General features: G+C 61.0%; 51 protein-coding genes and 1 pseudogene (2 of these 52 only partly in view). 23 read left to right on the top strand and 29 right to left on the bottom strand.

Annotated elements, in window-relative coordinates; all coding sequences use genetic code 11:
* Nucleotides 1-35, top strand: the 3' end of a protein-coding gene (locus ACIN8IBEIGE_RS14415; RefSeq protein WP_160015270.1) for an RND family transporter. 2,320 nt of this gene lie to the left of the window's left edge; only the last 35 of its 2,355 coding nucleotides appear in the window; its start codon lies beyond the left edge, outside the window; its stop codon occupies nt 33-35.
* 369 nt (nt 36-404) lie between these two features.
* Here the strand turns inward: ACIN8IBEIGE_RS14415 and ACIN8IBEIGE_RS14410 are convergent, their stop codons facing one another.
* The 6 genes from ACIN8IBEIGE_RS14410 to ACIN8IBEIGE_RS14385 are packed head-to-tail and all read right to left on the bottom strand — an operon-like array spanning nt 405 to nt 7,223.
* Nucleotides 405-2,045, bottom strand: coding sequence for a BatD family protein (locus ACIN8IBEIGE_RS14410; protein ID WP_160015269.1), 1,641 nt, complete (start codon nt 2,043-2,045; stop codon nt 405-407).
* Nucleotides 2,042-3,805, bottom strand: a complete 1,764-nt coding sequence (locus tag ACIN8IBEIGE_RS14405; protein ID WP_372239987.1) for a VWA domain-containing protein — start codon at nt 3,803-3,805, stop codon at nt 2,042-2,044. Before ACIN8IBEIGE_RS14405 ends, ACIN8IBEIGE_RS14410 begins: the two co-directional genes overlap by 4 nt.
* A complete protein-coding gene (locus ACIN8IBEIGE_RS14400) occupies nt 3,802-4,833 on the bottom strand; it encodes a VWA domain-containing protein (RefSeq protein WP_160015268.1) in 1,032 nt (343 codons plus the stop codon). Before ACIN8IBEIGE_RS14400 ends, ACIN8IBEIGE_RS14405 begins: the two co-directional genes overlap by 4 nt.
* Nucleotides 4,826-5,320: a DUF4381 domain-containing protein gene (locus tag ACIN8IBEIGE_RS14395; RefSeq protein ID WP_160015267.1), complete on the bottom strand. Its 495-nt coding sequence runs from the start codon at nt 5,318-5,320 to the stop codon at nt 4,826-4,828. The genes ACIN8IBEIGE_RS14400 and ACIN8IBEIGE_RS14395 overlap by 8 nt, the downstream gene beginning before the upstream one ends.
* Nucleotides 5,317-6,258, bottom strand: coding sequence for a DUF58 domain-containing protein (locus ACIN8IBEIGE_RS14390; RefSeq protein ID WP_160015266.1), 942 nt, complete (start codon nt 6,256-6,258; stop codon nt 5,317-5,319). Before ACIN8IBEIGE_RS14390 ends, ACIN8IBEIGE_RS14395 begins: the two co-directional genes overlap by 4 nt.
* 5 nt (nt 6,259-6,263) lie before the next feature.
* On the bottom strand, nt 6,264-7,223 hold the full coding sequence (locus ACIN8IBEIGE_RS14385; protein WP_090252347.1) for a MoxR family ATPase: 960 nt from the start codon (nt 7,221-7,223) through the stop codon (nt 6,264-6,266).
* Nucleotides 7,224-7,408: 185 nt separating this feature from the next.
* Here ACIN8IBEIGE_RS14385 and ACIN8IBEIGE_RS14380 point away from each other — a divergent pair, with 185 nt between their 5' ends.
* Nucleotides 7,409-12,250 (top strand): NAD-glutamate dehydrogenase, encoded by a 4,842-nt coding sequence (locus ACIN8IBEIGE_RS14380; protein ID WP_160015265.1) that lies wholly within the window; start codon nt 7,409-7,411, stop codon nt 12,248-12,250.
* A gap of 384 nt (nt 12,251-12,634) precedes the next feature.
* Here the strand turns inward: ACIN8IBEIGE_RS14380 and rnt are convergent, their stop codons facing one another.
* Entirely contained in the window at nt 12,635-13,309 is a 675-nt protein-coding gene (gene rnt, locus ACIN8IBEIGE_RS14375; protein WP_160015264.1) for a ribonuclease T, read from the bottom strand.
* On the bottom strand, nt 13,306-14,352 hold the full coding sequence (gene pyrC / locus ACIN8IBEIGE_RS14370) for a dihydroorotase (RefSeq protein WP_160015263.1): 1,047 nt from the start codon (nt 14,350-14,352) through the stop codon (nt 13,306-13,308). Before pyrC ends, rnt begins: the two co-directional genes overlap by 4 nt.
* Nucleotides 14,353-14,557: 205 nt before the next feature.
* On the opposite strand from pyrC, the gene ACIN8IBEIGE_RS14365 reads away from it, so the two are divergent.
* From ACIN8IBEIGE_RS14365 to gloA, 3 genes are all read left to right on the top strand, one after another.
* Nucleotides 14,558-15,481 carry an OmpA family protein gene (locus ACIN8IBEIGE_RS14365; protein ID WP_178124359.1) on the top strand — a complete coding sequence of 308 codons (924 nt, stop codon included), beginning with the start codon at nt 14,558-14,560 and terminating at the stop codon, nt 15,479-15,481.
* 131 nt (nt 15,482-15,612) lie between these two features.
* The gene (locus ACIN8IBEIGE_RS14360) at nt 15,613-16,830 is read left to right on the top strand and encodes an argininosuccinate synthase (protein WP_090384711.1); all 1,218 of its coding nucleotides are present in this window, start codon (nt 15,613-15,615) and stop codon (nt 16,828-16,830) included.
* Between the two features lie 94 nt (nt 16,831-16,924).
* Nucleotides 16,925-17,317: a lactoylglutathione lyase gene (gene gloA, locus ACIN8IBEIGE_RS14355; protein WP_108486093.1), complete on the top strand. Its 393-nt coding sequence runs from the start codon at nt 16,925-16,927 to the stop codon at nt 17,315-17,317.
* A 69-nt stretch (nt 17,318-17,386) separates the two neighbouring features.
* Here the strand turns inward: gloA and ACIN8IBEIGE_RS14350 are convergent, their stop codons facing one another.
* The 9 genes from ACIN8IBEIGE_RS14350 to metG all read right to left on the bottom strand — a co-directional run bounded on the left by ACIN8IBEIGE_RS14350 (nt 17,387) and on the right by metG (nt 26,771).
* Nucleotides 17,387-17,566, bottom strand: coding sequence for a PA3496 family putative envelope integrity protein (locus ACIN8IBEIGE_RS14350; RefSeq protein WP_160015262.1), 180 nt, complete (start codon nt 17,564-17,566; stop codon nt 17,387-17,389).
* Between the two features lie 107 nt (nt 17,567-17,673).
* Nucleotides 17,674-18,312, bottom strand: a complete 639-nt coding sequence (gene nth, locus ACIN8IBEIGE_RS14345) for an endonuclease III (protein ID WP_160015261.1) — start codon at nt 18,310-18,312, stop codon at nt 17,674-17,676.
* Entirely contained in the window at nt 18,309-19,022 is a 714-nt protein-coding gene (locus ACIN8IBEIGE_RS14340; RefSeq protein ID WP_160015259.1) for an electron transport complex subunit E, read from the bottom strand. The genes nth and ACIN8IBEIGE_RS14340 overlap by 4 nt, the downstream gene beginning before the upstream one ends.
* Nucleotides 19,015-19,629, bottom strand: coding sequence for an electron transport complex subunit RsxG (gene rsxG / locus ACIN8IBEIGE_RS14335; RefSeq protein ID WP_178124396.1), 615 nt, complete (start codon nt 19,627-19,629; stop codon nt 19,015-19,017). Before rsxG ends, ACIN8IBEIGE_RS14340 begins: the two co-directional genes overlap by 8 nt.
* Before the next feature lie 29 nt (nt 19,630-19,658).
* Nucleotides 19,659-20,690 carry an RnfABCDGE type electron transport complex subunit D gene (locus tag ACIN8IBEIGE_RS14330; RefSeq protein ID WP_160015256.1) on the bottom strand — a complete coding sequence of 344 codons (1,032 nt, stop codon included), beginning with the start codon at nt 20,688-20,690 and terminating at the stop codon, nt 19,659-19,661.
* A gap of 39 nt (nt 20,691-20,729) precedes the next feature.
* Nucleotides 20,730-23,420, bottom strand: a complete 2,691-nt coding sequence (gene rsxC / locus ACIN8IBEIGE_RS14325; protein WP_160015254.1) for an electron transport complex subunit RsxC — start codon at nt 23,418-23,420, stop codon at nt 20,730-20,732.
* Nucleotides 23,417-23,992, bottom strand: a complete 576-nt coding sequence (gene rsxB, locus ACIN8IBEIGE_RS14320) for an electron transport complex subunit RsxB (RefSeq protein ID WP_160015252.1) — start codon at nt 23,990-23,992, stop codon at nt 23,417-23,419. The genes rsxC and rsxB overlap by 4 nt, the downstream gene beginning before the upstream one ends.
* Nucleotides 23,989-24,573 carry an electron transport complex subunit RsxA gene (gene rsxA / locus ACIN8IBEIGE_RS14315; protein WP_160015250.1) on the bottom strand — a complete coding sequence of 195 codons (585 nt, stop codon included), beginning with the start codon at nt 24,571-24,573 and terminating at the stop codon, nt 23,989-23,991. Before rsxA ends, rsxB begins: the two co-directional genes overlap by 4 nt.
* A gap of 155 nt (nt 24,574-24,728) precedes the next feature.
* Entirely contained in the window at nt 24,729-26,771 is a 2,043-nt protein-coding gene (metG, locus tag ACIN8IBEIGE_RS14310; protein ID WP_160015249.1) for a methionine--tRNA ligase, read from the bottom strand.
* 156 nt (nt 26,772-26,927) lie between these two features.
* On the opposite strand from metG, the gene apbC reads away from it, so the two are divergent.
* Nucleotides 26,928-28,019: an iron-sulfur cluster carrier protein ApbC gene (gene apbC / locus ACIN8IBEIGE_RS14305; protein WP_160015247.1), complete on the top strand. Its 1,092-nt coding sequence runs from the start codon at nt 26,928-26,930 to the stop codon at nt 28,017-28,019.
* A gap of 174 nt (nt 28,020-28,193) precedes the next feature.
* Here the strand turns inward: apbC and ACIN8IBEIGE_RS14300 are convergent, their stop codons facing one another.
* Nucleotides 28,194-28,403 (bottom strand): cold-shock protein, encoded by a 210-nt coding sequence (locus tag ACIN8IBEIGE_RS14300; protein WP_004423761.1) that lies wholly within the window; start codon nt 28,401-28,403, stop codon nt 28,194-28,196.
* Between the two features lie 324 nt (nt 28,404-28,727).
* Here ACIN8IBEIGE_RS14300 and dcd point away from each other — a divergent pair, with 324 nt between their 5' ends.
* On the top strand, nt 28,728-29,294 hold the full coding sequence (dcd, locus tag ACIN8IBEIGE_RS14295) for a dCTP deaminase (protein WP_090384763.1): 567 nt from the start codon (nt 28,728-28,730) through the stop codon (nt 29,292-29,294).
* A 58-nt stretch (nt 29,295-29,352) separates the two neighbouring features.
* Here the strand turns inward: dcd and nadE are convergent, their stop codons facing one another.
* From nadE to ACIN8IBEIGE_RS14280, 3 genes are read right to left on the bottom strand one after another with little or no spacing between them, the layout of a single operon-like run.
* Nucleotides 29,353-30,180 carry an ammonia-dependent NAD(+) synthetase gene (nadE, locus tag ACIN8IBEIGE_RS14290; RefSeq protein ID WP_160015245.1) on the bottom strand — a complete coding sequence of 276 codons (828 nt, stop codon included), beginning with the start codon at nt 30,178-30,180 and terminating at the stop codon, nt 29,353-29,355.
* Nucleotides 30,181-30,190: 10 nt separating this feature from the next.
* Entirely contained in the window at nt 30,191-31,396 is a 1,206-nt protein-coding gene (gene pncB / locus ACIN8IBEIGE_RS14285) for a nicotinate phosphoribosyltransferase (protein ID WP_160015244.1), read from the bottom strand.
* Between the two features lie 2 nt (nt 31,397-31,398).
* A complete protein-coding gene (locus ACIN8IBEIGE_RS14280) occupies nt 31,399-32,043 on the bottom strand; it encodes an isochorismatase family protein (protein ID WP_160015243.1) in 645 nt (214 codons plus the stop codon).
* A 140-nt stretch (nt 32,044-32,183) separates the two neighbouring features.
* On the opposite strand from ACIN8IBEIGE_RS14280, the gene ACIN8IBEIGE_RS14275 reads away from it, so the two are divergent.
* Nucleotides 32,184-32,876, top strand: coding sequence for an NUDIX hydrolase (locus tag ACIN8IBEIGE_RS14275; RefSeq protein ID WP_160016389.1), 693 nt, complete (start codon nt 32,184-32,186; stop codon nt 32,874-32,876).
* Between the two features lie 206 nt (nt 32,877-33,082).
* On the opposite strand, the gene ACIN8IBEIGE_RS14270 is transcribed toward ACIN8IBEIGE_RS14275, so the two are convergent.
* The 4 genes from ACIN8IBEIGE_RS14270 to ACIN8IBEIGE_RS14255 form a co-directional block, all read right to left on the bottom strand.
* Complete coding sequence (locus ACIN8IBEIGE_RS14270) at nt 33,083-35,596, bottom strand: penicillin acylase family protein (protein WP_372240018.1); 2,514 nt, start codon at nt 35,594-35,596, stop codon at nt 33,083-33,085.
* A 155-nt stretch (nt 35,597-35,751) separates the two neighbouring features.
* Entirely contained in the window at nt 35,752-36,216 is a 465-nt protein-coding gene (locus tag ACIN8IBEIGE_RS14265) for a DUF2489 domain-containing protein (RefSeq protein ID WP_160015241.1), read from the bottom strand.
* Nucleotides 36,217-36,223: 7 nt separating this feature from the next.
* A complete protein-coding gene (locus ACIN8IBEIGE_RS14260) occupies nt 36,224-36,427 on the bottom strand; it encodes an SEC-C metal-binding domain-containing protein (protein ID WP_090384798.1) in 204 nt (67 codons plus the stop codon).
* A gap of 5 nt (nt 36,428-36,432) precedes the next feature.
* The gene (locus ACIN8IBEIGE_RS14255; protein WP_090384801.1) at nt 36,433-36,924 is read right to left on the bottom strand and encodes an LEA type 2 family protein; all 492 of its coding nucleotides are present in this window, start codon (nt 36,922-36,924) and stop codon (nt 36,433-36,435) included.
* 112 nt (nt 36,925-37,036) lie between these two features.
* On the opposite strand from ACIN8IBEIGE_RS14255, the gene ACIN8IBEIGE_RS14250 reads away from it, so the two are divergent.
* The gene (locus ACIN8IBEIGE_RS14250; RefSeq protein WP_160015240.1) at nt 37,037-37,597 is read left to right on the top strand and encodes a hypothetical protein; all 561 of its coding nucleotides are present in this window, start codon (nt 37,037-37,039) and stop codon (nt 37,595-37,597) included.
* 58 nt (nt 37,598-37,655) lie between these two features.
* On the opposite strand, the gene ACIN8IBEIGE_RS14245 is transcribed toward ACIN8IBEIGE_RS14250, so the two are convergent.
* Nucleotides 37,656-38,126: a YchJ family protein gene (locus tag ACIN8IBEIGE_RS14245; protein WP_160015239.1), complete on the bottom strand. Its 471-nt coding sequence runs from the start codon at nt 38,124-38,126 to the stop codon at nt 37,656-37,658.
* Nucleotides 38,127-38,130: 4 nt separating this feature from the next.
* Nucleotides 38,131-38,628, bottom strand: coding sequence for a DUF6231 family protein (locus ACIN8IBEIGE_RS14240; protein ID WP_160015238.1), 498 nt, complete (start codon nt 38,626-38,628; stop codon nt 38,131-38,133).
* 437 nt (nt 38,629-39,065) lie between these two features.
* Between ACIN8IBEIGE_RS14240 and ACIN8IBEIGE_RS20985 the strand changes: the two are divergent.
* The 4 genes and pseudogenes from ACIN8IBEIGE_RS20985 to ACIN8IBEIGE_RS14220 form a co-directional block, all read left to right on the top strand.
* A pseudogene (locus tag ACIN8IBEIGE_RS20985) lies at nt 39,066-39,419 on the top strand (OmpA family protein); the annotation flags it as partial.
* A gap of 126 nt (nt 39,420-39,545) precedes the next feature.
* Nucleotides 39,546-40,283, top strand: coding sequence for an OmpA family protein (locus ACIN8IBEIGE_RS14230; RefSeq protein ID WP_160015237.1), 738 nt, complete (start codon nt 39,546-39,548; stop codon nt 40,281-40,283).
* 157 nt (nt 40,284-40,440) lie between these two features.
* On the top strand, nt 40,441-40,782 hold the full coding sequence (locus ACIN8IBEIGE_RS14225) for a DUF1145 domain-containing protein (RefSeq protein ID WP_256665164.1): 342 nt from the start codon (nt 40,441-40,443) through the stop codon (nt 40,780-40,782).
* Nucleotides 40,775-41,536, top strand: a complete 762-nt coding sequence (locus ACIN8IBEIGE_RS14220) for a collagen-like protein (protein ID WP_160015236.1) — start codon at nt 40,775-40,777, stop codon at nt 41,534-41,536. Before ACIN8IBEIGE_RS14225 ends, ACIN8IBEIGE_RS14220 begins: the two co-directional genes overlap by 8 nt.
* A 52-nt stretch (nt 41,537-41,588) precedes the next feature.
* On the opposite strand, the gene ACIN8IBEIGE_RS14215 is transcribed toward ACIN8IBEIGE_RS14220, so the two are convergent.
* Nucleotides 41,589-42,053, bottom strand: a complete 465-nt coding sequence (locus ACIN8IBEIGE_RS14215; protein ID WP_160015235.1) for a CopD family protein — start codon at nt 42,051-42,053, stop codon at nt 41,589-41,591.
* Between the two features lie 191 nt (nt 42,054-42,244).
* Between ACIN8IBEIGE_RS14215 and dinG the strand changes: the two genes are divergently transcribed.
* The 5 genes from dinG to pdxH all read left to right on the top strand — a co-directional run bounded on the left by dinG (nt 42,245) and on the right by pdxH (nt 49,529).
* The gene (gene dinG, locus ACIN8IBEIGE_RS14210) at nt 42,245-44,389 is read left to right on the top strand and encodes an ATP-dependent DNA helicase DinG (RefSeq protein ID WP_160015234.1); all 2,145 of its coding nucleotides are present in this window, start codon (nt 42,245-42,247) and stop codon (nt 44,387-44,389) included.
* 207 nt (nt 44,390-44,596) lie between these two features.
* A complete protein-coding gene (locus tag ACIN8IBEIGE_RS14205) occupies nt 44,597-46,732 on the top strand; it encodes a beta-agarase (RefSeq protein WP_160015233.1) in 2,136 nt (711 codons plus the stop codon).
* Nucleotides 46,733-46,850: 118 nt separating this feature from the next.
* Complete coding sequence (locus ACIN8IBEIGE_RS14200) at nt 46,851-47,996, top strand: serine hydrolase domain-containing protein (protein ID WP_160015232.1); 1,146 nt, start codon at nt 46,851-46,853, stop codon at nt 47,994-47,996.
* Between the two features lie 94 nt (nt 47,997-48,090).
* Nucleotides 48,091-48,777: an OmpA family protein gene (locus tag ACIN8IBEIGE_RS14195; RefSeq protein ID WP_090384845.1), complete on the top strand. Its 687-nt coding sequence runs from the start codon at nt 48,091-48,093 to the stop codon at nt 48,775-48,777.
* A 104-nt stretch (nt 48,778-48,881) separates the two neighbouring features.
* Nucleotides 48,882-49,529, top strand: a complete 648-nt coding sequence (pdxH, locus tag ACIN8IBEIGE_RS14190) for a pyridoxamine 5'-phosphate oxidase (RefSeq protein WP_160015231.1) — start codon at nt 48,882-48,884, stop codon at nt 49,527-49,529.
* A 7-nt stretch (nt 49,530-49,536) separates the two neighbouring features.
* Here pdxH and ACIN8IBEIGE_RS14185 read toward each other — a convergent pair whose 3' ends face one another.
* Entirely contained in the window at nt 49,537-49,773 is a 237-nt protein-coding gene (locus tag ACIN8IBEIGE_RS14185) for a hypothetical protein (protein ID WP_160015230.1), read from the bottom strand.
* A gap of 175 nt (nt 49,774-49,948) precedes the next feature.
* On the opposite strand from ACIN8IBEIGE_RS14185, the gene ACIN8IBEIGE_RS14180 reads away from it, so the two are divergent.
* From ACIN8IBEIGE_RS14180 to ACIN8IBEIGE_RS14160, 5 genes are all read left to right on the top strand, one after another.
* Nucleotides 49,949-50,410 carry a glycine zipper domain-containing protein gene (locus ACIN8IBEIGE_RS14180; protein ID WP_090384856.1) on the top strand — a complete coding sequence of 154 codons (462 nt, stop codon included), beginning with the start codon at nt 49,949-49,951 and terminating at the stop codon, nt 50,408-50,410.
* Between the two features lie 327 nt (nt 50,411-50,737).
* Entirely contained in the window at nt 50,738-53,530 is a 2,793-nt protein-coding gene (locus ACIN8IBEIGE_RS14175) for a monovalent cation/H+ antiporter subunit A (protein ID WP_160015229.1), read from the top strand.
* Between the two features lies 1 nt (nt 53,531).
* The gene (locus tag ACIN8IBEIGE_RS14170) at nt 53,532-53,861 is read left to right on the top strand and encodes a Na+/H+ antiporter subunit C (protein WP_160015228.1); all 330 of its coding nucleotides are present in this window, start codon (nt 53,532-53,534) and stop codon (nt 53,859-53,861) included.
* Nucleotides 53,858-55,363, top strand: coding sequence for a monovalent cation/H+ antiporter subunit D (locus tag ACIN8IBEIGE_RS14165; protein ID WP_160015227.1), 1,506 nt, complete (start codon nt 53,858-53,860; stop codon nt 55,361-55,363). Before ACIN8IBEIGE_RS14170 ends, ACIN8IBEIGE_RS14165 begins: the two co-directional genes overlap by 4 nt.
* A protein-coding gene (locus ACIN8IBEIGE_RS14160) for a Na+/H+ antiporter subunit E (protein ID WP_160015226.1) crosses the window boundary here: on the top strand, nt 55,360-55,557 show its start. It continues 306 nt past the right edge of the window; 198 of the gene's 504 nt are visible here — the first part of the coding sequence; it begins with the start codon at nt 55,360-55,362; the stop codon falls past the right edge of the window. Before ACIN8IBEIGE_RS14165 ends, ACIN8IBEIGE_RS14160 begins: the two co-directional genes overlap by 4 nt.

Below are 55,557 nucleotides of genomic sequence, written 5' to 3'. Positions count from 1 at the left end.
TGATCAACCCGGAGAAGCTGCGCAACAAGGGCTAAGCCTGACACGCAGTCGCAATACTGAAAAACCGCGGCCCTTGGGCCGCGGTTTTTTATTGTCTATGCATTAGCTCGAATGCTGAGCTGGCGTTGGCTGCCCGTGAATCCCGCCGCCCCTGGTTTCTCGTCGGATGTTAAACGAGCGCTTCACGAATTTAATCTGGGCTAGGCAAGGGTTGTAGGAGAGTGGGCTGCCCGCGAATTACGCAAGACTCGAGTCGCTCTGCGAACACGATCACTCGTGCGTGGCAGATGAACTAAGCCGATAACCACTGGGGTTGGGTGGCGGGGCAGTTGCGCTGTTGTGCTGCAACCCTTGCGTCTGCCACTACGCCACTCCTGCTGAAGTTGACGGGCCGGTGCGGGCAGCTAGCGCGGATACAGTGGCGGCAGGGCACTGGTATCCGGGTTGCTGGTGCTCTCAAGATCCTCTACGGCAGGCAGGCTGCGAATCGCCAGCCACAGATTGCGGCCCTGCCAGTGCTGGCCGCTCTCGCTGTAGAGCGCACCATTCAGGCCATCGAGGGCGTCGGACAGCGGGGTAAAGCGCGCGGCCATATCGGCGAGAGTTTCCGGCTGCTGGCGGGCCCAGGCGTCCAGCGCGTGACGAGTAGCTTGCGAGTCGTTGGCCATACAGCTGCGTTTCAGGTCATCAAGCAGGTTACGTTGGCTGGGGCCTGCCTGCTGGCTAGGTGATACCGGAGGCTGACGTCGCGCGCGCCACCACAGGGTAAAACCGAGCAAGGTGGTCAGGCTCAGCAGCGTGGTGCTGAGTTGCCAGGGCCAGAGTTGTACGTTGTCCACCTCATTGACTGCAGGGCGGGCTGCCTCAATCGGCAGGGTTTCCAGATTCGGGTTGGCGGCCACCTGCAGGTTACGGGCCGGCAAGCTGCTGCGTTCGAGTTGATCGGTCGTTGTGTTCCACCACAGTACTTCGATCGCCGGTAAGGCAATCATGCCCTCGCGACTGGCCACCAGTGCTTCGCGTTCTTCACGGCTGGCCACCAGCCCGTTATCGCTGGCCTGGTTGGCCAGTTGCGGTTGATCGGGGTAACGGCGCAGGCCGGCAATCTGGGTGGCCGGCAAGGGCGGCAGTTGTGCACTGGCCAGGCCTTCGACCTTGAGCAGCAGGCTGCGGGTCAGCGAGTCACCGACGCGGGCGGTTTCCGGCTGCGGGCTCCAGACTTCACTCAGGCTGAGGGCGCGCGCTGGCAGCCAGGGGGCGTCTACGGGGTAGCTGGCAGGCTTGGCCTTTACCGTCAGCGGAATTTCCGGCGAGCGGACTCGCACCACCTTGCCCGGACGCGGACCGAACGGGTTGTAGGCATTGCTGGCGGAGCGATCAACCGCCGTGGCGGTAAAGGCCTGCGAGGGGATCAACAGCTCGCCACTTTCCTGGGGGAAGATCGCGTAACGCAGCTCAATCACGCCATGGCGCACGCCGTTGATGTCTTTCTCATAAGTGCGTGGCTTGCCCAGGGCTTCAACGCGCGCCAGGGGCATATCCAGTTGGGTCAGGCTGCTGTCGTCGTAAAGTGAAACGGAGTGGTAGATGCGCAGTGTCAGCACGGTTTGCGCCTGCACGTAGACGCTTTCCTGGTCCAGACTGGCGTCGATAAACACCGGCGCCAAGCGGCTGTCATCGGCACTGGCGGCCTGTTGTACGTGCAGGGTAATCGGTTCGCTTTGCAGTTGGCCGAGGTTCAGCGGCGGTATCACCACATAGCCACTGTGCTTGGGCTGCAGGGTAACGATCCAGCGCGTGCTGGCCTGGGCGCCATTGCTGCCGCTGGTCAGGCGGTTGACCTGGCGGGTACCGAGCACCTCAAACAGTTCGTTGAGCGGCTGCAGATCGGGCTTGCCGAACAGTGTGGCGTCATTCGATTCCAGAGTCAGCTCAACGCTCTCACCGGCATCCAGGCGGGTGCGGTCGACGCTGGCGGTCAGGCTTTGCGCGCTGACATTCAGAGCCAGCAGGCCAAGCAGAAGGGTACAGAGCAGTCGGCTCATTGCAGTTGTTCCTGGCGCTGTTGTTCCAGCCTGAATTTACGCCGCAGCAGCTCGCCCGGATCATCGGGAATCTGCCGCAGCCATTGTTCCAATGCCTGACGCCGCTCGCCGTCGAGGGCCGGTTCGGCACTGGCGATCTGTTCTTCGCCGCTGTTGCTGTCGTCTTCTTCCGGAGTTTTGGGCGGTGTATCCGCGTCTTCTTCGGCACCAGGTTGTGCGGGTTTCTCACTCTCAGTCTTGTCTTCAGACTCTGGCGGTTTGGCCGGCGATTGCTCGGCCTGCTGCTGGGCGTCTGGATCGGACTGGCCGGCTTGCGGCTGGTTGCTGGGCTGATTCTGCCGCTCGTTGGATTCTTGTGAGTTGTCGCTTTGATTCTGCTGTTGTTGCTGGTTCTGGCGGAGCAGTTCTTCGACCAGGGCTTTGTTCTTTTGCGCCTGGGCCAAGTCGGGTTGCAGTTCCAGTGCCTGGGTGTAGGCGTCCACGGCGGCTTCCAGTTCATTGCTGCGTGCCAGGGCGTTGCCACGGTTGTAGTGGTCGCTGGCGCTTTCGCCATTGGCAAAGCGTTCGGCGGCCGCGGCGTAATCGCCGGCCTGGTAGAGCGCCTGGCCTTGCCAGCGCGGATCCTTGAACCGCTGCGCGGCTTCCGCCGGTTGTTGCGCCTCCAGCAGGCGCTGCCCTTGCTGATCGGCACGCAGCCAGAGGTCATCGAAACTGAAGGCGTAGCTGTTTTGCGGCAGGCTCAGCAGTAACAGTGGTAAGCACAGCAGCCAGCCGCGGCGGGCGGCGCAGGCGGCCAGTAACAACAGCGGCAGAAGCAGCCAGTGGCTCTGATCTGCCCAGGCTTGCAGCTGGGTCAGCTCGCCGTCACGACGCAGCTGTTGCGGCGCATCGAGCAGGCCCAGGTTGCGCAGGTCGCGTTCGTCCAGCGTCACCCCCTGATACTGACCACCTAGTTCATTGGCAAAACGTTTGAGGCCGTTGCTGTCCAGGCGCGGCAGCAGGATGGTGCCCTGGGCGTCCTTGAGAAATGAGCCATCCTCCTGAATGATCGGCGCGCCCTGGGTGCTGCCAATACCGAGAATGCGCAGGCGCTCGCCACGGCGGCCGAGGGTCTGGGTGATTGCCTGGCGTTGGGTTTCATCGAGGCTGCTGGTCAGCAGCAGGAGGCGGCCATTGCCCTGGGCGCCCTGTTCGAGCAGTTGCAGGGCCTTGGCTACGGCCAGGTCGGCGCGCTTGCCAGGCTCGGGCATGATCTCTGGGCTCAACACATCGAGCAGGTTGCGGCTGGTGGCGAGGTCGTCGGACAGCGGCACCAGGGTATGTGCGCTGCCGGCATACACGACGATAGCGGTTTGCGCATCCTGGCGTGCCTCCAGCAGGTCGAGCAGCTTGCGCTTGGCCTGGGCTAGGCGATTGGGCGAGGCATCGCTGGCGAGCATCTCAGGGGTCAGTTCGAGGAGTACCACCAGCGGGTCGGCTGGCTTGGGGTTCTGCTGCTCGATGCGCTGCCAGCTGGGGCCGAGCAGTGCCAACAGGGCCAGTAACCAGGCTAGGCCGAGGGCGAGCCAGGGCAGGCGACTGTTGCGCCCGCCTGTGGCGGTCAGCAGCGCGGTCTGGAACGCGGCCGGCAGCAACGCTTGCCAGCGGCCACTGCGTTTCTCCCGGTGCCAGAGCTGCCAGAGCAGAAAACCCAGCAGCGGTATCAGCAACAGCCAGAAGGGTCGCTGCCAGTGCGGCCAGAGGCTGGTCAATTCGTTCATGACTGTTTCCCCCGCAGCCGTGTCAGTTGATTGCGCCAGCGTTGTTGCAGGCTCGGCCAGAGTGTCTGGCTGACCAGCAGCAGGCTGAGCAGTAAGGCCAGGCCCAGTGGCCAGGGATAGAGTGGCAAGGTTGGCCGCGCCAGAGTCGGCTTCTGCGCCACCGGTTCGAGGCGGTCGAGGGTGGCCTCGATGGCTTGCAACTCTTCGCTGTCGCGGGCGCGGAAGTATTCACCGCCGGTGGCCTCGGCAATCGCACGCAGGCTCGGCTCGTCCAGATCGATGCCCGGGTTAAAGCCAAGCATGCCGAGCACGCCACCTTGCTCAGGGTCGGCACCGATGCCGATCGGGTAAATGGTGATGCCTTCCTCGGCGGCTAGGCGTGCGGCGGTCATGGGATCGATTTCACCGGCGTTGTTGGCACCATCGGTGACCAGTACCAGCACGCGGCTCTGCGCCGGGCGCTCGCGCAGGCGTTTGACCGCCAGGCCAATGGCGTCGCCGATGGCGGTCTGCGGCCCGGCGATATTTTTCTGTGCCTCATCCAGCCAGGTGTGCACGGTCTGTCGGTCGAAGGTCAGTGGCGACTGCAGGTAGGCGCGGCTGCCGAACAGGATCAGGCCGACCCGGTCACCCTGACGGCCGTCGATAAAGTCGCCGAGCAGGTGCTTGACCAGGCTCAGGCGACTGACTTCCTGGTCTTCCCAGAGCATGTCGGAGTAGTCCATGGAACCGGACACATCTACCGCCAGCAGCAGGTCGCGACCGCTGGCCGGCAACGGTAGCGGTTCACCCAGCCATTGCGGGCGCGCGCTGGCGAGTAGCAGTAACAGCCAGATCAGTGCAAGCGGCGCCTGTTGCCGCAAGGCCGGCAGTCGTACGCGGGCGCGGCGTCCGCTCAAGCCTTCGAGCTCCGCCAGAAAGCTGATTTTCAGCGCCGCCTCGCCGCTGTCCGCTGGCGGCAGCCAGGCGCGCAGCAGCCAGGGTAGGGGAGCGATCAGGAAGACCCAGGGCCAGGCAAACTCAAACATGTTTGCGAATCCAGATCGACACCGCCTGGTTGAGGCCGGCGATGGCCTTGTCATCCAGGCTGCAGTGCGGGCGATAGGCACCCTCCACCAGGATCATCCAGCGGGTCAGGCCGGCTGCTGGGCAACGGCTGTCGAGAAAGGCCAGCCAAGCGCGGCTGCTCAGAATATGGCTGTTACTTTGTGGGTAACGCTCGCGGCACAGACGTTTGAGAATAGCGTTGAGTTGCTGCAGCCAGGGGCCGGCATCGACGCCGTCATAAGGTTTGCTCAGACGTTCGAGTTCGTTCAGCGCGGCCTGGCGCAATGGGTCGAGCGGCGCTTCGGTCGACTGCCCAGCCGCTTTACGCGGCAGGCGTTTAAGCAGCTTGAAAGCAGCCCACAGCAGCACGGGCAGCAGCAGGGCGAATAGCCACCAGCCTGGTGCCGGCGGCCACCAGCTGATCGGCGCAGGAGCGATTAGGGGTTCGAGCTGGTCCAGCGGGTTCACAGGCTTTTCCTTGGCCGCTGAGCATTCAGGTGTTCACGCAACTGCTCGATCATCTCGCTCTGGGTATTCAGGGCCAGCAGCGGTACGCCGAGCTTCTGCGCCAGGCGTTGCCAGCGCGCCTGGCGGGCATCGGCCAGGCCGCGGTAGGCCTGGCGCAGTTCGGCGTCCTGGGTGTCCAGCTCCAGTTGCGCGCCGTGCTCGGTGAAACGCAGCAAGCCGGCATTGGGCAGGGCGTGGTCGAGTGGGTCGGACAGCGGCAGGAGCAACAAGTCGGTGTGCCGTGCGAGCAGCAGCAACTGCTGCTCGCTGCTGTCGTTCAAGGTGCGTTCATCACACAGAATCACCACCAGGCTGCCGGGGCGCAGTACCTCACGGGCGCGACGCAGGGCCAGGCCGAAGCTGTCGCGGCCGCCCTGGCTGTCGTTGCTCAGCACCTGGTTGGCTTTGGCCAGACGGCTGAGCAGTTGCAGCAGGCTCTGCTTGCTACGCCGGGGTTTGATTTCGTGGTGTTCCAAATCACCAAATACCAGGCCGCCAATGCGGTCGTTGTGACCCAGGGCGGCCCAGCCGATCAGGCTGGCGGCCTGGGCGGCAAGCACCGATTTGAACATCAGCCCGGAGCCGAAGAACAGCCGTTTGCTCTGCTCGACCATGATGTAGATCGGCCGCTCGCGCTCTTCATGGAACAGCTTGGTGTGCGGTTCTTGAGTACGTGCGGTCACTCGCCAATCGATGGTGCGCACGTCGTCACCGGGCTGATACACGCGCACCTGGTCGAAGTCCACGCCGCGCCCACGCAGCTTGGAGTGGTGCAGGCCAATCAGCGGGCTGCGCCGCGCCGGGGTGGAAAACAGCTGCACCTCACGCACACGATGGCGCATCTCGATCAGTTCACCGAGGCTGACGCGAATGCCGGGCTGCGTGGGTTGGTCGTGCATGGTGGTTAGGCGACCGCCACGACGTCGAGAATGCGCTGCACCACGCGGTCCTGGTCGATGCCGGCGGCTTCTGCCTCGAACGACAGAATGATGCGGTGGCGCAGCACGTCGAACAGCACCGCCTGGATATCTTCCGGGCTGACGAAATCCCGCCCGGCCAGCCAGGCGTGGGCCCGTGCGCAGCGGTCCAGGGCAATCGAGCCGCGTGGGCTGGCACCATAAGCAATCCACTCGGCCAGTTCCGGGTCGAACTTGGCCGGGGTGCGCGAGGCCATCACCAGTTGCACCAAATATTCTTCCACCGCATCGGCCATATACAGGCCGAGGATTTCCTGGCGAGCGGCAAAGATCGCCTGCTGGCTAACCAGCTGCTCGGGCTTGGTTTCGCCATTCAGCGCTTCACCACGGGCCTGGGCGAGGATCTTGCGTTCCACGCTGGCGTCGGGGAAACCGATTTTCACGTGCATCAGAAAACGGTCGAGCTGGGCCTCGGGCAGTGGGTAGGTGCCTTCCTGCTCGATCGGGTTCTGCGTGGCCATCACCAGAAACAGTGGCGACAGGTGATAGGTGCTGCGGCCCACGCTGACCTGGCGCTCGGCCATGGCTTCGAGCAGCGCCGATTGCACCTTGGCCGGAGCACGGTTGATCTCATCGGCCAGCACCAGATTGTGGAAGATCGGTCCCTGCTGGAATACGAAGCTGCCTGTTTCCGGACGATAGATTTCGGTGCCGGTGATATCCGCCGGAAGCAGGTCAGGGGTGAACTGAATGCGGTGGAACTCGGCCTCGATACCTTCGGCCAGCTCCTTGATCGCCTTGGTCTTGGCCAGGCCGGGAGCGCCTTCGACCAGCATGTGGCCATCAGCGAGCAAGGCAATCAGCAGCCTTTCGATGAGTTTTTCCTGGCCGAGGATCTGACTTGAAAGAAAATGTCGCAGCGCGACAAGCGCTTCACGGTGTTCCATCGTTAAGCTCATCCGGCAAATGTGACCAGCGAGTCTTGAATCTCGCCAGAGTTAAGTGGCAGCCACTTTAATGCAATCGCTGCCTCCTAGACTAACGTTGAACAACAAGGTTGTGGTGAAGGTCATTACTCGCGACTGCCTTGATCGAGTCCCCTGACGAATAACAAGCCAAACGGAGCAAACCCATGGCGTTCTTTACGGCGGCCAGCAAAGCCGATTTTCAGCACCACCTGCAAACGGCGCTGGCGCAGCACGTCAGTGAACAGGCTCTGCCACAAGTAGCCCTGTTCGCCGAGCAATTCTTCGGCATCATCGCCCTCGAGGAGCTGACCCAGCGTCGCCTCTCTGACCTGGTCGGCTGCACCTTGTCGTCCTGGCGGGTGCTGGAGCGTTTTGAACCGGCCAAGCCCGAAGTGCGGGTATTCAACCCCGATTATGAAAAACATGGCTGGCAGTCCACCCACACTGCCGTAGAAATTCTGCACAGCGACATTCCGTTCCTGGTCGATTCGGTGCGCATGGAGCTCAACCGTCGCGGCTACAGCATCCACACCCTGCAGAACAGCGTGTTCAGCGTGCGCCGCAACAAGAGCGGCGAGCTGCAGGAAATCCTGCCCAAGGGCGCCCAGGGCAAGGATGTGCAGCAGGAAGCTCTGATGTTCCTGGAGATCGACCGCTGCGCCAACATCGGCGAGTTGAAGACCCTGGAAAAAGACCTGCACGAAGTATTCAGCGATGTACGCCTGAGCGTCGCCGACTTCCAGCCGATGAAAGCCAAGGCCAAGGAACTGCTGGCCTGGCTGGATAAGGCCAAGCTCAAGGTCGAAGGCGCCGAACTGGAAGAGATCAAGGTATTCATGAACTGGTTGCTCGACGACCACTTCACCTTCCTCGGCTATGAAGAATTCACCGTTGCCGACAGCGCCGGCGGCGGCAGCATGGTCTACGACGAAAAGTCCCTGCTGGGCATGTCCAAGCGTCTGCGCACTGGCCTCAAGGCTGATGAACTGCATATCGAGTCTGAAGCCGTCGCCTACCTGCGCGAGCCGCAGCTGCTGTCCTTCGCCAAGGCCGCGGTACCCAGCCGCGTGCACCGTCCGGCGTACCCGGACCTGGTGTCGATCCGCGAACTGGACGCCAAGGGCAAGGTGGTCAAGGAATGCCGCTTTATGGGGCTGTACACTTCGGCGGTGTACGCCGAGAGCGTGTGGAACATTCCGTATATCCGCCGCAAAGTAGCGGTGATCAAGCAGCGTTCCGGTTTCGACAGCAGCGCGCACCTGGGCAAGGAGCTGGCTCAAGTCCTGGAAGTGCTGCCGCGTGACGACCTGTTCCAGACTCCGGTGGATGAGCTGTTCAACACCACCATGGCGATCGTGCAGATTCAGGAGCGCAACAAGATTCGCGTATTCCTGCGCCGCGATCCTTATGGCCGCTTCTGCTACTGCCTGGCCTATGTGCCGCGCGATGTGTACTCCACCGAAACCCGCATGAAGATCCAGCAGGTGCTGATGGAGCGTCTGCAGGCTACCGATTGCGAATTCTGGACCTTCTTCTCCGAATCGGTGCTGGCGCGGGTGCAGTTCATCCTCAAGGTCGACCCGAAGAACCGCGTGCAGATCGACCCGCTGCGCCTGGAAAAAGAAGTGATCCAGGCCTGCCGTTCGTGGAAGGACGATTACACCAGCCTGATCGTCGAAAGCCTTGGCGAAGCCCAGGGCACCGAAGTGCTCAGCGAATTCCCCGGCGGCTTCCCGGCCGGCTACCGCGAGCGTTTCGCCCCGCACTCGGCGGTGGTGGACATGCAGCACCTGCTCAGCCTGAACAGCGAGCGCCAGCTGGTGATGAGCTTCTACCAGCCGCTGACCCAGGGCGAGCAGCAGCTGCACTGCAAGCTGTACCACGCCGACACGCCGCTGCCGTTGTCGGACGTGCTGCCGATTCTGGAAAACCTCGGTCTGCGCGTGCTCGGTGAGTTCCCTTACAAGCTGCGCCGTGCCGATGGCCGCGAGTTCTGGATTCACGACTTCGCCTTTACCTATGCCGAAGGCCTGGATGTCGACATTCAGCAGCTCAACGACACCCTGCAGGGCGCTTTCGTCAATATCGTCGGTGGCGCGGCGGAGAATGACGGCTTCAACCGTCTGGTGTTGATGGCCGCCATGCCGTGGCGTGACGTGGCGCTGCTGCGTGCCTACGCCCGTTACCTCAAGCAGATTCGCCTGGGTTTCGACCTCAGCTATATCGCCAGCACCCTGGTCAACCACGCCGATATCGCCAAAGAACTGGTGCGCCTGTTCAAGACGCGCTTCTACCTGGCGCGCAAACTTACCGTTGATGATCTGGAAGACAAGCAGCAGAAGCTTGAGCAGGCGATTCTCGCCGCGCTGGACAACGTTGCGGTGCTCAACGAAGACCGCATCCTGCGCCGCTACCTGGACTTGATCAAAGCCACCCTGCGCACCAACTTCTACCAGACCGATGCCAGCGGTGCGCCGAAGAGCTACTTCAGCTTCAAGCTCAACCCGCGGGCGATTCCGGATATTCCTCGACCGACGCCGAAGTTCGAAATCTTCGTCTACTCGCCGCGTGTTGAAGGCGTGCACCTGCGCTTTGGTGACGTAGCCCGTGGTGGTCTGCGCTGGTCGGACCGCGAGGAAGACTTCCGCACCGAGGTGCTGGGCCTGGTCAAGGCGCAGCAGGTGAAGAACGCGGTCATCGTGCCGATGGGCGCCAAGGGCGGCTTTATTCCACGGCGATTGCCGGTCGGCGGCACCCGTGATGATGTGCTGGCCGAGGGTATTGCCTGCTACCGCATATTTATCAGCGGCCTGCTGGATATCACCGACAACCTGAAAGACGGCGCCGTGGTGCCCCCGCAGAACGTGGTGCGTCACGATGGCGACGATCCGTATCTGGTGGTGGCGGCCGACAAAGGCACCGCGACCTTCTCCGATATCGCCAACGGCATTGCTGCCGAATACGGCTTCTGGCTGGACGATGCCTTCGCCTCGGGCGGCTCTGCCGGTTATGACCACAAAGGCATGGGCATCACCGCCAAGGGCGGCTGGGTTTCGGTGCAGCGCCACTTCCGTGAACGTGGCATCGACGTGCAGAAGGACAACGTCACCGTAATCGGCATCGGCGATATGGCCGGCGACGTATTCGGTAACGGTCTGCTGCTCTCGGAAAGCCTGCAGCTGGTCGCGGCCTTCAACCACATGCACATCTTTATCGACCCCAACCCGGATGCGGCGAAGAGCTTTGTTGAGCGTCAGCGCCTGTTCGATCTGCCGCGCTCCAGCTGGGCCGATTACGATGCCAAGCTGATTTCCGCCGGCGGCGGGATCTTCCTGCGCAGTGCCAAGAGCATCGCCATCAGCCCGCAGATGAAAGAGCGCTTCGATATCAGCGCTGACAAGCTGGCGCCTAACGAACTGCTGAACGCCTTGCTCAAGGCTCCGGTGGATCTGTTGTGGAACGGCGGCATCGGCACCTACGTGAAATCCAGCAAGGAAAGCCACGCCGACGTTGGCGACAAGGCCAACGACCTGCTGCGCGTGGACGGTCGCGAACTGCGTGCCAAGGTAGTGGGTGAGGGCGGTAACCTCGGCATGACCCAGCTGGGTCGCGTCGAGTACGGCCTCAATGGCGGCAAGAGCAACACCGACTTTATCGACAACGCCGGTGGTGTGGACTGCTCCGACCATGAGGTCAACATCAAGATTCTGCTCGGCGAAATCGTCGGCGCTGGCGACATGACCGGTAAGCAGCGCAACAAGCTGCTGGTGGAAATGACCGATGCGGTGGGTGGCCTGGTGCTGGGCAACAACTACAAGCAGACCCAGGCACTGTCACTGGCCGAGCGCCGTGCGCGTGAGCGGGTCGGTGAGTACAAACGTCTGATGAGTGCTCTGGAAACCGCCGGCAAGCTGGACCGCGCCCTGGAGTTCCTGCCCACCGACGACGAGCTCAATGAGCGCGCCGCCAACGGTCTGGGCCTGACTCGTCCGGAGCTGTCGGTGCTGATCTCCTACAGCAAGATCGATCTCAAGGAATCGCTGCTGAAATCCCTGGTGCCGGATGACGAATACCTGGCGCGGGAAATGGAAACCGCCTTCCCGCCGTTGCTGGCGAAGAAGTTCGGGGAGCCGATGCGTCGCCATCGCCTCAAGCGCGAAATCGTCAGCACGCAGATCGCCAACGATCTGGTCAACCATATGGGCATCACCTTCGTGCAGCGTCTGAAGGAGTCCACCGGCATGAGCGCGGCGAATGTTGCCGGCGCCTATGTGATCGTGCGTGATCTGTTCCGTCTGCCGCACTGGTGGCAGCAGATCGAGGCGCTGGACTACAAGGTGCCTGCCGAACTGCAACTGCAGTTGATGGACGAGCTGATGCGTCTGGGCCGTCGCGCTACCCGTTGGTTCCTGCGCAGCCGCCGCAACGAGCAGGACGCGGCCCGCGATGTGGCGCATTTCGCGCCGCGTATCGAGGCACTGGTTGGCCGACTCGACGAACTGCTCGAAGGCCCGGCCCGTGAACAGTGGCTGGCGCGCTTCCAGGGGTATGTCGAAGCCGGCGTGCCGGAAGAGCTGGCGCGTGTGGTCGCCGGCACCAGCCATCTGTACACCCTGTTGCCGATCATCGAAGCGTCGGACGTGACCGGACAGGAACCGGATCGCGTAGCAGCGGCGTACTTTGCCATCGGCGGGTCGCTGGAGCTGTCCTGGTACCTGCAGCAGATCACCAGCTTGCCGGTGGAAAACAACTGGCAAGCACTGGCCCGTGAAGCCTTCCGCGATGACCTGGACTGGCAGCAACGCGCCATCACCGTGTCGGTACTGCAAATGGCCGAAGGCCCTGCAGATATCGAAGAGCGGGTCGGCGTGTGGCTGGATCAGCACCGCCGTTTGGTAGATCGCTGGAAGGTCATGCTCGGCGAGCTGCGTGCGGCCACCAACACCGATTACGCCATGTATGCTGTGGCTAACCGCGAGTTGATGGATCTGGCGCAAAGCGCCTGATAGGAGTAGCGCAGGCCTGGCCTGCGCTGTTGCTGCCCCAATAAAAAGCCCCACCAAGTGCGGGGCTTTTTATTGGGGCAGATCTGGTGTCGGTGACATTACGTTTGTTCTAGATCTCGCGAGCTAGAGTCCTGTAAGGCGCTACGTTAGTAACAGCCTCCGGCTGGTCAAAACAGACGAGAAACGCAGTGAAGCGAAGTAACAGCCGCAGGCTGCCCCGAAGGGTGAGCGTAGCGAATCAAGCGGAGTGTACTTTTGTACATAAGCATTACTCGTTTCACTCGCCCTTCGGGCCGCACTGACGCGCGTTAGCCATAGTGGCTTGCCGAATCTGTTTTTAACGCCGCAGGGCCGACGCGCAGCCGATCGCTGCCTTGCACCTACTTAGTCGTCGAAATCCATCCAGCCGCCCATCTCTTTCCAGCGATTAACGATACCGCAGAACAGCTCGGCGGTCTTCTCGGTGTCGTAACGGGCCGAATGTGCTTCCTTGCCGTCGAAATCGATGCCAGCAGCCTGGCAGGCCTTGGCCAGTACAGTCTGGCCATAGGCGAGGCCGGCCAGGGTGGCAGTGTCGAAGCTGGAGAACGGATGGAACGGGTTGCGTTTGATGCCGCAGCGCGCCACGGCCGCATTGAGGAAACCCAGGTCGAAGCTGCTGTTATGCCCGACCAGAATTGCCCGTTTGCAGCTGTTCGCTTTTAGCGACTTGCGCAGGCCCTTGAAGATCTCGCCGAGGGCATGCTCTTCACTCACCGCCATGCGCAATGGGTGATCAAGTTTGATGCCGGTGAAGTCCAGCGCGGCCTGCTCGATATTCGCGCCTTCGAATGGCTCGATGCGGAAGAAGTGGGTGTGTTCCGGATAAAGAAAGCCGCCTTCATCCATGCCGATGGTGGTGGCAGCAATTTCCAGCAGAGCATCGGTGGCGCAGTTGAAACCACCGGTTTCCACGTCCACGACTACCGGCAGGTAGCCACGAAAGCGTGCCGCCATTGGGTGGCGCGGACCGGAGTTGCTGCTGCTCTCAGCTTCGTCGTCGTACAGGTCTTCACTCACGCTTGGCGCTCCAGCAGACGCCAGCGCAGGGTTTCACCGGCGCGCAGCGGGATAACGGTTTGCTCGCCCAGCGGCAGGCTGGCAGGTGCGGTCCAGTCTTCACGCACCAGGGTGATGCTGTCGCTGTTGCGCGGCAGGCCGTAGAAGTCCGGACCGTTCAGACTGGCGAAGGCTTCCAGCTTGTCCAGCGCGTTGCGCTGCTCGAAGGCTTCGGCATACAGCTCAATAGCTGCATAGGCGGTGTAGCAACCGGCGCAGCCGCAGGCGGCTTCCTTGGCATGCTTGGCGTGCGGCGCCGAGTCGGTGCCGAGGAAGAACTTGGTGTTGCCGCTGGTGGCCGCATCCAGCAGGGCATCCTGATGGGTGTTGCGCTTGAGAATCGGCAGGCAATAGAAGTGCGGGCGAATGCCGCCAACCAGCATATGGTTGCGGTTGTACAGCAGGTGATGGGCGGTGATGGTGGCGCCGACGTTGGCCGAAGCGCCTTGCACAAACTCCACCGCATCACGGGTGGTGATGTGCTCGAACACCACTTTGAGGGTCGGGAAGCGCTCGACCACCCGGCTCAGGTGCTCGCCGATAAAAATCTTCTCACGATCGAATACATCGATCTCGCTGCGTGTCACTTCACCATGTACCAGCAGCGGCAGGCCAACTTCGGCCATGGCTTCGAGCACCGGGAAAATCTTGTCGATGCTGGTTACGCCAGAATCGGAGTTGGTCGTCGCGCCGGCTGGGTAGAGCTTGGCCGCATGCACAAAGCCCGAGGCTTTGGCCGTTCGAATGTCTTCAGGCTGGGTCAGGTCGGTGAGGTACAGCACCATCAGCGGCTCGAAGCGGCTACCAGCAGGGCGGGCATTGAGAATGCGCTGGCGATAGGCATCGGCTTCGCTGGCGTTGCGAACTGGCGGCACCAGGTTGGGCATGATGATGGCGCGGCCAAAGGTGCGGGCTACATCGGCGACGGTATGCGGCAGAGCGCCACCGTCGCGCAGGTGGATGTGCCAGTCGTCAGGACGCAGCAGGGTAAGGCGGTCAGTCATGGAAGCTTCCAGGCGGGCAAAACGTGGCGAGAATGCTACCGGAAAAGCCCCGTGGCAGCACGCTGAAAGCGGGCGCGGCAGGTAAAGCTGACTGAAGGCGGGATTGATTCATGGCCCGACCTGCAGAAGAGGCATAAAGCGCTGCTCAAGTTTTTCGCCGTGGCACCGATAGACAGAGGGTAAGCCGTATTCCCTGGAGTCTGTCGTGCGCCCTTATTCACTCGCGGTGCTTTGCCTGCTGGCAAGCCAGCCCGTCCTGGCCATCAGCTTCCAGACTCGTCTGGAGAAGATCGAGTGGCAGGTAGAGGGCGATCAGTTCGAGTGCCGACTGTCGCAGCCCATCACCGATTTCGGTTCGGGGGTGTTTGTACGGCGGGCGGGCGAACAGGTAACCTTCAGCCTGAAAGCCCGTGAGCGCTGGCTGGGGGCCGGTAATGCAACCTTGCTGGCGGCGGCGGCGCCATGGCAACCGGGGCGCGGTGATATCAATCTGGGTTCGGTCAGTGTGGTGCCGGCCGAGGTGCTGTTCAACAGCTCCCAGGAGCAAGGTACGCGCTTGCTAACCGGTCTGCTGGAAGGTCGTAGCCCCTTGGTACGGCACCGTGCGGCGATGGGCGGTGACGCGGTTGAGGTGCGCCTGCTGCCGGCCAAATTCAACAAGGCCTACAACGAGTACCTGGATTGCACGGCCAAGCTGTTGCCGGTGAATTTTGATCAGGTGCGCAAGAGCCAGGTCGGCTTTCCGGGTGGTGGGGTGGCGCTGGAACCGCTGGCCCAGGCCAAGCTGGATATCATTTTGAGCTTTCTCAAGGCCGACCCCAGCGTCAATCGCATCCAGCTCGATGGTCATGCGGATAACAGCGGCAATCGTCTGACCAATCGCGACCTATCGCGCCGCCGTGCGTTGGCGGTGATGGAGTACCTCAAGGCCAACGGCATTCCTGCCGAGCAGATCACCATGCGCTTTCACGGTGAACGCTACCCGGTGGCACCAAACAGCAATGAAGCCAATCGGGCGAAGAATCGTCGGGTCACCATTCTGCTAGATCGGGTGCCAGAAGCGGCAGAAGCGCCTGCGCCGGCAATGGATCCCGCACCTGCTGCTGCGGAGCCAGCGACTACCTCCTAGCACCTGCTATTCGTCTGTTGTCCAACAATTATCCGTCGCTTGGTCGTCACAAGCTGTCGCGCCTCTGTAAATCAGACGGCATGGGCAGTAGAATCGTCGGTTTTCCCGCACAACCCCGTGGAGTTGATGGCATGGCCGACGTAAACAAGGTAGTCCTGGCATATTCCGGTGGCCTGGACACTTCGGTGATTCTCAAGTGGCTGCAAGATACCTATAACTGCGAAGTGGTGACCTTCACTGCTGACCTCGGCCAGGGTGAGGAAGTCGAGCCGGCCCGTGCCAAGGCCCAGGCCATGGGCGTCAAGGAAATCTACATCGACGACCTGCGCGAAGAATTCGTGCGTGATTTCGTCTACCCGATGTTCCGTGCCAACACCGTCTACGAAGGCGAGTACCTGCTGGGCACCTCCATTGCCCGTCCGCTGATCGCCAAGCGCCTGATCGAAATCGCCAACGAGACTGGTGCTGACGCCATCTCCCATGGCGCCACCGGCAAGGGCAACGACCAGGTACGTTTCGAACTGGGCGCCTACGCGCTCAAGCCCGGCGTAAAAGTCATCGCCCCATGGCGCGAGTGGGATTTGCTGTCGCGCGAGAAGCTGATGGACTACGCCGAGAAGCACGCCATCCCAATCGAGCGTCACGGCAAGAAGAAGTCGCCGTACTCCATGGATGCCAACCTGCTGCACATCTCCTATGAAGGCGGCGTGCTGGAAGACACCTGGACCGAGCACGAAGAAGACATGTGGCGTTGGACCAAGTCGCCAGAAGCCGCGCCGGATACCCCGACCTATATCGAGCTGACCTATCGCGCCGGTGACATTGTCGCCATCGACGGCAAGGCCATGAGCCCGGCCACCGTACTGGCTGAGCTGAACCGCATCGGTGGTGAGAACGGTATCGGTCGTCTGGACATCGTCGAGAACCGCTTTGTTGGCATGAAATCCCGTGGCTGCTACGAGACTCCTGGCGGCACCATCATGCTTAAGGGTCACCGCGCCATCGAGTCGATCACCCTGGACCGCGAAGTTGCTCACCTGAAAGACGAGCTGATGCCAAAATACGCCAGCCTGATCTACAACGGCTTCTGGTGGAGCCCTGAGCGTCTGATGTTGCAACAGATGATCGACGCGTCCCAGGTCAATGTGAACGGCGTGGTGCGCATGAAGTTGTATAAAGGCAACGTGATCATCACCGGGCGTAAGTCTGATGACTCGCTGTTTGACGCCAACATCGCCACTTTCGAAGAAGATGGTGGCGCTTACAACCAGGCTGACGCTGGTGGCTTTATCAAGCTCAACGCTTTGCGCATGCGCATTGCCGCGGGCAAAGGGCGCAAGATGCTCTGATAGACTTGAGCGTCTGAGCCACACCAAACCCCGGCCATAAGCCGGGGTTTGCATTTATAAGCCCGCAAGATGGGCAACGATGAGGAGATACCTGATGAGACTGCTGCATACCATGCTGCGCGTCGGCGATATGGATAAATCCATTGCGTTCTACACCGAAGTGCTGGGCATGACCCTGCTACGTCGCAAGGACTACCCCGAAGGGCAGTTCACCCTGGCATTCGTTGGCTACGGTGACGAGGCGCACAACAGCGTGATCGAACTGACCCACAACTGGGGCGTGGACAGCTACGAATTGGGCACCGGCTATGGCCATATCGCTTTGGAAGTCGCGGATGTGTACAAGGCCTGTGAAGACATCCGTACTCGCGGCGGCAAGATCACCCGCGAGCCGGGGCCGATGAAACACGGCACCAGCATTCTGGCGTTTGTTGAAGACCCGGACGGTTACAAGATCGAGTTGTTGTCGCCTTCGCGAGCTGACTGACAGCTGCTGATGGCTAAAGATGCGTCATAAAAAGCCCCGCAGAAGCGGGGCTTTTCGTTGCGGGCGGGCTCAGAGGTCGAAGTCGTATTCGGCCAATTGCTTGTGCAAGCGGCGCTCTTCGAGGAAGTTGTCGATGATGCGGCGCTTGGTCAGGTTGGTCTTGGCAACCTCTACCGGCGCTTCGGTGTCATCCGTTTCTTCGGCAACAAAGTCTTCGTCGAGCTCAAGTTCTTCTTTATCAGTGCTCATCTAATTCACTCCAGGCTACCAGGGCCATTTGCGCACCTTATAGCGACAAAACCTGGGCGGGTAAAAAAGATTTTTTCAATCAGCTTGTTGAACTGCTGAATAGCGGCTCAATCGTCGGAGGTTTTCTGTTTGTATTCGCACAGATCTTCGATGCGGCAGCTGCCGCAGCGCGGCTTGCGCGCCTGACACACATAGCGGCCATGCAGGATCAGCCAGTGGTGTGAGTCGAGGAGAAATTCCTTGGGCACAAACTTCATCAGCTTCTTTTCCACCTCCAGCACGTTCTTGCCAGGGGCGATGCCGGTGCGGTTGCTGACGCGGAAGATGTGCGTGTCCACCGCCATCGCCAACTGGCGGAACGCGGTGTTGAGCACCACGTTGGCGGTCTTGCGCCCAACCCCGGGCAGCGCTTCGAGGTCTTCGCGGTTGTCTGGCACCTGGCTGCTATGTTTCTCGATCAGGATGCGGCAGGCCTCGATGACGTTCTTCGCCTTGCTGTTGTACAGGCCGATGGTCTTGATGTATTGGCTCAGTCCCTCCACGCCTAGGGCGTAGATCGCCTCCGGGGTATTGGCCACCGGGAACAGCTTGGCGGTGGCCTTGTTGACGCTGACATCGGTGGCCTGGGCGGACAGGGTGACCGCTACCAGCAGCTCGAAGGGCGTGCTGTAGGCCAGTTCGGTCTTCGGCTCGGGGTTGTCTTCATGCAGGCGGCGGAAGATCTCGTAGCGCTTGGCGGCGTTCACTCGATCACTCCGGTCACCCGTACGCGGCGGCTCTGCACCGGAGTGTCGACCTGCTGCGCTTTGGCCCGCTCAGCCAGCACCTCGTCCACACGGTTTTTGCAGGCAATTAGCAAGCCCAGCATGATAAAGGCGCCCGGTGGCAGGATGGCCAGCAGGAAGCCCTTGTACTCGGGGATCAGCGTCAGCTGCCAGTTGGCGGCGATGGGGCCGAACAGCAAATGCATATTGGCAAACACTGCGCCGGTGCCGAACAGCTCGCGCAGCGCGCCGATCATCACCAGCACCACGCCAAAGCCCAGGCCCATCATCAAGCCGTCATAGGCGGCGCGGGCCGGGTCGTTCTTCGCGGCGAAGCCATCGGCGCGGCCGAGGATCACGCAGTTGGTGGTGATCAGCGGTATAAAGATGCCGAGAATCTGGTACAGCTCGTAGGTAAAGGCCTGCATCAGCAGTTCGATGCAGGTGGTCAGTGCGGCGATGATCATCACAAAGGCCGGCAGTCGTACGGCGGTGTTGACCACGCCGCGTACCAGCGACACCGCTGTACCGGAACAGATCAGCACCACAGCGCTGGCCAGTGACAGCCCTAGGGCGTTGACCGCCGAGTTGCTCACTCCGAGCAGTGGGCAGAGGCCGAGCAGTTGCACCAGCGCCGGGTTGTTTTTCCACAGGCCGTTAAGCGTGATTTCGCGGTAGCTGGGACTAGCCATTGGACTTCACCTGGGCTGCGAACAGCTGCTCTTGATGGGCATCGAAATACTGCAGGGCCTTGTGCACGGCCTTGACCACCGCACGCGGGGTGATGGTGGCGCCGGCAAATTGGTCGAATTCACCGCGATCTTTTTTCACCGCCCAGCCGTCTTCGTTGGGGCTGCTCAGGGACTTGCCGTCGAAGCTGCGAATCCAGGCGCTTTTGGCCAGCTCGATCTTGTCACCCAAGCCCGGGGTTTCCTTGTGGCCGAGTACGCGCACGCCGGCCAGGCGACCATCTGCCTGGATACCGATTAGCAAATGGATCGCGCCACTGTAACCGTCCGGCGCTGTGGCGCGCAGAATCACCGCGCTGGGCTTGCCGTCTTTCAGGGCGAGATAGGCGGTCTGTGGCGATTTACTGCCGAGCAGCGGATCGTGCAGCTGAATGCTGTTGTCCAGCAGGTGGTTGTCATAGCTGCCCTGGGGCAGGATCTCGCTCAGGGCGCGCACCTGGGCTTCGCGCTCGGCGTTGGCAATGCGCCCGGCAGTGGCTTGTTGCAGCACGGCGACCAGGCCCACGGTGGCGATGGCAAACAGCCCGAGCACCAGGGCGTTCTTCAGCATCGAGCGGCTAATTTCAGGCAGGGCCACGGTTACTCTCCCAACTTGAAGCCGCGAGTCGGCTTGCGGTGGCCGTAGGTGCGCGGCCGCGTGTAGTAGTCGATGGTCGGGGCTGCCAGGTTCATCAGCAGCACGGCGAAGGCAACGCCATCCGGGTAGCCGCCCCAGGCGCGAATCACGTAGACCAGAACGCCCACGCCGATGCCGAAAATCAGCCGGCCGAGGTTGCTGGTGGCGCCGCTGACCGGGTCGGTGACGATAAAGAAGGCGCCGAGCATGGTTGCGCCAGTCAGCAGGTGAAACAGCGGCGATCCGTGGGAGTCCGAGCCCGAGCCGTTCCAGAACAGCAGGCTCATCAGCGCTAGGGCGGCAAGCATGCCGACCGGTGCATGCCAGGTGAACAGGCGCTTGTGCAGCAGGTACAGGCCGCCGGCGAGGAAGGCCAGGTTGACCGCTTCGGTGGCGGCGCCACCGAGGTAGCCGAACGCCGGATTCTGCGCCCACAGCTCGTCGATGGTCAGGCTCTTGTTGACCTTCAACGCATCCAGCGCAGTGGCTTGCGCCCAGCCGTCGGGCAGGTTGGCAATGCCGAGAATCTGCTGCAACCCTTCAAGCAGGCCGACTGTATGTGGCGCTGGCCAGCTGGTCATCTCCACCGGGAAGGAGATCAGCACCACCACATAGCCGAGCATGGCCGGGTTGAACGGGTTTTGCCCAAGGCCGCCATACAGCTGCTTGCCGAACAGCACGGCAAAGCCGGTGGCCACCAGGGTTAGCCACCAGGGCGAATAGGGCGGCAGCGCCAGGGCCAGCAGCACGGCGGTGACCAGTACGCTGTAGTCCTTGAGGAAGAACAGCACCGGGCGCTTGCGCAGCGCCAGGATGGCGGCTTCAACACCGAGGGCGCAGACGCTGGCCCACAGCAGGTTGATCAGGGTGCCGGCGCCGAACAGCCAGGTCAGGGCGAGAATCCCCGGTACCGTAGCCAGCAGCACCTGCAGCATCACTTGCTGGGTGCGGTTGCTGCCCTTGGCGTGGGGCGATGTGATACGGGGCAGGGCCATTGGCGCTCCGGTTGTTGGGTTGGCTACGCAGGGCTGTTATCAGCTGCCTGCGTGTTCCTGTAATTGGCGTTCGGCATCTGTCAGGCGTTGGCGTGCGGCGGCCAGGGCGTCGGCTGCACTGCTGTCATCACGCTCCAGCTTGCGCAGATCGGCGCGGGCAAAGGCCACTTCGGTCTTCAGCGCGCGGGTGGTTTCGTCGATCGGCTGCTTGTCGGTGCGCACCAGCTCGGGAGCTGGCTTGCCGGATGCATCCTCGGCCTGGTGCAGCGCCTGCTCGGCGGCGCTCAATGCTTCGCGCAAGCTGCCAAGCGTGGCTTCATCGCTGCCGGCTTTCTCGGCCTTTTTCAGCTCGGCACGTTTCATCGCCAGCTCTATCTTGGCTTTCTTCAGCGGATCGGGGGCGTCTGCATCAGACGCTTTGGCGGCAGCGGCTGGCGCCTGGGCTTCCAGGCTGGCCAGAAGTTTCTCTGCGGCTTCCAGCTGGTTGCGCAGCTGCTGCAGTTCGCTGTGCTGCTCGTCACTCGGCGCTTCAAGTTTTTCCAGCTTGCGCACCTGGGCGCGGAGCATGGCAGCATCGATCTTGGCCTTTTTCAGTGCGCCATCGTCGGCAGCGGGTTTGGCGGCCGGTGCCTGGGCTTCCAGGCTAGCCAGGAGTTTTTCGGCGGATTCCAGCTGGCTGCGCAGTTGTTGCAATTCGCTTTGCTGCTCGGCGCTTGGCGCTTCGAGCTTTTCCAGCTTGCGCACCTGGGCGCGGAGCATGGCAGCGTCGATCTTGGCCTTTTTCAGTGCGCCATCGTCGGCCGCAGGTTTGGCAGCTGGTGCTGGTGCCTGGGTTTCCAGGCTGGCCAGCAGTTTCTCTGCGGCTTCCAGCTGGTTGCGCAGCTGCTGCAGTTCGCCTTGCTGCTCGGCGCTTGGCGCTTCGAGCTTTTCCAGCTTGCGCACCTGGGCGCGGAGCATGGCAGCGTCGATCTTGGCTTTTTTCACTGCGCCATCGTCGATTGCTGGTGCTGCGGCCGAGGCTGGCGGGTTGGCAGCCATGGCGCTGTCGAGGGCTTGCTGGGCGATGGCTGCCGCGCTGCGCAGTGCGTCGACCTGGGCCTGTAGCTCGGGGCTGGCGTGGGTGGCCAGCTGCTTTTCGGCTTTTTTCAGGGCGACCTGAGCCATGCTGGCTTCGATCTTGAGTTTCTTCTGCTCGTCACTCATGCCGGGTTTCGCCGGTGGCACAGCGCTGTCCGCTGCCGCCGGTGCGGTTTGCGCCTGGGCAGCTTTGGCTTGTGCAGCTTTGGCGGCGCGGGCCTGGCGTTCGGCTTCCTTCTGCTCTTCGGCGCGGCGCAGGCGTTCCTGGCGCAGCTCGAAGCGCTGTTTCGACTGTTCGGCCTTGAGCTGCTTCTGCTCCAGTTCGCGAATCTCGCCTTTGGCCGCGCGGTAGTACTGCACCAGCGGAATGCTCGACGGGCAGACATAGGCGCAGGCGCCACACTCGATGCAGTCGAACAGGTTATGCGCCTTGAGCTGCTCGTGTTCCTGGCCGATGGCGAAGAAGTGCAGCTGTTGCGGCAGCAGGCTGGCCGGGCAGGCTTCGGCGCATTCACCGCAGCGAATACAGGGCATGGCTGGTGGCGGCGGTGGCAGCTCGGCGGTGGTCGAAGCCAGCAGGCAGTTGGTGGTCTTGATCACGGGTACGGCAAAGTCGGGCAGGGTAAAGCCCATCATCGGCCCGCCCATGATCAGGCGGTTCAGCTTGCCCTGATCGAGACCGGCAAACGCCAGTAATTCACCCGCCGGCGTGCCGAGCAGCACCTCGACGTTCATCGGTCGGGCCAGGGCTTCGCCGGTCAGGGTGGTGATGCGCGAGATCAGCGGTTTGCCATGGATCACCGCGTTGTGGATGGCCACGCAGGTACCGACGTTCTGGCAGAGCATGCCGATATCCGCCGGCAGGCCACCGCTGGGCACTTCCACGCCGGTGAGAATCTGGATCAGCTGCTTTTCACCACCGGAAGGGTACTTGGTGGGAAATGCCTTGAGCTGATAGCTGCGCTCGTTCAGCGCGCTGCGCACGGCGGCAATGGCTTCGGGTTTGTTGTCCTCGATGCCGATTAGCACCTGATCCGGGTGAATCAGCTGCACCAGAATGTCGATGCCGCTGATCAGCTCGTTGGCGCGCTCGCGCATCAGCAGGTCGTCGGCGCTGATATAGGGCTCGCACTCGGTGCCGTTGATGATCAGCGTGTGGATCTTCTGCGTCGGCCGCGCATTGAGTTTCACTGCCGTAGGAAAGCCCGCGCCGCCCAGGCCGCTGATCCCCGCCTGGCGAATCAGCTCAACCAGAGTGCTGCTTTCCAGGTGACGATAGTCAGGCTGTGGCGTCAGTTCGATCCACTCATCCAGCCCATCGCTGTCGATAACGATGGCTGGGGCGAGCATGCCGGATACGTGCGGGTAAGGCTGCGGGCCGATAAAACTCACGGTGCCGGAGGTCGGCGCATGCACGGGCACGCTGACAAAACCATTGGCGGCAGCGATCAGCTGGCCTTTGCGCACGCGCTCACCCACGACGACCACCGGTTCTGCAGGCGTGCCGATATGCTGGTTGAGCGGCAGGGTCAGGCGCCCCGGCAGCGGCGCTGGCTGGATCGGCGTGCGGTTGGACAACTCCTTGCACTCAGCCGGGTGAATGCCGCCGGGAATGTCCCAGATCAATGCTTCCGCCTTGTGCAGTGCACTCATGCCGCTTGCTCCCGGTCACTGGCAATCAGTTGGCCGGGGGCCAAGGGTTTTTCCCATTTCCAGCTCTGCACGGTGCTGCCGACTTCGAGCATGTCGATGCAGTCCACCGGGCAGGGTTCGACGCACAGGTCGCAGCCGGTGCATTCGCTGACGATCACCGTGTGCATCTGCTTGGCCGCGCCGACAATGGCGTCCACCGGGCAGGCCTGGATGCACTTGGTGCAGCCGATGCATTCGGCTTCGCGGATATAGGCAACCATTTGCGGCTTTTCGCCTTCGACGGCGTCCAGTGGCTCGGCTTCAACGTCGAGCAGGTCGGCCAGGGCCTGAATAGTCGCTTCGCCGCCGGGTGGGCATTTGTTGATCTTGTCACCGCCGGCAATCGCCTCGGCGTAGGGCTTGCAACCCGGATAACCGCACTGGCCGCATTGGGTTTGCGGCAGCAGGGCGTTGATCTGCTCGGCAATCGGGTTGCCTTCGACCTTGAAGCGCACGGCGGCGAAACCAAGGATGGCGCCGGCCACCAGGCACAGTACAAACAGGGCGAGAACCGCGATCAGTACCAGGTTCATAGCTTGATCAGCCCGGTAAAGCCCATAAAGGCCAGGGACATCAGGCCGGCCGTGATCATGCCGATGGCCGCGCCCTGGAAGGATTTCGGCACATCGGCGATGGCGATGCGTTCACGCATGGCCGCGAACAGCACCAGCACCAGGGAGAAGCCGAGGCCGGCGGCAAAACCGTTGGCGGTGGCAGTGAGAAAGGTGAATTCGGCCTTGTTGGCGTTGAGCAGGGCCACGCCGAGGACGATGCAGTTGGTGGTGATCAGCGGCAGGAAGATGCCAAGCACGCGGTACAGCAGTGGACTGGTCTTGTTCACCACCATTTCGGTGAACTGCACCACCACGGCAATCACCAGAATAAAGCTGATGGTGCGCAGGTATTCGATATCCAGCGGCTTGAGCACGTACTGCTGCACCAGGTAGCTGCACATGGCGGCCAGGGTCAGTACAAAGGTGGTGGCCAGCGACAGGCCGATAGCCGTCTCGATCTTCTTCGAGACGCCCATAAAGGGACACAGGCCGAGGAACTGGACCAACACGAAGTTGTTGACCAGGATGGCACTGACCATGATCAAGGCGAGTTCGGTCATTGCGGGTTCCATTGATGGACGGGCAAAGGCCGCAGGAAAGGGGTGGCTATTATCGGTAAGCCGAACCAGCCATACAAGCCGGATCAGCCTTCCTGAGGTGCTGCCATAAGGCTAGCGCAGCCAGGCCTGGCCGGCTGCGCTATCGGGTCGCAGGGTTATTTGACCCGCTGGCCCGGCTTGGCACCGCTGTCCGGGCTGAGCAGGTAAATCTCTTCACCGCCAGGGCCGGCCGCCAGGACCATGCCTTCACTGATGCCGAACTTCATCTTGCGCGCGGCCAGGTTGGCGACGTACAGGGTCAGGCGGCCTTCCAGCTTGCTTGGGTCCGGGTAGGCGCTCTTGATGCCGCTGAACACGTTGCGCTTGGCGTCACCGATATCCAGGGTCAGGCGCAACAGCTTGTCGGCGCCTTCAACGAATTCGCACTTCTCGATCAGGGCGATACGCAGATCCACCGCAGCAAAGGCATCGAAGGCGATCTCGGCGGCCAGTGGGTCTTTCGTCAGCTCGCCATTGCCGGCTGCGGCAGGAGCGACTTCGCTGGCGGCCAGGTCTTCTTTGGAGGCTTCGATCATGGCGTCGATTTTCGCAGGTTCGATTCGGGTCAGCAGGGCGCTGAACGGGTTCAGTTGATGGTTGGCCAGCAGTGTTTGGTGATCGTCCCAGGTCAACGGCGCGACATTGAGGAAGGCCTCCGCATCGCAGGCCAGTTGCGGCAGTACGGGCTTCAAGAAAATCACCAGCTGGCGGAACAGATTGATGCCCAGCGCACAGATGGCCTGTACTTCGTGCTGCTTGCCTTCAACCTTGTTCAAGGACCAAGGCGCTTTATCGGCGATCCAGGCGTTGGCACGATCGGCCAGGGCCATGATTTCGCGCATGGCGCGGGCAAAGTCGCGCGCTTCATAAGCTTCAGCGATGCTCGGGGCAGCCGCTTGGAAGGCGTCGGTCAGTTCAGGCGCGGCATTACCGGCCACCAGCAGGCCGTTGTTGCCTTTGTGGATAAAGCCAGCGCAACGGCTGGCGATATTGACCACCTTGCCCACCAGGTCGGAATTGACCTTCTGCACGAAGTCTTCTAGGTTCAGATCGAGGTCATCGACGCCACGGCCCAGCTTGGCCGCGTAGTAGTAGCGCAGGTACTCGGGGTTCAGATGGTCGAGGTAAGTGCGCGCCTTGATAAAGGTGCCGCGCGACTTGGACATCTTCTGCCCATTCACCGTCAGGTAGCCGTGAACGGCGACGGCGGTAGGCTTGCGGTAGCCCGCGCCTTCGAGCATGGCCGGCCAGAACAGGGTGTGGAAGTTGACGATGTCCTTGCCGATAAAGTGGTATAGCTCGGCGGTGGAGTCCTTGCCCCAGAACGCATCGAAGTCCAACTCTGGCGTGCGTGCGCAGAGGTTCTTGAAGCTGGCCATATAGCCGATCGGTGCGTCCAGCCAGACGTAGAAGTACTTACCCGGCTCGTCGGGGATCTCAAAGCCGAAGTACGGCGCATCACGGCTGATGTCCCATTCCTGCAGGCCGGAATCCAGCCATTCGGCGATCTTGTTGGCCACGGCATCTTGCAGGGCACCGCTTCGGGTCCATTGCTTGAGCATGGCCTCGAAGTCCGGCAGTTTGAAGAAGAAGTGCTTGGAGTCACGCAGCTCCGGCACGGCGCCGGAGATAGCCGAGCGTGGGTTTTTCAGTTCGGTCGGCTCGTAGGTGGCGCCGCATTTTTCGCAGTTGTCGCCGTACTGGTCTTCCGCCGCGCACTTGGGGCAGGTGCCTTTGATAAAGCGGTCGGCGAGGAACATGCCCTTCTCGGGATCGAAATACTGAGTCACCGAGCGGGTGGCGATATGGCCTTTATCGCGTAGGGCGAGATAGATCGAAGACGCCAGCTCGCGATTTTCATTCGAGTGAGTCGAATGGTAGTTGTCGAAATTGACCCCGAAATCGGCAAAGTCGGCGGTGTGTTCGGCCTGTACATTGGCGATCAGTTGTTCCGGGGTGATGCCTTCTTTCTCGGCGCGCAGCATGATTGCCGAGCCATGGGCATCGTCGGCGCAGACGTAGATAGCCTGGTTGCCACGCAGCTTCTGGAAACGCACCCACATGTCGGTCTGGATGTACTCGAGCATATGGCCAAGGTGGATCGAACCGTTGGCGTAGGGCAGGGCGCTGGTGACGAGAATCTTGCGGGCTTGGCTCATGGGATCGGCTGCACTGGTAACTCAGGGAAGCCGGCAACTATATAGGGGCGGCGGATATTTTTCATCCTTGCGCGGGCAATGCCTGCCGGTGTGACCCGATGCGGTTGGCCTGGGGTAAGATGCCTGCCTGCTTTACTCAGCCTTTCGGAGCCTTCCATGAGTGTCGTTACCCGCGCAGCGGTCGAAGCCGCCCTGTCCCAATACACCGATCCGCACCTGAACCAGGACCCGGTCAGTGCTGGCTGTCTGCGTGAGGTGGATATCCAGGGCGGGCAGGTCAAGGTGCGTCTGCAGCTGGGTTACGCAGCTGGGCTGTTCAAGAGCGGCTGGGCGCAGATGCTGCAGATGGCCCTGGAAAACCTGGAGGGCGTCGAGCGTGTTCAGGTACAGGTTGATTGCGTGATCGAAGCGCACAAGGCGCAGGATCAGGTGCCGGCACTGGCCAATGTAAAGAACGTGATTGCCGTAGCATCCGGCAAGGGTGGGGTGGGCAAATCCACCACCGCAGCCAATCTGGCGCTGGCGCTGGCGCGTGAAGGTGCCAAGGTCGGCATCCTCGATGCGGATATCTATGGGCCGAGTCAGGGCATCATGTTCGGTATCCCGGAAGGTACGCGTCCACAGGTCAAAGACGAGAAGTGGTTTGTGCCGCTCAAGGCCCATGGCGTGGAAGTGATGTCCATGGCCTTTCTCACCGACGAAAACACCCCAGTGGTGTGGCGTGGACCGATGGTTTCCGGCGCGCTGCTGCAGTTGATCACCCAAACCGCCTGGGATGACCTGGATTACCTAGTGGTCGATATGCCTCCAGGCACCGGTGACATCCAGCTGACCCTTGCGCAGAAGGTGCCGGTTGCCGGTGCGGTAATCGTCACCACACCGCAGGATCTGGCGCTGCTGGATGCCAAGAAGGGCGTAGAGATGTTCCGTAAAGTGAATATCCCGGTGCTTGGCGTGGTGGAAAACATGGCCGTGCATATCTGCTCGAACTGCGGGCATGCCGAGCATCTGTTCGGTGAGGGCGGTGGCGAGAAGCTGGCGGCGCAGTTTGGCGTCGATCTGCTGGCCTCCTTGCCGCTGTCGATGGCCATCCGCATGCAGTCCGATGGTGGTAAGCCCACTGCTATTGCCGATCCGGAAAGCCAGATCGCGATGATCTATCAGGAAACTGCACGCAACGTCGGTGCGCGGATTGCCCTGGGTGGTGCGCAGCAGGCGATGCCGAATATTGTGATCAGCGAAGACTGATTCGGTAGTGGCGCACGTAAGTGCGCCATATCGTGCGCACAGACAAACCGGCGCCCACAAAAATGCCGGGAGCATTTTTGCGCGCAAGCCCCGAAGGGGTGAAGCACATGGATGTGCTGAACATAAAAAAGCCCCGCACTAGGCGGGGCTTTTTCTCAAGCGGGTTAGTGCAGGTTAGACAACCTGAACTTCCTCAGCTTGCATGCCTTTCTGACCACGGGTGGCCACGAAAGTCACTTGCTGGCCTTCTTTCAGGCTCTTGAAGCCATCGCTCTGGATAGCTTTGAAGTGTACGAACAGATCGTCACCGGATTGTGGAGTGATGAAGCCGTAGCCTTTCTCATCGTTGAACCACTTAACGGTGCCAGTTTGACGATTGGACATGTGAATGTCTCCTAACAAAAGTAATAACAGCCCTGGAAAAGCCCAGGCCGGGACTGAGTGCAACGAGTACTAGGAGTCGGACGATGTTTGATCGAAATCTAGGCATCAAGTAGCGATTCGCGGTGACACATGCAGCACAGTGGGCCCACCATACCCGCTTTTGGCGCTAAGCGCGAATGCTCTGTGCATCTTTCTGTTATTTAGCGACAGACAGGCGCTTTAACGTTTTGCGTCTGGCACTGGCTCAAGAGCCTTTGAACCCAGTAGCCGGCCCCGGTAAGATGCGTGCACTTTTCACCCTTCGCCATAAGCAGGACACCCGCCATGAGCATCAAATCGGATAAATGGATTCGCCGCATGGCTCAAGAGCACGGCATGATCGAGCCTTTCGTCGAGCGCCAGGTACGTGCCGAGGGCGCGCAGCCGCTAATTTCCTATGGCGTTTCCAGCTACGGTTACGACGTGCGCTGCGCCGATGAATTCAAGGTGTTTACCAACATCAATTCAGCCACCGTCGACCCGAAGAACTTCGATGAGAAGAGTTTTGTCGATGTGAAAAGCGATGTGTGCATCATTCCACCGAACTCCTTCGCCCTGGCTCGCACCGTGGAGTTCTTTCGTATTCCGCGTGACGTGCTGACCATCTGCCTGGGCAAGAGCACCTACGCGCGCTGCGGCATCATCGTCAACGTCACCCCGCTGGAGCCGGAGTGGGAAGGCCACGTGACCCTGGAATTCTCCAACACCACCACCTTGCCGGCGAAGATCTACGCCAACGAAGGTGTGGCACAGATGCTGTTCCTGCAGTCTGATGAGGCGTGCGAAGTGTCTTATAAGGATCGCGGCGGCAAGTACCAGGGCCAGTTGGGTGTGACCCTGCCTAGGGCTTGATCGGTCGCTGTAACGAAAAAGCCGGGCAATGCCCGGCTTTTTCATGGATATCTGAAACTCAGGGAACCAGCGGCAGTTCGCGCTTATGGCGAGTGGCGTCATAGGTGCGCACGATGATGGCGTAGGCTTCTTCGCGCACGGGCTGGCTATGAAGGAAGGCATCGATTTCCGCGTAGCTGACGCCGTGGGCTTCTTCGTCTGGCTTGCCGGGGCGCAGTTCTTCCAAATCCGCTGTTGGCACCTTGAACACCAGGTTTTCCGGTGCGCCCAGGTGTTTGGCGATGGCTCGCACCTGGCCTTTAACCAGGCCCGATAGCGGGGCGATGTCGCAGGCACCGTCGCCGAACTTGGTGAAAAACCCCATCACCGCTTCAGCGGCGTGGTCGGTACCGATCACCAGGCCGTTGTTGGCGTTGGCGATGGCGAACTGGGCGACCATGCGGATACGTGCCTTGATATTGCCGGTGACGAAGTCGCGGCGGGCGTCACTGAGCTTTTGCAGATGAGTCACCTGCTCGCCGAGGCCCAGTACGCTGTCCGCGATATTCACCGTGTCTTCTTCATCGGCGCGGATAAATTTCAGTGAGTCCTGGGCGTCCTGCTCGTCGTGCTGAGTGCCGTGGGGTAGGCGCACCGCGATAAAACGGTAGGCCTGATCACCGGTTTCTGCCCGCAACTCTTCTACGGACAACTGGGCCAGACGGCCGGCGGTCAGCGAGTCGACGCCGCCGCTGATGCCCAAAACCAGCACCTTGAGACCGGAGCTGCGTAGGCACTGTTTGATAAAGGCCTTGCGTTTGTCGATCTGCGCCAGCAGTGCGGCGGTATCGGCGAAGGGCGCGACCACATCAAGGGCGGCGGCGATTTCGGCTTGGCGATTGCTCATTTCAAAGTCCTCACTGGGCGTCGCTGACGCGAAAAACATGTTTTAGATAGCTGACAAAGTTGTCGTCGCGACATTGGGTCTTACCCGGGGCATCGGAAATCTTGGCAACCGGTTGACCATTACAGGCGGTCATCTTGATTACGATGTTCATCGGTTCGACCCCGGGAATGTCGCAGGTCAGGTTAGTGCCGATGCCGAAGCTTACGTTGATCCGTCCGTAAAGTGCACGGTAGAGCTGTAGCGATTTCTCCAGGGTGAGTCCGTCGGAGAACACCAGGGTCTTGCTCTTGGGGTCGATGCCAAGCTTTTCGTAGTGGGCGATGGCCTTTTCTGCCCAGCGCAGTGGATCACCAGAGTCGTGGCGCAGGCCGTCGAACAGCTTGGCGAAGTACAGGTCGAAGTCGGCCAGGAAGGCATCCATGGTGATGCAGTCGGTCAGGGCAATGCCAAGCAGGCCGCGGTATTCGCGCACCCAGCAGTCCAGCGCGGCGCTCTGGCTGTCGATGAGTCGCGGGCCCAGCTGCTGATGCGCCATCAGCCATTCGTGGGCCATGGTACCAATGGGCTTGAGGTCGAACTCGCGGGCCAAGTGCACGTTGCTGGTGCCGACAAAACGGCCGGGGAAGTCGTGCTTGAGAATGTGCACCATCTGCTCCTGCACCCGGTAGGAAAAACGCCGGCGGGTACCGAAATCGGCGATCTGGAAACCTTCCAGTTCGGCGGCCGAAGCCTCGCCTTTGAGCCAGTCGAGCTTCTGGTACAGGCGCTCGCTGGCCTGCTCCAGCACCACTTCGCGGTAGCGATAGCGGTTGCGCACCTCGCTGACGATGGCCAGCAGCGGGATCTCGTAGAGGATCACATGCAGCCAAGGCCCGCGCAGGCGGATGCACAGCTGGCCGTCTTCAATGCTGGTGTGCACGTAGCGCAGGTTGAAGCGAAACAGGCTGAGAAAGCGGATGAAGTCCGGCTTGATGAACGCAATGCGTTCGAGGAAGGCCAGCTGGTCAGCGCTCATGCTCAACTCGCTCAGGCGCTCGATCTGGTAGCGGATCTCGGCCAGATAGGGCGTCAGGTCCTCGGCATTGCGGCAGCGGAATTCCCACTCCACCTCGGCGTTGGGGTAGTTGTGCAGCACCGCCTGCATCATCGTCAGCTTGTAGAAGTCGGTATCCAGCAGGTTCTGCACGATCCGCTCGGCAAATACGCTTTCACCCATGATCAATTCCTCTTGTCCGTGTTGAGGGCCGCGTCCAGCTCGTCCAGGCTGGCGTACAGCTCGATGCCTGCTGCGCACATCTCGCTGCAGGCGTTTTGCGCGGTTGCTTCGGCAATGGCGCGGCAGGCCGGCAGATAGACGCCGACCTTGAAACCGACACGGCGCAGTTGCAGGGCGGTGGTCTTCACGCAGTAGTCGAGGGCCAGGCCGCCGACCAGTACGCGCTGTACGCCATTGTGCAGGAGAAACTCGATGGCGCCCGTGCTGCGTTTCTCGGCCAGGTCGTGGTAACAGGCGCCGTAGGGGTGCAGGTCCGGTTCGACGCCTTTCCACACGAAGTAGTCGTAGTCCAGCGGCAGTGGCAGTTCATCCAGCAGCTCGAATCCAGGCGTGCCCGGCACGCAGTGGCTGACCCAGCTGAGATCGGCGTTGACCAGCGGCAGTGGTTTGAGCATTTGCGCATGGCTCGGTGCGATCCAGGCGGCGTGCGGGCTGTGCGCATCCTTGCTACCCAGGCGCAAGTGGGCGCGGCTGGCCAGCTCATTCAGAGCGGGTGCGATCTGCTCGCCACCGGCCACTGGCAGCTCATCTGGACACAGCGGGGTGAAGCCCTTTTGTGCGTCGACGTCAAAGCTGGCGATTTTCATGGGTAGCGCTCCTTGTTACGCGTTTGCATGGCTACATATTTCATCTGATGTAATATGTGGTCAAGCGCTTTTCTGCGAAACACGTGAATTTCGTCGGGTTATTGGTCAAGATGAAATAAGTCGAAGGGATTGGAGGGATGATGGCTTCTGCAGAAGTGCTGGCCAGCGTGGATATTGTTGCGCTGCGTCTGAGCGGGGCGGGCGAGTTGGAACTGTTACTGATTCGTCGTGCCCAGGCACCGTTCGCCGCGCAGTTGGCGTTGCCTGGTGTGCTGGTCAATGGTCGCTGCGCCGACCTCAGTCTGGATGCTGCCGCGACCCGTGCGCTGCAAGAAAGGGCGCGGGTGCAGCCGCAGCATCTGGAGCAGGTTGCAACGGTGGGTAATGCGCTGCGTGACCCGCGCGGTTGGTCGTTGAGTACCTTCTACCTGGCGCTGTTGCCCGCCGATACTGAGTTGCCGGGCGATGATTGGTGTTTTGCCAGCCTGACGCAGGTGCTCGACGAAGGATTTCCGCTGCCATTCGACCATGTGCAACTGGTGGCGCAAGCGCGGGAGCGGCTGGCCAGCAAATCGGTGTATACCTCGCTGCCGCTCTATCTGCTGGCCCCGCGCTTTACCGTGACCGAGGCGCTGCTGGCGTTTCAGGCCAGCCTTGGCCAGGCGGTCCAGCACACCACCCTACGTGGACGTCTGGAAAAGATGAAGCAGCAGGGCTGGATCAGCGATACCGGCGAGAAGAACTACCCGAAGATGGGGCGGCCTCAATCACTTATGGCACATCAGCCTCAGGCGTCTGGAGTTTTCACCTTCGATCGCAGCCTGCTGAGTTAAATTGCGGGCCAAAAAATACCTGGAGCAGTTTTAACGTCGCGAAGCGATGGCCTGAAGGGTGGCTGCCATAGATGGCAGGCATAAAAGAAAGGGCGCCAGAGGCGCCCTAAAACGATGATGTGTGGAGTAAGTCCACTTTATCTGAGCGGCAACCGCTGAATTGGTTCAGCGGTTGCCGACGAACGGTCTTCGGCCTGTAAGGCGGCTCAGTTGCCTGGCATCAGCAGCAGGCGCTTGTTGCCATAGACCTTGTCGAGGTTCTGTGACTGGAAGGGGAAGCTCATATAGCTGCCTTTCAGCCAGGCGTCGATACCGTCAGCGTAATGCTTACTGGCCGTATTACCGGATTGCCCGGAGCTGTTGAGGCCGATCAGCGGTTCTTCGCGGCCGAAGTCGACGACGATGCGCATGGCAGGGATCAGCCAGGTATCGAAGTTCTCCCCCCATTTGTAGGCCGCAACGTTCAGCGTGCCGTGATCGCCGCCGGCCGGGTAGGGGCCACGGTCGAGATAGCCCTTGATGGCGTTAATGCCGGTGCGTTGGCTAGCGCTCATGTACTGCGCCAGTTGGGTGGTCTCGGTGGTCCAGTTGTAGGTGTGCAGCTTGCCCCACTGCCAGGCGCTGCGCTGACTGCCCAGTTTGCTCTCCAGCAGAGTCACGGCGCCGGCCAGGCTGCGCGCGAGGATCGCGGGTTTGTCTTCGCGTTGTGCGGTGCGGGTGTCGTTCCAGAACGGGCTGTCCTCGCGGCCCAGCAGATGGTCGGCCTGGGCCGAATAGGAGTTATTGGCGGTATCGACCAGAGCCTTCCAGGCCGGGCTGCTTTCCGGGCCCAGTTCGTCGAGAAAGGTGTCCCGTGCGCTTTGGTAGAGGAAGGCACTGTACAGCGCGGCATCCGCCGAGCTGGCGGCCATCTTGCCGTCGAATTTCATCAGGCGGGCATAGGCCTCGCGGGCTTTGTTGCGTTCGGCTACTGGCAGGGCATCGATAGCGGCTTTCAGGCCCTCAGTCATGCCGGGTGCGCTGAACATATTCTGCAGTTTGGCCACGAAGGGCGAGGTTTGGTCGTACTGCATGGCAATCATGCTTTGGCTGTCATGCCTGCCCGTTGCTGCCAATGCGGCGATCCGTTCGGCACGCTCAGGGTAGAACCAGGAGCTGGACAGCTGCATGCCGTAGCCGCGTGGCACGGTGCGGTGGTTGGCGGTGCCCAGCCAGCCTTGCGGCGGGTCCTGATCGTAGGGGTGCAGCATCGGGTCGGCGAAGCCGTCCCAGGCGTACTGGCTGTCCCAGCCCGGCGAGGGCATCAGGCCCAGGCCGGCGCGGCGGTTGGGGAAGCGCCCGGTCACTTGCCAGCCGATATGCTGGGCATCGGCGAAGACAATGTTCAATGGCATGGCGCGCACTTCGCGGGTGGCCTCGAAGGCCTGTTCAACCGATTGCGCCCGCGACAGGTCGAAGAAGGCGTCCAGGGTCTTGTCGGCCTCGAACTGGGTGGTTTTCAGGGCCAGACCGTAGCGACTGCTCAGCTGCATGGGCTGCAGCATGTGTTTACGCTCGCCCAGTACCGAATTCAGCAGGGGGCCGTGGCGGGTTTCGAAAATGGTTTCGCGGATTGGACGCTGGCCTTTGATAAAGAAGGTTTCCTGGCGCTCCTGCGCGGGCAGCCATTTGCCGTCGGCCAGGTAGTGCAGTCGGCCGCCTTGCTGCTTGACCTGTTCAAGGAACAGATCCTGGTTGTCGCCCATGACCATGGTCATGCCCCAGCCCAGTTTGCCGTTGAAGCCGGCCACTACCGCCGGCACGCCGGCAATCGATACGCCTGCGGCCTGGAACTTCGGTGAGCGGATCTGCACGAAATTCCACACTGACGGCATCGACAGCGGCAGGTGGGTGTCGTTGGCCAGCAGGCTTTTGCCGCTGCGGGTGCGTTGCGGGGTGAAGGCCCAGTTGTTGGATGCCGCTACGCCGAGCATATGGGTGTCGGCGAATTGGCTGACGGCGGAACTAACGGCGTTGAGGCCGGCCAGTTGGCCCTTGAGATCGAGGCCTTTGAGTTTGTCAGCCTCGTCAAATGGCAACGGTTCGTCGGGATAGGTTGGCAGCAGCCAGGCAAGTTGATCGCTCCCGACCTTCTGCGCCAGTACCAAAGAGGCGATTTCTTCCTGCAGATTGACCGCCAGGCCGAAATTCAGCAGGCAGAACACCAGCACCGAATCTTCGGCTTTCCAGTAGGGTGGGCGATAACCGGACTCGGCCAGGTCCATCGGCAGCTTGTCGCGGTAGCGGAACAGGTAGGCGTTGACACCGCGGGCATAGACTTCGAAGAACTTCTTGATTCGCGGCGAGGCATTGCTGTAGAGCACCTCGGCGCTTTTCTTGAGGTTGACCGCGCGCATGAAGCGGTCCATTTCCAGCACGCCGGGGCCGGCCATTTCAGCCAGTCGACCTTCTGCCATCAGGCGCAGGCCGACCATCTGGCTGAGACGGTCGCTGGCATGCACATAACCCAGGGCGAATAGCGCGTCGTGGAAGGTGGTGGTTTCGATCAGTGGCATGCCTAGCGGGTTGCGGCGAATCACCACGCTTTGCGCCAGTCCTTTGACCCGTACGATGCCCTGGTCCGGGTGCACGCTGTCGCTGTAACGGCTGTTCAGCAAAGATTGGCAGCCCGTGAGCACGACCATGGCCGTGAGTAGGGCAGCGAGGCTGAAGTGGCTCATGGGGCGTAACGCGCGCGCTAGCATGCAGCAGGCTCCTTGCGGGTGGAAAACGGTCGGTTGGGGTATGCGCTTTCCGACCGGGGCGTTGGCGCGCAGGTGCGGACGTACTACGTTAGCCAGCCGCCCTGCGCCTGACAAGGCACAGGGTGAGGGAATCAGGCGCTTCGGCGCAGTGGCGGCAGAGCCTCATCAAGCAGCCAACGGACGGCGGCGCGAGCAGCTGCCTTGTGCTGCAGCTCAAGTTCGCTGAAACGCTGCTCATGCTGGCGGCGTACGCTTTTCTCCAGAGCCTTCCACTCTGCGTGGGTCGGCACCTGGGCGGTTGCCGCAAACAGCAGGTGAAAAACCTCACAGCGCTGATCCTGACTGAGGCTGCTGTCGTAGTTATCCAGCAGCACCTTGATCCGAATGGCGCCCTCGATCAGTGGTAACTGCCCTTCGAGCAAACTGCTGGCGAGGATATGCAGATCGCCGCCGATACGTTCGCGCTGAGTATTGAGCGCCTCGGTCTGGGCTTTTTCCTGAGCCCAGACACGTCGCCACAGCTGCAGGGCGTACAGCGCTAATGCGGCAATCAACACGCAGCTGCCGATCAGGGCGAACAGGGTGAGGTTATTCATCGCAGGCTTATGCGCCGTGGCATTTCTTGAATTTCTTCTCGCTGCCGCATGGGCAGGGGTCGTTGCGACCAACGTCTTTCAGGGCGTTGCGTGCAGGTTCCTGATGGCCGTGATTGCAGTGCGGGCCATGCACGTGGCCGTGATCATGGTGGTGTGCGTGATCGTGGTCGTGATTGCAGTCAGGGCCGTGGACGTGTTCTTGCTGGGTCATGCGAGTTACTCCGGGATGTAATCGCCGGGAATTATCTCGCCATTGCGCGACATGTGCACGCTCTGTCCGAACAACCAGCCGGTTTTTACCGCACCTTGCAGGCGATAGGGGATGGGTTGATCAGGTTTTTCCAGGGCCTTGACGATCTGCCGCAAGTGGCGCCAGAGGTTGGTGCGCACCGGGATGGAGAAATTATGGTGGCCGTGAGCAGGCACAGTGAACGAAACGCTGGATTCGCCTTCAGCCAGTTTGACCTGGTTCAGATACACCAAGTAATCCATCCCGCGCACCGGCAGGCTGAAGCTGTTGGGATTATCGATGCGAAAGCGCAGCGTGAAATGCTGCTCCAGCAGTTTGGCTTTTACGACGTCGACTTTAACGAGGCGTACTTCGGGCGACTTAAGATCGCCAGGAGAGGAGCAACCGCTAAGGCCCGACAGGAGGCCAAAAAACATCAATAGGCTGAGAATTCTTATCGTTTGCGCCTGATAAAACATTGCATACTCCGAATGACGCATCAGTGTAACAAGCAAGTGCTTGGCTGCAACCTGTTGTGACGGTAAAAAAACCTGCGCCATACTGAGCAACGAATAGGACAGGAGTATGACTATGGCTCGCTACGAAATTGCCTTTAGTGCGCAGTTGGTTCCGGGGGCCCAACTGGAGTTGGTGAAAGCTAACCTGGCCAAGCTGTTTCAGGCGGATGAGCAGCGGCTGGCGCTGCTGTTTTCGGGGCGGCGCATTGTGATCAAAAGCAATCTGGATGCGGCTGGGGCGGAAAAATACCGCTCGACCCTGGAGCGCGCTGGCGCTGTTGCCGAAGTGACCTGCTTGGATGATGAAATCGAAGAAATTGAGTTGGCCGCGCCGCCTGTTGCTGCGGCACCAATTGCCACACCGGTTACAACACCGGCCAGCAGTCAACCGGCGGGGCGCCTGCAGGTAGCGCCGCGTGATGAATATATGGCCGCGTTTGCGGAAGTGGATGCCCCTGATTTTGGCATTGCGCCATTGGGCGACGATGTACAGGATGACAAACCACCGGTGCAGGCACCGGTACTGGATTTGTCGCAGTTCAGCCTGGCACCGCCCGGTAGCGATATGGGCGAGGCGAAAAAAGCTCCAGCAGGGCCGCCACCGGATATTTCCCATCTGAAATTGCAGGATTAGTTTGAGCGTGCAGAAAGTACTGTAATGCGGCTTTCTGCGCGAACACCCGCCTCAGTTGTTAGAAATAGCTGGCACAGCACTTCTTGAACTTCAGTCCGCTGGCGCAGGGGCAAGCGTCGTTGCGACCAAGTTTCAGCTCAACGGTCGGGTCAATGAAATACCAGTTGCCGTTATTGCGTACGAAGGCCGAGCGTTCGCGGTGGCTGTGTGCACCGCTTTCATCACGCCAGTGGGCAGTAAAAGTGACGTAGGCGTGCTGCGGTTCGCCATCGATCAGCTGCGTTTCATCAACCTCAAGTCCAAGCCAAGTACTGCCCAGGCTCCAGGCGCGAATAGCCTCGTGGTCGAGGCCTGCTTGCTGGGCTGGTAATGTGCTGCGCAGCAGATAGTCGATAAGCCCTAGGGCATAGGCGCTGTAACGCGAACGCATCAAGGCTTCGGCGCTGGGCGCCGGAGTACCTGCGTGGTAAAGGCCGCAGCAGGCTGCCAGCAGTTGGCCGCTGCCGCATGGGCAGGTTGTGCTGCTCATGGGCTTACCACCAGTACTTGCCGAAGTTTTCCGGGTTGGCCCAGAACTTGGCGTTCAGCCAGTCGGGTACTTGTTTGTAGTCGAGCAGGTCATAGGTGAACAGGTTAAGTGTCTGTTCATCGCGCTGGAAACACTCACTGGCCTGCAGGGCCAGGGCAAAGAAGTCGGTCTCCTGCCAGTCACAGGCGTGCAAATCGACCAGTACAGCAATGCGGCTGGCATTCAGGTTGCGAATACCACCGAGCAGCTCTAGCCCGGTGCGTTTCGGCAAGTGCTCAAGGCAGTCGACAATCAGCGCCAGATCGAAACGTTGGGCGGCCACTTCATTAGATAGGGCGCCTGCATCCGCGTGCACCAAATGGCAACTTGGATGGGCCTGGATAAATGCGTCAATCGCAGGTAGTTTTCGGCTACCGACTACCAACAGGCGTTCTGGCGTGTAGCGTGCCAACAGGGCAGCAAGGGCTTGCTGGGGTGTTCGGGTGGACGGGGTTGCAGGCATAACGGCTCCTCGCTCAAGTGCGCAAAGACTAACGTGCTGCAGCAGTGCGGCCTAGTGCGGATCGTGCTAGTAATGTGTTTGCATATTCTCTGGCATATTTTGTTACTGGCGTCTTTACTTCGTCAGTATCGGTTTTTGCCGATTTACCAATAGGAGACGTATATATGAGCATCACCAGGAAAGCATTACCCCTGATTGTCGCGAGTACCTTTTTGACCGGTTGTGCCGGGCTGCAGAAAACGGATTGGCCAACCTGTGCCGCGATCGGCGGTGTGGGCGGTGCTGCTCTGGGCGCTATTGAAAGCTCTACCTGGGCTGGCGGTGGTGCAGTCGTTGGCGCGGGCATGGCCGCTGCGTATTGCTGGGTGCATGGTGCCAGTGATGAGCAGGTTGTTATGGTTGAAGAAGTGGTTGAAGAAGTAGTAGTTGCCGAACCAGCCGAAGCTGTACGTGTAGAGCTGGACGTCAAGTTCGACTTCGACAAGGCTCAGGTCAAACCAGAAAGCTACGGTGACATCAAAAACCTGGCTGACTTCCTGACTCAATATCCACAAACCACCACTGTGGTTGAAGGTCATACCGACTCCGTCGGTAGCGATGCTTACAACCAGACCCTGTCCGAGCGTCGTGCCAATGCGGTGCGTGATGTACTGGTTAATCAGTACGGCGTAGGTAGCGATCGTGTTAACGCTGTGGGCTATGGCGAAACTCGCCCAGTTGCGGACAACGCCAGCGCTGATGGCCGTGCTGTCAACCGTCGCGTAGAAGCAGAAGTAGAAGCTCGTCCTTGATCGTCTGACTCCAGGCTTTCTGAAGAAAACAAGCCAGACCCTCCGGGGTCTGGCTTGTGCAGCTTGAAGGGTAGGTCTTTACTCCTTAGTTACCGGCAGTAGCCGGCATTACAGGAGATTTCTACCATGAGAGTTAGATCCATGATGGGGGTGGCCCCCATTCTCTTGGTCAGCAGTGTTCTTTCAGGTTGTGTCACAACTTCCAGTACGGGAGATGCGCCGCTCAACCAAGGGAACTGGCCCCTGTGCAGTGCAATTGGCGGTCTGACCGGTGCAGGTCTGGGCGCAATCGAAAGTTCTACGTGGGCAGCAGGTGGTGCCGTGGCCGGTGCGGTCATTGGTACGCTGATTTGTTACGCCCAGGATGGCGATGAAGACGACGACGGTGTGTTTGATCGCCGCGATCGTTGTTCAGGTACTCCTCCTAATACGCCGGTGCATCACAACGGCTGTCCGATCAAGGAATATGCCAGTACGCCTGCTGAAGCAGAGCCTGAGCCCATCGAAATGGTGGAATCGGTTCGGGTAGAACTGGATGTGAAGTTCGATTTCAACAAATCCGACGTCAAAGAAGACAGTCAGGCCGACATCAAGAGCCTCGCTGATTTTATGAAGCAGTACCCGCAAACCACTACAACCGTTGAAGGGCATACTGACGCCGTAGGCAGTGATGCCTATAACCAAGGGCTGTCTGAGCGGCGTGCCAATGCGGTGCGTGATGTGCTGGTCAATCAGCATGGCATCGACAGTGGCAGGGTTTCCTCTGTTGGATACGGTGAGTCGCGGCCGGTTGCTGATAATGACAGCGAGTCCGGACGGGCAATCAACCGCCGTGTTGAAGCGGAGGTCGAAGCACAGCCATAGCTGATGTGATGCGCTGGCAGGCCGTTGCGAACCTAGCTCTTTGGTTCGCAACGGCCTGCCAGCGAGAGAGTGGTTTTAACCCAGTAAAAGCTGTGAAGGCATTTGGCCTCCATGGTTTTTACTGGTCTTCTGGCAGCACACTCCCAAAGCAGATAAGGTGCAGCAAAATAAAAAACTGCCGGGGGCGGATATGAAGACATTTCTGACGTTGGGTAAGGTGCTGACGGCATTGTTCTGGGGCGTTGTACTGGCAAATCTGCTGCAACCCTTTGCACAACCTTTCGCGCTGCTGTTGAACGGCGCCGGGGCTTTTATTCTGCTGATCCATGCGCTTGAGCTGTGGTTCTTTGGCAAGCGCATTGCCGCTTGCCCCAAGCCTGTTCAAGAGCGTGTACAGGTCATGCTATTTGGTGTTTTTCAGTTGCTTGGGTTGCCAGCCGAGCAAGGGGCTGTAGCCGAGCCTGAGCAAATGCTGCAGATGGAGGCCGAAAATGCGTAAGCTGCTCGTCCTCGCTGCGTTATTCAGTCCACTGGCATTGGCTCAGGTGGTGATTGAAGTCGACTCCCATGCGGTTATGCGCCTACCAAGCAATACCAGCGTATTACTGCTGGATCGTCTGGAAATTGCCGATCACGGCACCTTGTTGATCCCCCCCGGGCTGACCGAAATTCGTGTGGCGCAGCTAACTCTGGGGCGCGATGCGCGTCTGGCGATTGCTCCCAGTGATCAGGTATTGCGCCTCGAAGTGGACGCTGCCGAGATTGCCAGTGGTGCTCAGATCAGTGCGCGCGGAGCCCAGGGCAGTGCTGAGAAGCCGGCGTTGCCGGGGCGTCACCTGAGCCTGCGTTTGCAGTCTGTGACCCTGGAAAGCCTGGTGCTGGATGCCCGCGGTGGTACAGGTGCGCCTGGTTATGCCGGTCTAGCTGGTGCCGATGGCAAACCAGGTGGTTGCACTTGGGGTGAAGCCAGTCGCGGCCATGATGGCTTGAACGGGGGGGATGGCCAGCCGGGTGCTGCCGGTGCGCAGGTGCGCCTGGAAGTCCCGCAGGGCTTTCCGGTTGAGCAATTGCAGGTGCGTCTGGATGGCGGCAACGGCGGTCAGCCGGGTGCGCCTGGTGCGGGCGGTCAAGGTGGCGTGAGCAAGGGTTGCTGGTTGTACAGCACCGCTGGTGCTCGCGATGGCAAGCCAGGGCAGCCAGGGCGTGCCGGTGAGCCAGGTCCGGCAGGTGCCTTGAATATCGTGCAGTTCTGAGCCGCTTTGAATGCTAGCCGCTGCCCCAAGAGCAGCGGCTGCTTGAGCGTTTTTAGAACGAGGGACGGATACCGGCGATTGCCACCACCAGCAATCCCAGCAGCAGGTTGATGCCAACCAGTCGGCGAATACGCCCAAGCACGGCGCCGCCATTCGGCCAATCCTCTGCCGCCACAGCGCGGCGCAGTTCAGGTAGTTGCAAGGCCTGAATCCGTAGAAACAGCGCCAGCATGGCGATATACAGCCCCATCATGATGTGCACGTAGCGCGGCGCCGTATCGAAGCCGCTGAAGCGCAGGTGCAACATGCCTACGCCGGTGACCGGCAGCACAATCACCGCCGCCCATACCCAGTAGAAAAACCGCGGAAAGACTTCCAGCCAGAGTTTTAGACGAGCTGGGGCTTCCAGTGCGGCGACGGCTGCCGGGCGCAGGATCATCCATGCGAAGAACATACCGCCCACCCAGACCAGGGCGGCGAGTAGGTGCAGGCTGTAGACGAAGGCGTAAGGGGTCATGCAGGCACTCCTGTTGGTTAAGAGTCTATTTCCGATCTGCCGCGCGTCGGCCCTGGGCGCTAGAAAAAGGCTCTAGCTCGAGAGATCGTAAACAGGTTCTAAGCGGTTCAGCGCTGGATCGATTAGCGCGCTATGATAGCCGCCGATTGCAAACACTGAAAATTTATCCAGCCTTTTCGCGCCAAGATCCCATGCTCAGTACCGAACTCAAGTCCCAGATCCAGGGCGCCTATTCCCGTTTTCTCGAAGCCAAGTCGCTCAAGCCGCGTTACGGCCAGCGCCTGATGATTGCTGAAATCGCCAAGGTGCTGGGGGCGATCAAGACTGATGACGAGGGCCGGCGCCTGGGTGACCCCGCAGTGGTGGCTGTTGAGGCCGGCACCGGTACGGGCAAAACCGTGGCCTACAGCCTGGCGGCAATTCCCACTGCCAAGGCAGCAGGTAAGCGTCTGGTGATCGCCACGGCCACCGTGGCCCTGCAAGAGCAGATCGTGCACAAGGATCTGCCAGATCTGATGCGCAACAGCGGGCTGAATTTCAGCTTCGCCCTGGCCAAAGGCCGGGGTCGTTATCTGTGTCTATCCAAGTTGGATATCCTGCTGCAGGAAGGCCAGGCGCAAAGCGCCACCGCCCAGCTGTTCGAGGAAGAAGGCTTCAAGATCGATGTTGATGAGCAGAGCCAGAAGCTGTTCACCACGATGATCGAGAAACTTGCTGGCAATAAATGGGACGGCGACCGCGACAGCTGGCCGGAAGAGTTGGAAGACACACGCTGGTCGCAACTGACCACCGATCACAGCCAGTGCACCAATCGGCATTGCCCGAACTTTCAGCAATGCGCCTTCTATAAGGCACGCGAGGGCATGGGCAAGGTTGATGTGATCGTCACCAACCATGACATGGTCCTGGCCGATCTGGCGCTGGGCGGCGGGGCGGTGCTGCCGGATCCGCGCGACACCCTCTACGTGTTCGATGAAGGTCACCACCTGCCGGACAAGGCCATCGGCCATTTCGCCCACTTCACCCGTCTGCGTTCGACTGCCGATTGGCTGACCCAGATCGACAAGAACCTGACCAAGCTGTTGGCGCAGTATCCGCTGCCCGGGGATCTAGGCAGGCTGATTGAGCAGGTGCCGGAACTGGCGCGGGAGCTCAAAACCCAGCAGCAATTTATGTTTGCCGCTTGCGAGCAGGTAGCCGATTTCAAACCGGGCGAAGATATGCAGGGGCGCGAGCGGCCGCGCCATCGGTTTATCGGCGGTGTGGTACCGGAGCATTTGACCGAGCTGGGTCTGGAGCTGAAAAAAGGTTTTTCCAAGCTCAATGATCTGTTCACCGGCGTGACTGAGCAGCTTAAAGAAGCGATGGATGGTGAGGGCGCTGTCGGTATTGCCAGTCACCAGGCCGAGGAATGGTATCCGCTCTTCGGCAGCCTGTTGGCGCGGGCCAAGGGAAATTGGGAGCTGTGGTTGGCCTTTACCGCTGAAGATCCGGAGGAAAGCCCGCCGATGGCACGCTGGCTGACCCTGGCCGACAGCGGTGCGCTGTTCGATATCGAGGTCAATGCCAGTCCGATCCTGGCCGCCGAAACCCTGCGGCGTAATCTGTGGAATGTCGCCTATGGCGCCCTGGTGACCTCGGCGACCCTGACGGCGTTGGGCACCTTTGACCGCTACCGTATGCGCGCGGGCTTGCCGAAAGTGGCGGTTACCACGGTGGTGCCGAGCCCGTTCCATCACGCCGACGCCGGTGTGCTGCGGGTACCCAACCTGAATGCTGATCCACGTGATGCGGTGGCCCACACGGCGGCAATCATTCGCGATCTGCCTGATCTGGTTGAGGGCTCTCGGGGCACCCTGGTGCTGTTTTCCTCGCGCAAGCAGATGCAGGAGGTCTTTGACGGCCTGGAGCGCGACTGGCGCAAGCGGGTGTTTATCCAGGGCAACCTGTCCAAGCAGGAAACCCTGAACAAGCACAAGGCGCGGGTGGATTCCGGCGAGGAAAGCGTGCTGTTTGGCCTGGCCAGCTTTGCCGAAGGCGTCGACCTGCCGGGTGCCTACTGCGAGCATGTAGTGATCGCCAAGATACCCTTCGCCGTGCCGGACGATCCGGTGGAAGCGGCCCTGGCCGAGTGGATCGAAGCGCGTGGCGGCAACCCCTTTATGGAGATTGCTGTGCCGGATGCGTCGCTGCGTCTGGTGCAGGCCTGCGGCCGGCTGCTGCGTACCGAAGCGGATCGCGGCATTATCACCCTGCTGGACCGGCGCGTGGTCACCCAGCGCTACGGCAAGTCGATTCTCAATGCCTTGCCGCCGTTTCGTCGGGAAATCAGCTAGCAGTCCATCTGGTAGGCAACTCGCCGCACGGTATCGGTTCCTAATGTGCGTGGACAATGCCTTGGTCAGCAACAGGGCCTGGATTTTGCCTCGGGCAGTATCGCCCGAGGCGGTTGAAACAATGGGGGAGTGTGGTTCGTGAAGGTCAAGCGCAGGCTGCAAACGGCTGTTCTGGTATCAGCGCTCGTGGGGTTTGCCGGCGCAGCCATGGCGAAAGAGCCGCAGGAACTGTTCAATTTTGTCCGGCCAATGGATGCCGTGCAGGTCACGACGCAGGATGCCGATCTACCCAACCGCATTGGCGAGCCGACTCCGCAAGGCGAAGTGCTGCGGCGAGTGACCTTCCATGCCGCTGAACAACCGAGCCTAAAGCTGACCCCGCAAGACGGTAGCTGGGACTGGTCGCAGCAAACGCAGGTGAGCCTGCGTGTGCAGAACGCTATGGACTGGACGCTGACTCTGGATGTGCTGATCGATAGCACTGACGGCCAGCGGCTGAGCACGCGTATTGCCCTGCCTGCCGGTCCTGCGCAAACCCTGTTGATTCCCTTGCAGGCTACTTCGCCTCGCGATCAAGGCATGCGTGCCGGTGTGCCGATGCCCTGGACGCACAAGGGCCAGCGCCTGCTGCTGGCGGATTCGGTCACGGGTACGCTGGATCTGAGCAAGGTCAGCGCGGTCACCCTGTCCATGCCGCAGCCGAAGGCCGCGCAAGATATTCTGATCAGCCAGTTTGGCGTAAACGGCGAGCAACTTTCGGCGGCGGCCTATGCCGCTATCGTTGACCGTTACGGCCAGTACACGCGCGCTGATTGGCCGGGCAAGGTTAAGAGCGACGAGCAACTGCAGCAGGCGGTGGCTCAGGAGCAGAAACAATTGCATACCTGGCTGGCCGAACGCCCTGCGCAGGACAAGTTTGCCGGTTGGACCGGCGGGCAGCCGTTTGAGGCGAGCGGTTTCTTCCGTACCGAGAAGCGCGATGGCCGCTGGTTTCTGGTCACTCCTGAAGGCCATCCGTTCTACTCGCTGGGCGTCAATGCGGTCACCGCTCAACAGAGCGCCACCTATGTTGAAGGGCGTGAGGCGATGTTTGCCGGGTTGCCGCAACCGGGTGAGGCGCTGGCGGCTTATTTCGGTACCTCCGACAGCCGCAGCGACACCGGCGCCAATCAGGGCCGGGCGTTTGCCAGCGGGCGCTGGTTCGATTTCTATAAGGCCAACTTGCAACGCAGCTATGGTCAGATTGATCCGCTTGCCTGGCGCACGCTGAGCCAGGACCGCCTGCAGGCCTGGGGTTTCAACACCCTGGGTAACTGGAGTGACGCAGCTTTTGGCGGCGATACGCGCATGCCATTCAGTATTCCACTGTCGATTCATGGCGACTACGCCACCATCAGCACCGGCGTCGACTGGTGGGGCGCGATGCCTGATCCATTCGACCCGCGCTTTGCCATGGCCACCGAACGCGCAGTGGCGATTGCTTCGCGCGACCATCGTGACAATCCCTGGCTGCTTGGTTATTTCGCCGATAACGAACTGGCCTGGGCCGGCCCTGCGGATGACCCCAACAGCCGTTACGCCCTGGCCTACGCCACGCTGCGCTTGACCACCGATGTGCCGGCCAAGCGTGCCTTCCTCAAGCAGCTGCGCGACAAGTATCGCAATCAGAATGGGCTGTCCCGCGCCTGGGGTATTGAGCTGCCGGCCTGGGAGCTGATGGAGGATCCGGGTTTTCAAGCGCCGCTGCCAAGCGCCGAGTACCCGGCCATCGAGAAGGACATGCAGGCATTCTTGCGCCTGTATGCCGAGACCTACTTCAAGACCATTGCCGATTCGCTTGAGTGGCACGCGCCCAATCACCTGCTGCTGGGGGGGCGTTTCGCCAGCAGCATCCCCGAGGCGGTGAATGCTTGTGCGACCTTCTGCGATGTGTTGAGTTTCAACTTCTATACCCGTGAGCCGCAGCATGGGTACGACTTTGCTGCCCTGCGCCAGCTGGACAAACCGTTGATGGTCACCGAGTTCCACTTCGGCTCGCGTGACCGTGGGCCGTTCTGGGGCGGAGTTGCCGAGGTTTATAAGGAAGAAGAGCGCGGCCCGGCCTATGCGCATTTTCTGCGCAAGGCCCTGGAAGAGCCGCAAATCGTCGGCGTGCACTGGTTCCAGTATCTCGATCAGCCGCTCACCGGGCGTCTGCTGGACGGTGAGAATGGCCATTTGGGTCTGGTCGCCATTACCGATCGGCCTTGGGATGGTTTTGTCAAAGCCGTGCGCAAAGCCAACCGCGATGTGCCGAGAACGCTGCTCAAGTCTGTAACCGCGCCAGTTCCTGCGGCTCCGTAAAAGGCTATTCGCCAAGCTGATAGTAGGATTACCAGCCTTGTGCTGGGTTCACCGCAGGCGTCAGAGCTGAAACAATCTGCCGAAGATTTGGCCGAGTACTTAAGAAGGGGGCAGGGTGGTGCAGATACAGGGTTATTTCGACCTCAAGTTCGAAGCGCTGAGAGATGCCTTTGCGGCACTGTTCGAGGAGCCGCAAGAGCGCGGCATGGCGCTCTGCGTGCAAATTGGCGGCGAAACCGTGGTGGATCTGTGGGCCGGGGTTGCCGACAAGGAGGGTCAGCAGGCCTGGCACAGCGACACCATCCTTAACCTGTTCTCCTGCACCAAGACCTTTACTGCAGTGACCGCGCTGCAACTGGTGGGCGAGGGCAAGCTCGAGCTGGATGCGCCGGTCGCACGCTATTGGCCCGAGTTCGCCGCAGCCGGCAAGGACAGGATCACTCTGCGCCACTTGCTCAGCCATCAGGCCGGGCTGCCAGCCTTGCGCGAGATGCAGCCGGCTGAAGCCTTATACGATTGGCAGGCGATGACCACGGCTCTGGCTGCCGAGCAGCCGTGGTGGCCATTGGGTGAGGGCCATGGTTATGCGCCGATCACCTATGGCTGGCTGGTGGGAGAGGTGTTGCGCCGAGTTGAGGGGCGCGGGCCGGGCGAGTCCATTGTTGCGCGTACGGCCAAACCTCTGGGGCTGGATTTCCATGTTGGCCTGGCGGATGAAGAGTTCGAGCGGGTAGCAATCATCTCCCGTGGCAAGGGCAACTTCGGCGATGCAGCAGCCCAGCGCCTGCTCAAGACCATGATGAGCGAGCCTGCGGCCATGAGCACGCGGGCCTTCACCAATCCACCGTCGATCATGACCAGTACCAATAAGCCCGAGTGGCGGCGCATGCAGCAGCCGGCGGCGAACGGTCACGGCAATGCCCGTAGTCTGGCCGGTTTCTACAGCGGCCTGCTGGATGGTCAGTTGCTGGAAAGCGAGTTGCTGGCCGAGCTGACCCGTGAGCACGCGGTAGGTGAAGACAAGACCCTGCTGACCCGCACCCGCTTTGGTCTGGGCTGCATGCTTGATCAGCCTGATGTGGCCAACGCCACCTACGGCATGGGCCCGCGTGCCTTTGGCCACCCTGGCGCCGGCGGTTCTATTGGCTTTGCCGACCCGGAGCGGGACGTGGCGTTTGGTTTTGTTACCAATAATCTAGGACCGTTCGTCTTGATGGACCCCCGTGCGCAGAAACTTGCGCGTTTGTTAGCTGATTGTTTATAGCCGGCTCGGCTAGACTGCTGCGCAACATGGCATGGTCCGCTTCTGAGCGGGCCACTGACCCGCTCCTTTTTTGCTTATCACGTGTGGATACCTGATGCTCGCTAACAAAACTCTCGTCATCGCTCTGTGTGTACTGATCAGCGGTTGTAGCCTTTTCGAGAAATCCGAAAAGCCAGCGCCGAAAGTGGTGCCAATGCCGCCACCAGCAGTTACTCAGGCCTGGTTGGATGTGTACGAGCCGAAGGTGCGTGAAGCGATCAAAGGTACCCATTTCGAGTTTGAACGTCGCGAAAACCTGCTAGTCGTTACCGCGCCGGTGCTGGGTTCGTTCAACCCGGACCGTCCACATATGATGTTGCCGACCACCCTCGGCCCGCTGAGCCGCATGGCCAAACTGCTGGAAAGTGATGAAACCATCGGTGTGCTGATTCTCGGCCATGCCGACAGCAGCGGTGAAGTAAGCGCCAACCGTGAACTGAGCCACCAGCGGGCTCGTGCGTTCACCTCAATTTTCCGCCTCAGCGGTCTCAAGCAGAACCGTCTGATGGTCAAGGGCCTGGGCTCGGACATGCCGCGCGCCGCCAACGACAGCCAGCAAGGCCGTGCGTTGAACCGCCGAGTGGAAATCCTCCTGACCTCGAAAGCCACCCTCAACGCGTTGATTTCCAAGTACAGCCAACCTGCACCGGCACCCGTCACTGCAGTAGCCGCTGTCAAGCCTGCCGCTGACAAGAGTGCGAAAACTGTAGCCAAGGCTGATAAGCCAGCCAGCAGCCAGTAAGACGCTGCTCCAATAGCCGCTAGGCAGCGGCGTGTTGCCGCAGATCAAGCCAGATAGAGCGCTCGCGGGTAAGCTAGGCAGTACTTGTTCGAGAGGATTTGCCGATGACTCAAACCCTGGCTGATATGCGCCGTGACTACACCCGCGATGGCTTGAGCGAGGGGCAAGCGCCGCTTGAGCCCTTTGCGCTGTTCGAGCAATGGTTTGCCGATGCAGTGAAGACCGAGCAACTGCCGGTCGAACCTAATGCCATGACCCTGGCGACCGTCGATGCCCAAGGGCGCCCGCATTGCCGGGTGCTGCTGCTCAAAGGTCTGGATACGCGCGGCTTTACCTTTTTCAGCAACTACGACAGTGCAAAGGGCCAGCACCTGGCCGCCAATCCCTTTGCCGCCATGACCTTCTTCTGGCCCAGCCTGGAGCGGCAGGTGCGCATTGAAGGGCGCGTCGAGCGGGTGAGTGCCGAAGAGTGCGATGCCTACTTCCAGGTGCGTCCGCTGGGCAGCCGATTGGGTGCCTGGGCTTCGCCGCAGAGCCGGGTGATTGCCGACCGTGCCGAGTTGGAAGGCCTGCTGGCAGAAACCGAGCAGCGGTTTCTCGATCGCGCGCCACATTGCCCGCCGCACTGGGGGGGCTATCGCCTGCTGCCGGAGCGTATCGAGTTCTGGCAGGGCCGTTCCAGCCGTCTGCATGACCGCCTTAATTTTCGTTTGCAGGACGCCGCCTGGCTGCGTGAGCGCCTGGCCCCCTGAGTTCGCTTCAGTCGCCGGAGTACTTCGCGGCAGCTTGCTCCAGCCAGGCGGGCAGGTCGCTGCGCTTGATGCCGGCGGCCTGCGCCTCAGCCAGGCGAGCAAGCATATAGTTGCGTTTGGCCGTTGAGTCGCCAGCCAGTGACAGCGCCAGGTCGCGATCCATCCAGCGTTTGATTCGCACATACAACCACCAGTGGAAGTACAGCCCGGCAACACTGGTGATGGCGACGATGAAGTAATCCATAAATCCCCCAAGCCAAGTCTTAGCTTAGGCTGATTGGAGGTCGTGATTGCACGCGGCGAAGTGTCGCGCCGGGCTCCTGCGCTGCAACTTGGGTAAAGTTTTGCCGCATATTGGCGGGTGACAGCGGCGCTGCCCAGGCGTTTTAATGAGCACCTGCCTAACTGGAGAAACAATCATGCGTAAACCCTTTCTGTTGGCTGCCTCGTTTGCCGCGCTGGCCCTGTTGGGTGGTTGCGCCTCCAGCCTGACCGGCGACACCTACTCGCGTGATGAAGCACGCACTGTGCAGACTGTGCGTATGGGCACCATCGAAGCGTTGCGTCCGGTGAAGATTGAAGGCACGAAAACCCCAATCGGCGCCGGTGCCGGTGCGGTAATCGGTGGCGTGGCCGGTAGCAGCGTCGGTGGCGGCCGTGGCAGTGCGGTAGCCGCAGTGATCGGTGCAGTGGCCGGTGGTCTGCTGGGGGCGATGACCGAGGAAGGTCTGACCCGTACCCAGGGCGTGGAAATTACCGTGCTGGAGGATGACGGCAGCATGCGGGCCTACGTCCAGGCCGTTGAAGAGAATCAGATTTTCCGCGTCGGTGAGCGTGTACGGATCATGACCGTGAATGGCACCAGCCGCGTTACTCATTGAGTTCCTAGGAAACCGGATCAGTTCTGACTGATCCGGTTTTTTATTGTCTTTTTTCCAGATAAACCAGATGTTTATCGGTGTTTCGCAGGTTTTTCAGGCAAGCTCGCGGAATACTCAGCGTTTAGTAATAATTCTATCCATGACGGCCGGCCGATAGTTATGGATAATCGCGCACGCTTTTGCGTCGACGGGCTTTCGTCGGCGCGCGGTGCAATACTTTTGCGCGGGTTGCAATGCAGGCAAACGCCTGTGGTTGACTGCCAGTGAGCAGGTTAGGGAGTCAGCCGGGGACGGGTGCGTGCCGGGTTCGTATTAAGGGGTTTTTCTATGACGCTTGCGCTGATCATCGCCTTGCCATTTCTCGGCATCTTTCTGCCGCTACTGGCCGAGCGCCTGGGCCGTTCCGCCTGCGCCGCGGCGGCAGGGGTAGCGCCACTGACGGCGCTGGTAGTGCTGCTCTCGCAGCAGTCTGCGGTGTTCGCCGGTGAGCTGCTCAAAGTCAAGCTGGAGTGGTTGCCGGCACTGGGCCTGAATCTCAGCCTGCGTCTGGATGGCTTGGGCTTTCTGTTTGCTCTGCTGATTCTCGGTATTGGCCTGCTGGTCATTCTCTACGCACGCTACTACCTGTCGAAGAAAGAGCCGATGGGGCGCTTCTTCGCCTTTCTCCTGTTGTTCATGGGCGCCATGCTCGGCGTGGTGCTCTCGGAAAACCTGCTGCTGATGTTGATGTTCTGGGAACTGACCAGCCTGTCGTCGTTTTTGCTGATCGGTTTCTGGGGTGCTCGTTCGGATGCCCGTAAAGGCGCGCGCATGGCCCTGGCCGTGACCGGCGGCGGTGGCCTGGCGCTGTTCGCCGGGATTCTGTTGATCGGCCATATCGCTGGCAGTTTCGAGCTGTCCCAGGTGCTAGCGGCCGGTTATGCGATTCGCGCCCACGAGCTGTACCCGTTGGCGTTGATTCTGGTGCTGTTGGGGGTGTTCACCAAGTCGGCGCAGTTCCCGTTCCATTTCTGGTTGCCCCATGCCATGGCCGCGCCGACGCCGGTGTCGGCCTATCTGCACTCGGCGACCATGGTCAAGGCCGGGGTGTTTCTCCTGGCGCGCCTGTACCCGGCGCTGGCTGGGTCGGAGTGGTGGTTCTACCTGGTCAGCATCACAGGCCTGGTGACCTTGCTGGTCGGCGCCGGGATGGCGCTGTTTCAGCATGACCTCAAGGGCTTGCTGGCCTATTCGACCATCAGCCACTTGGGTCTGATCACCTTGCTGTTCGGCCTCGATACGCGCCTGGCTGCCGTGGCGGCGGTATTCCATATCATCAACCACGCCACCTTCAAGGCCTCGCTGTTTATGGCTGCGGGGATCATCGACCACGAAACCGGCAGCCGCGATATGCGGCGCATCAACGGTATGTGGAAGTACATGCCGCATACGGCCGTACTGGCCATGGTGGCGGCCTCGGCGATGGCCGGGGTGCCGCTGCTCAACGGCTTCCTGAGCAAGGAAATGTTCTTTACCGAAACGCTCAATCAGCACCTGCTGGGCAGCTTCAACTGGGTGATCCCGGCGGCGGCAACTCTGGCCGGGGTGTTCTCGGTGGCCTATTCGCTGCGTTTTATCCACGACGTGTTCTTCAACGGTGAGCCGGTCGACTTGCCGCATTACCCGCCGCATGAGCCGCCGCGCTATATGAAGGTACCGGTGGAGATTCTGGTGTTCCTCTGCCTGCTGGTGGGGATTGTTCCGGCCTACACTGTGGCGCCGCTGCTGGCCGCAGCCGCAGCCGCCACCCTGGGTGGTGATGTGCCGAGTTACAGCCTGGCAATCTGGCACGGCTTCAACCTGCCGTTGCTGATGAGCTTTATTGCCTTGTTCGGCGGGATTCTGGTGTACGTGTTCCGTCAGCCGCTGTTCCGCTGGTATGCCGGGCTGCCGAGCGTAGATGCCAAGTTGATCTTTGAACGTGGTGTAGTGCTTGTGATCCAGGCGTGTACCGCCGTGACCCGGTGGTTAGAGAATGCTTCGCTGCAGCGTTACCTGGCTCTGTTACTCGCGGCAGCGTTAATCGTGGTGACCCAGGGCCTGAGTTCGTTGCCACAAATCAGCGGACCGCTGGCCATGGCGGAGATCGACGGCATCACTGCCTTGGGCCTGGGCATCATGGCCCTGGCCGCACTTGTGACGGTTATCTTCCATCGCCAGCGTCTGGTCTCATTGCTGATGCTCAGCGTGGTCGGGCTGATGGTGGCTCTGGCGTTCGCCCGCTATTCGGCGCCGGATCTGGCCCTGACCCAGCTGTCAGTGGAGGTGGTGACCATCATCCTGCTGATGCTCGCGCTGTTCTTTCTGCCGGCGCATACCCGTGTCGAGTCGAGCAGCCTGCGCGGTCTGCGCGACTTCAGCCTGGCGGTGGGCAGCGGGGTGATGGTGGCGATGCTGGTGTTCGCCGTACTGACGCGGCCTTACGACAGTATTTCGGCGTTCTTCCTGGAGAACAGTGTGCCGGGCGGCGGCGGCACCAACGTGGTCAACGTGATTCTGGTGGACTTCCGCGGCTTCGACACCATGGGCGAGGTCACCGTGCTGGCGATTGCCGCCGTAGGCATCTTCGCGCTGCTCGACGGCCTGCGCCTGTTCCAGCCGAAGGTCGATGCGCAGGGCCGCAGCTGGGCGCGTGACCGCCACCCATTGATCCTCGCCACCCTGTCGCGGGTGCTGTTGCCGATGGCGCTGCTGGTCTCGGTGTTTATCTTCCTGCGCGGCCACAACCTGCCCGGTGGCGGTTTTATCGCCGGCTTGGTGACGGCCGTGGCGCTGATCCTGCAATACGTCGCCAGCGGCGTGCAGTGGACGCAGTCGCGCCTGCCGCTGAATTATCAGGGCATGGCCGGCCTCGGCGTGTTGGTTGCCGGCCTGACGGGCCTGGGCAGTTGGCTGTTTGACCGGCCGTTCCTGACCTCGGCCTTCGGTCATTTCCATATCCCGCTGATCGGTGAAATTGAGCTAGCCACCGCCATGTTGTTCGATCTGGGCGTGTACCTGACGGTTGTCGGTGCGACCCTGCTGATTCTCGCCAACCTGGGCAAGTTGACCCAGGAAAAAGCTGTAGAAGAGGTGCTTTGAGATGGAAGCCATATTTGCCGCGACTCTGGGCATCCTCACCGCCAGCGGCGTGTACCTGCTGCTGCGCGCGCGGACCTTCCCGGTGGTGCTGGGGCTGACGCTGATTTCCTATGCGGTAAACCTGTTCCTGTTTGCCATGGGCCGCTTGCAGAGCGGCGTGTTCACGGTGATCGGCCAAGGCAACCAATACGCGGACCCGCTGCCGCAGGCGCTGGTGCTGACCGCCATCGTGATCGGTTTTGCCATGACGGCATTCGTCGTGGTGCTGGCGCTGCGCAGCGTGGGTGAAACCCAGACCGACCATGTTGACGGCCAGGAGCCTGCACAATGAATCACGGCTTGATTCTGCCCATTCTGCTGCCAATGTTTGCCGGCAGCCTGTTGCTGCTGGGCGCGGGCCTGAGCCTGCGGGTCAAACGCAGCTTGTCACTGCTGGCAACTCTATTGCTGCTGCCGTTGAGCGGCTATCTGCTTTGGCTGGCCGACCAGGGCGTGTTGCAGGTGTATGCCGCCGGTAACTGGGCGGCGCCGTTCGGCATCATCCTGCTGCTCGATCGCCTAAGCGCCTTGCTGCTGGTGGTCACGGCGGTGCTTGGCAGCTTCGCCTTGTTGTATGCGGTGCGTGGCGACGATGAGCGTGGGCAGAGTTTTCATGCGCTGTTCCAGTTCCAGCTGATGGGCATCAACGGCGCCTTCCTCACCGGCGATCTGTTCAACCTGTTCGTGTTCTTCGAGATCCTGCTGATCGCCTCCTATGCGCTGCTGGTGCATGGTGGCGGGGCTGAGCGGGTGCGTGCGGGGCTGCATTACGTGGTGCTGAATCTGGTGGGCTCGGCGTTCTTCCTGCTCGCCGTGGGCGTGCTGTATGGCATCACCGGCACCCTGAACATGGCAGATATGGCCCTTCGCGTGGCCGCTGCCGGACCGGATGATGCAGCGCTGCTCGGTGCTGCCGGGTTGTTGCTGCTCGTGGTGTTCGGCCTCAAGGCGGCATTTCTGCCGCTGTATTTCTGGCTGCCCAAAGCCTATGCCACGGCCACTGCGCCGGTCGCGGCGCTGTTTGCGATCATGACCAAGGTCGGCCTGTATTCGATCATCCGCGTGTACACGCTGATCTTCGGCGATGAGGCCGGCAGTCTGGCCAATATGGCGGGCGACTGGCTCTGGCCGATTGCCCTGCTGACCCTGGCACTGGGCGTGATTGGCGCGCTGGCGGCGGTCAGCCTGCAGGGGTTGCTGGCGTATCTGGTGGTGGTGTCGGTCGGCACCTTGCTCGCCGGTATTGCCATCGGCACCGAACAAGCCCTGGCCGGTGCGCTGTATTACCTGGTGCACAGCACCTGGGTTGCCGGTGGGTTGTTCCTGCTGGCCGACCTGATTGCCCGCCAACGTGGCGTTAAAGAAGCGCTGCTGGTGCAGGGCCCGGCGCTACAGAATCCGCACCTGCTCGGCGGCCTGTTCTTTTTCGGTGCGATTGCCGTGGCCGGCCTGCCGCCGCTTTCCGGGTTTATCGGCAAGCTGCTGTTGCTGCGCTCGCTGGAGCCGGGTGTGCAGGCGCTAATGCTCTGGCCGGTGGTACTGGGCGGCGGCTTGCTGACCCTGATTGCTCTGAGCCGTGCTGGCAGCATGCTGTTCTGGCGCGTTGGCCTGAGCCAGCTGGACAGCGCCGAGCTGGATTACGGCCGGCTGCTGGCTTGTGCTGGCTTGCTGCTGCTAAGCCTACTGCTGATGGTCGGCGCCGCGCCGCTGCTCAGTTATGTCGAAGCCACGGCCAGCCAGCTGCATGACCTGGCGCTGTACCGGCAAATCATCGAATCGGGAGCTGCACGATGAAAGCACGTCGCTGGTTACCCCATCCGCTGCTGAGCCTGTGCCTGCTGCTGGTCTGGCTGCTGTTAATGAATGACCTGAGCCTGGGCCACTGGCTGCTCGGCGTGCTGCTCGGTTGGGCTATCCCCTTGCTGACCCAGGTGTTCTGGATCAACCCGCCACGGGTCTACAAGCCGCTCAAGCTGTGCCTGTTTCTG

The organism is Pseudomonas sp. 8BK (assembly GCF_902506475.1).
Lineage (GTDB): Bacteria > Pseudomonadota > Gammaproteobacteria > Pseudomonadales > Pseudomonadaceae > Aquipseudomonas > Aquipseudomonas anguilliseptica.
Note: the sequence above shows the minus strand (reverse complement) of the source record. Positions and strands in the feature narration are given on the sequence as shown.

Bases quoted from the DNA above. Each gene is read 5' to 3' on its own strand.
- ACIN8IBEIGE_RS14300 (WP_004423761.1), bottom strand. From the start codon at position 28,403: ATGTCCAATCGTCAAACTGGCACCGTTAAGTGGTTCAACGATGAGAAA.
- ACIN8IBEIGE_RS14175 (WP_160015229.1), top strand. From the start codon at position 50,738: ATGACGCTTGCGCTGATCATCGCCTTGCCATTTCTCGGCATCTTTCTG.
- ACIN8IBEIGE_RS14250 (WP_160015240.1), top strand. From the start codon at position 37,037: ATGGCTCGCTACGAAATTGCCTTTAGTGCGCAGTTGGTTCCGGGGGCC.
- rsxC (WP_160015254.1), bottom strand. From the start codon at position 23,420: ATGAGTGCACTGCACAAGGCGGAAGCATTGATCTGGGACATTCCCGGC.
- metG (WP_160015249.1), bottom strand. From the start codon at position 26,771: ATGAGCCAAGCCCGCAAGATTCTCGTCACCAGCGCCCTGCCCTACGCC.
- ACIN8IBEIGE_RS14215 (WP_160015235.1), bottom strand. From the start codon at position 42,053: ATGACCCCTTACGCCTTCGTCTACAGCCTGCACCTACTCGCCGCCCTG.
- dinG (WP_160015234.1), top strand. From the start codon at position 42,245: ATGCTCAGTACCGAACTCAAGTCCCAGATCCAGGGCGCCTATTCCCGT.
- ACIN8IBEIGE_RS14385 (WP_090252347.1), bottom strand. From the start codon at position 7,223: ATGGAACACCGTGAAGCGCTTGTCGCGCTGCGACATTTTCTTTCAAGT.
- ACIN8IBEIGE_RS14330 (WP_160015256.1), bottom strand. From the start codon at position 20,690: ATGGCCCTGCCCCGTATCACATCGCCCCACGCCAAGGGCAGCAACCGC.
- ACIN8IBEIGE_RS14390 (WP_160015266.1), bottom strand. From the start codon at position 6,258: ATGCACGACCAACCCACGCAGCCCGGCATTCGCGTCAGCCTCGGTGAA.
- ACIN8IBEIGE_RS14360 (WP_090384711.1), top strand. From the start codon at position 15,613: ATGGCCGACGTAAACAAGGTAGTCCTGGCATATTCCGGTGGCCTGGAC.
- ACIN8IBEIGE_RS14205 (WP_160015233.1), top strand. From the start codon at position 44,597: ATGGCGAAAGAGCCGCAGGAACTGTTCAATTTTGTCCGGCCAATGGAT.
- rsxB (WP_160015252.1), bottom strand. From the start codon at position 23,992: ATGAACCTGGTACTGATCGCGGTTCTCGCCCTGTTTGTACTGTGCCTG.
- apbC (WP_160015247.1), top strand. From the start codon at position 26,928: ATGAGTGTCGTTACCCGCGCAGCGGTCGAAGCCGCCCTGTCCCAATAC.
- gloA (WP_108486093.1), top strand. From the start codon at position 16,925: ATGAGACTGCTGCATACCATGCTGCGCGTCGGCGATATGGATAAATCC.
- ACIN8IBEIGE_RS14240 (WP_160015238.1), bottom strand. From the start codon at position 38,628: ATGCCTGCAACCCCGTCCACCCGAACACCCCAGCAAGCCCTTGCTGCC.
- ACIN8IBEIGE_RS14275 (WP_160016389.1), top strand. From the start codon at position 32,184: ATGGCTTCTGCAGAAGTGCTGGCCAGCGTGGATATTGTTGCGCTGCGT.
- ACIN8IBEIGE_RS14245 (WP_160015239.1), bottom strand. From the start codon at position 38,126: ATGAGCAGCACAACCTGCCCATGCGGCAGCGGCCAACTGCTGGCAGCC.
- ACIN8IBEIGE_RS14350 (WP_160015262.1), bottom strand. From the start codon at position 17,566: ATGAGCACTGATAAAGAAGAACTTGAGCTCGACGAAGACTTTGTTGCC.
- pdxH (WP_160015231.1), top strand. From the start codon at position 48,882: ATGACTCAAACCCTGGCTGATATGCGCCGTGACTACACCCGCGATGGC.
- ACIN8IBEIGE_RS14195 (WP_090384845.1), top strand. From the start codon at position 48,091: ATGCTCGCTAACAAAACTCTCGTCATCGCTCTGTGTGTACTGATCAGC.
- rsxA (WP_160015250.1), bottom strand. From the start codon at position 24,573: ATGACCGAACTCGCCTTGATCATGGTCAGTGCCATCCTGGTCAACAAC.
- ACIN8IBEIGE_RS14255 (WP_090384801.1), bottom strand. From the start codon at position 36,924: ATGTTTTATCAGGCGCAAACGATAAGAATTCTCAGCCTATTGATGTTT.
- pncB (WP_160015244.1), bottom strand. From the start codon at position 31,396: ATGGGTGAAAGCGTATTTGCCGAGCGGATCGTGCAGAACCTGCTGGAT.
- nadE (WP_160015245.1), bottom strand. From the start codon at position 30,180: ATGAGCAATCGCCAAGCCGAAATCGCCGCCGCCCTTGATGTGGTCGCG.
- ACIN8IBEIGE_RS14185 (WP_160015230.1), bottom strand. From the start codon at position 49,773: ATGGATTACTTCATCGTCGCCATCACCAGTGTTGCCGGGCTGTACTTC.
- ACIN8IBEIGE_RS14380 (WP_160015265.1), top strand. From the start codon at position 7,409: ATGGCGTTCTTTACGGCGGCCAGCAAAGCCGATTTTCAGCACCACCTG.
- ACIN8IBEIGE_RS14400 (WP_160015268.1), bottom strand. From the start codon at position 4,833: ATGTTTGAGTTTGCCTGGCCCTGGGTCTTCCTGATCGCTCCCCTACCC.
- ACIN8IBEIGE_RS14220 (WP_160015236.1), top strand. From the start codon at position 40,775: ATGCGTAAGCTGCTCGTCCTCGCTGCGTTATTCAGTCCACTGGCATTG.
- dcd (WP_090384763.1), top strand. From the start codon at position 28,728: ATGAGCATCAAATCGGATAAATGGATTCGCCGCATGGCTCAAGAGCAC.
- ACIN8IBEIGE_RS14340 (WP_160015259.1), bottom strand. From the start codon at position 19,022: ATGGCTAGTCCCAGCTACCGCGAAATCACGCTTAACGGCCTGTGGAAA.
- ACIN8IBEIGE_RS14270 (WP_372240018.1), bottom strand. From the start codon at position 35,596: ATGAGCCACTTCAGCCTCGCTGCCCTACTCACGGCCATGGTCGTGCTC.
- ACIN8IBEIGE_RS14165 (WP_160015227.1), top strand. From the start codon at position 53,858: ATGAATCACGGCTTGATTCTGCCCATTCTGCTGCCAATGTTTGCCGGC.
- ACIN8IBEIGE_RS14405 (WP_372239987.1), bottom strand. From the start codon at position 3,805: ATGAACGAATTGACCAGCCTCTGGCCGCACTGGCAGCGACCCTTCTGG.
- ACIN8IBEIGE_RS14230 (WP_160015237.1), top strand. From the start codon at position 39,546: ATGAGAGTTAGATCCATGATGGGGGTGGCCCCCATTCTCTTGGTCAGC.
- ACIN8IBEIGE_RS14280 (WP_160015243.1), bottom strand. From the start codon at position 32,043: ATGAAAATCGCCAGCTTTGACGTCGACGCACAAAAGGGCTTCACCCCG.
- ACIN8IBEIGE_RS14180 (WP_090384856.1), top strand. From the start codon at position 49,949: ATGCGTAAACCCTTTCTGTTGGCTGCCTCGTTTGCCGCGCTGGCCCTG.
- ACIN8IBEIGE_RS14170 (WP_160015228.1), top strand. From the start codon at position 53,532: ATGGAAGCCATATTTGCCGCGACTCTGGGCATCCTCACCGCCAGCGGC.
- ACIN8IBEIGE_RS14410 (WP_160015269.1), bottom strand. From the start codon at position 2,045: ATGAGCCGACTGCTCTGTACCCTTCTGCTTGGCCTGCTGGCTCTGAAT.
- pyrC (WP_160015263.1), bottom strand. From the start codon at position 14,352: ATGACTGACCGCCTTACCCTGCTGCGTCCTGACGACTGGCACATCCAC.
- ACIN8IBEIGE_RS14260 (WP_090384798.1), bottom strand. From the start codon at position 36,427: ATGACCCAGCAAGAACACGTCCACGGCCCTGACTGCAATCACGACCAC.
- rsxG (WP_178124396.1), bottom strand. From the start codon at position 19,629: ATGCTGAAGAACGCCCTGGTGCTCGGGCTGTTTGCCATCGCCACCGTG.
- ACIN8IBEIGE_RS14265 (WP_160015241.1), bottom strand. From the start codon at position 36,216: ATGAATAACCTCACCCTGTTCGCCCTGATCGGCAGCTGCGTGTTGATT.